The following is a 57671-nucleotide window of genomic DNA, read 5'->3' as shown; positions in this document are numbered from 1 at the left end:
TCTGGAATAAAGAAAATCCCGTTGCAAGACGGGGTTTTGTGTTATAATAGAGGCATGAAAACAAATGATATTGTCTATGGCGTCCATGCCGTTACTGAAGCCCTACTTGCAAACACTGGAAACAAACTCTACCTCCAAGAAGATATAAGAGGTAAGAATGTTGAGAAAGTCAAGGAGCTAGCTGCTGAGAAAAAAGTCTCCATCTCTTGGACCTCAAAAAAATCCCTCTCTGAAATGACCGAAGGCGCTGTCCATCAAGGATTTGTCCTTCGAGTTTCTGAATTTGCCTATAGCGAGCTAGATCACATTCTTGCCAAAACGCGTCAAGAAGAAAATCCTTTGCTATTGATTCTGGACGGGTTAACTGACCCTCACAACTTAGGTTCTATCTTGAGAACTGCTGACGCGACCAATGTTTCAGGCGTCATCATTCCCAAGCACCGTGCTGTCGGAGTGACTCCTGTCGTTGCCAAAACGGCTACAGGAGCTATTGAGCATGTACCGATTGCTCGAGTGACCAACCTCAGTCAAACCTTAGATAAACTCAAGGATGAAGGGTTCTGGACCTTCGGAACGGATATGAACGGTACTCCTTGCCACAAGTGGAATACAAAAGGGAAAATCGCCCTCATCATCGGAAATGAAGGAAAAGGCATCTCTAGCAACATCAAAAAGCAGGTTGATGAGATGATTACCATTCCCATGAATGGACATGTTCAGAGTCTCAATGCCAGTGTGGCTGCAGCCATTCTCATGTACGAAGTTTTCCGAAACCGACTATAAAAAAGTTTCCAATCAAAAGATTGGAAACTTTTTTTCTTAACTATGTTCAGTGATAAACTTGTAAGCTTCTTGACCAGCAATCGCCCCATCTCCAACTGCTGTTGTGACTTGGCGAAGGTCTTTTTGGCGAACATCCCCAACCGCAAAGATGCCATCAACGCTAGTTTTCATGTGATTGTCTGTCACGATCCAGCCTGCCTGGTCTTGGATATTCAAATCCTTAACAAAATCACTAACAGGATCCAAACCAACATAGATAAAGACACCTCCAAAGGCTTGCTCTGTCACTTGACCAGTTTTTACATTTTCAAATACAACTGACTCTACTCTGTTATCACCTTTGATTTCCTTAACTACAGAGTCCCAGATAAAGTTGACTTTTTCATTTGCAAAGGCACGGTCTTGCAAAACCTTTTGGGCACGAAGTTCATCTCGACGGTGAACAATGGTAACAGTCTTGGCAAAGCGAGTCAAAAATAGAGCTTCTTCTACCGCTGAATCTCCACCACCTACTACAAGCAAGTCTTGGTCACGGAAGAAAGCTCCATCACAGACCGCACAATAGGAAACGCCTCGGCTATTTAGTTCTTCTTCTCCAGGAACTCCCAAGAGACGGTGTTTTGACCCAGTTGCCACGATGACAGTACGGGTTTCATAAACTTGGTCATCAGTGATGACCTTCTTATAGTCAGCATGATCTTCAATCTTTTCAACAAATCCATAAAGGTGCTCTACCCCAAGATTTTCAAGAGGTTCAAACATCTTCTCTGCCAATTCAGGTCCACTAATATTGGCATATCCAGGATAGTTTTCGATGTCGGATGTGTTGTTCATTTGCCCACCTGGCAGACCACCTTCAATCAAAGCCACTTTCAGATTGCTTCGAGCTGCATATAAGGCAGCTGTCATTCCCCCAGGTCCAGCACCAATAATAATTGTATCGTACATTTCGATTCCTTCTTTCTTGTTGTAACTATCTTTATTCTAACTGTTTGAAGTTTATTTAGCAAGCATTATGCTCTGAAAACTAAAATGAGACTCATGACGGCAAAGGATAATACTGGAATCACCAAAACCCCAATCATAATCATATCATAGAGATGGGCTTGACGGGCCTTAGCTGTCTTGTCCACACCAGACATAGCTCGCAATCCAATCCAAATCCCTAAAGAAATCACGACGAGAATGGTCGTTAAGATCAAACTCTCGAAATATAAAGAAAATAGTTGCAGCAGCATGATCTCTCTCGTTTCTATCTTTTTTAAAGAGTAAACTCAGCTAGTCCAACTAACTGAGTTTTCCTTTTACTATTATATCAAATATAAGTCCGTTTGTAACTAGCGAAGAATTCTTTTGTCCGTTCTTCTTTCGGATGATTGATGATGTCATCCGGTGTGCCTGACTCGATGATTTTCCCCTTATCTAGGAACAAAATCTTATCTGCCACTTGGGCTACAAAAGACATATCGTGACTAACCAAAATCATGGTCTGACCAGACTTAGCGGCATCTGCAATAGATTTTTCCACTTCTCCGACCAATTCTGGATCAAGAGCTGATGTTGGTTCGTCCAAGAGCAAGACGTCTGGTTTCATAGCGAGGGCACGCGCTAGGGCAACCCGTTGCTTTTGCCCACCTGACAAATGGCGAGGGTAATGTTGCTCCTTATCAGAAAGACCGACCTTAGCCAACTCTTCCTTGGCGATTTTGGTTGCTTCCTCATCTGATAATTTCTTAACAACAACCAAGCCTTCCTTGACATTGTCAAGGGCTGTTCGGCGTTCAAATAAGTTGAACTGTTGGAAAACCATGGACAACTTGCGACGAAGGGTTAGAATCTCCTCTTGGCTAATCCGAGAAAAATCAACTGTAAAATTGTCAATCTGGATGGATCCGCTCTCTGGTGTTTCAAGATAGTTGAGGCTACGCAAGAAAGTTGATTTCCCTGCTCCAGATGAACCAATCAAGGCTACAACTTCTCCCTTTTGGATATCCAAGTCCAGATGATCCAGGACAGTCTGACCTGAAAAGGATTTGCTTAAATTCGAAATCTTAATCATTAACGTAGGTCTCCTTTCACATCTGTAGTTACTGTATCCGGCGCTGAAATTTGCATTTTCTTCTCGATAAAACGACCGAGGCTTTCAATTCCGATATTGACTACCCAGTAAACAAGGGCTACAGAGATGAATCGCTCAAAGTAACGATAATCGGCTCCACCCAAAATCTGAGCTTGGGCAAAAACTTCGACTACACCCGCACTAAAGGCTAGAGAAGTTCCCTTGGTCAAACCGATGAGGGAATTGATCAAGGTTGGAGTAGCTACCACCGCTGCATTAGGAATAATGACACGACGATAAACTTGCGCACGGGTCATTCCCAGACTGCGTGCCGCTTCAATCTCACCAGGATTGACAGAAAGGATGGCTGCACGAATGGTTTCGCTGGCATAAGCCGCCTCATTAAAGGCAAATGCTACGATAGCAAAGGTTGCTGCTGGAATCGCATTGATATTAAAGCTGGTTCCCCATTGTTGATTGAGGGCTTTCAGAGCAAGTGGAATCCCGTAGTAGGTCAACATAAGCTGAACCAAAATCGGTGTCCCTTTTAAAAAGCTGACAAAAAAGGCCTGTAAGGGATATAAAATCTTAACACGGTTGATTTTAACAATGGCAAAAACTAAGGCTAGCACCAAACCAAAAATCGCACCACTAAGCGTCAACATGATAGTTGTGGGAAGTTGTTGGACAATTCTTGGAATCCCATCAAAAACCGAACGCAAGCTAAAGAGCTTACCGTCTGGAATCAGCTGCATCAAGCTCTGGTACCAATCTGATGCTAAAAGTGTTGTAACAATCATAAAAACATCCTCTCCTGATAATGATTCATTCTACCATACTTCTGCTCACAAGCAAATTATTTGCTACGGGTAAAGCAGACTTTGTCTACCTTCTAGTTTATCACACTTTAAAACAGGGAAGCTATATATTTTACCTATCAAGGAGATAGATAAAAACTATTTTAAGCCCAGTTCCCCGTAAGATTTTCTATAGCCGATTTGCTTAACAGCACCATTTTCCACTAAGATTGGGCGTTTTAACAACATGCCCTCACTAGCCAGAAGCTTGGCTGCTTCTTGCTTTGACAAGCTTCCCACCTTATCTTTCAGGCCCAGTTCACGATATTTGATCCCGCTGGTATTGAAAAATTGTTTCACTTCAAAACCGGAAGTTTCCAACCAGTTCAAAATCACGTCTTCACTTGGGGTTTCTTCTACGATGTGAACATCTTGGTATTCCAGTCCAAGTTGATCCAATTCATTTTTTGCTTTCTTACAAGTTGAACATTTTGGGTATTCGATAAATTCTAACATCTTTTTTCTTTCTATTCTTTATTTTCTTGAAAAACCGCACCTTCACGCTGCAAGAGCCAGGCTTTCTTTTCGACTCCAGAAGCATAGCCTGTCAGACGATTGCCTGCACCCAGCACTCGATGACAGGGGACGAGGATGGACCAGGGATTACGCCCCACTGCTCCGCCAATAGCTTGGGCAGAATTCACCTGCAAGTCTTGAGCTATTTGACCGTAAGTCACTGTTTGACCATAAGGAATGCTCTGTAAGTAGGCCCAGATCCGCTTTTCAAAATCCGTCCCAATTGGAGCCAAGGGTAGTTTTGACAAATCCTGGGCTTGCCCATCAAAGTAAACATCTAAATGGGAAACAATTTGATCCAATATCGGATGTCTGGCAACCTCTTCTATATGTTCAGCTACCAAACCTCTCTCAAAATGAGTTTGGTCCTGCACCCAAATTCCATACAGATATTGCTCGTCAGCAACCAGGGACAAGGTTCCAATTGGCGATGGGTGCAGCATTTTTGCGTATTTTTTTTGTATCATTTTTTTAATTTTTGATAGGCCAAACGTTCTCCATCAACTGGAACTTTTCCGACCTGACTGAATCCAAGTTTTTCAAAGATATGCTGCATGGCCTTGTTTTCTGCATGCGTATCTGAACGAAAATCTAGGTAATCAAATCCTTCAATCAAGCCTTCTAGGAAAGTTTGAGCAACTCCCTGCCCTTGTACATCTGCTGCCACAGCGATACGGTGAAAGACCAGATATTCTGACTCTCCCCCCTGCCAACTTCCTTCATAAATGGCTTCATAGGCTTCCTCTGGGCTCTTGGTCACAGCAGCATAGGCTAACAGTTCTCCCTCTTCCAAGGCCACATAGGCTTGACCTGAGATGATATCATCAATAATGATGTCGGCATTTGGATAGTCATTTTGCCACTGGTCACTACCAGACTTGGCTAAACACTTTTTGGCATCCTCCATCACCTGCATAATCGCATCTACTTCGTTTGGAAAAGCTAAACGAATCTCCATCTCTTCCCCTCATTTCTAACTAGTTTCTCTCATCATAGCATAATTTAAAGCTTTCTACAAGCAGTTGAAACTTGACTTTTATTTTTTATTATTTTATAATCTAGTTATTGAAACTAGATAAAAAGGAGTTGGAAATGAATTCTATCTTTTCCTACCCAAAATGGGAAGACATTCCAAACATTGACCTCTATCTGGATCAGGTTTTGCTTTATGTCAATCAAGTCTGTGCCCCTATCTCTCCGGATAAAGAAAAGGGCTTGACCGCATCCATGGTCAATAACTATGTCAAACATGGTTACCTGACAAAGCCTGACAAGAAGAAATACCAACGCAAACAGATTGCCCGTTTGATTGCCATCACCACTCTCAAATCTGTCTTTTCAATCCAAGAAATCGCTCAGACACTGAATAGTCTACAAACTCAAGCGAGCTCAGACCAGCTCTACGACGCTTTTGTAGATTACATGAACCATGGGATTGATCCAGAAAATCCTATTATCCAAACCAGCTGCCAGACGGTTAAACTCTACCATCAAACTCTAGACTTAATCCTTAGCAAAGAAGAGGAGGAAATCCAATGAATACCAGTCTAAAACTCAGTAAAAAACTCAGTTTTGGAGAAGAAATCGCCAATAGCGTGACCCATGCTGTGGGTGCGGTTATTATGCTCATCTTACTCCCCATTTCATCCACCTATAGTTATGAAGCACACGGATTTTTATCATCTTTTGGTGTTTCTATCTTTGTTATCAGTCTGTTTCTCATGTTCCTCTCGTCAACCATTTACCACTCTATGGCCTATGGTTCGACCCACAAATACGTCTTGCGAATCATCGACCATTCTATGATTTATGTGGCTATCGCAGGCTCTTATACGCCAGTCGTATTAACTTTGATGAATAACTGGTTTGGGTATCTGATCATTGCCATTCAATGGGGAACGACCATCTTTGGCATTCTCTATAAAATCTTTGCTAAAAAGGTTAATGAGAAATTCAGCCTTGCCCTTTACCTGATTATGGGCTGGTTGGTTCTAGCTATCATTCCTGCCATTATCAGTCAAACAACGCCAATTTTCTGGAGTCTCATGGTAACTGGCGGACTCTGTTATACAGTTGGAGCTGGATTTTACGCTAAGAAAAAACCTTATTTTCACATGATTTGGCATCTCTTTATCCTAGCAGCATCTGCACTCCAATACATCGCGATTGTTTATTACATGTAAAAAAGTTGAGAATCTTTTCTCAACTTTTTTCTTTACACATATTAATAAAATACTGGTGCAAGCGAACATCATCTGTTAACTCAGGATGAAAAGAGGTCACCAGCATATTTTTTTCTTGAGCTGCAACGATTTGGTCGTCTAGGGTTGCTAGGATTTCAACACCCTCTCCAAGACTACTGATAATTGGTCCGCGGATAAAGGTCATTGGAATCTTGCCAACTCCCTTACATTCTGCCTCTGTATAGAAGCTTCCTAGTTGGCGCCCATAAGCATTGCGCTCAACCACTATATCCATGGTTCCAAGATGACTTTCTTCCTGAGAAGTGATTTCCTTAGCCAGCAAAATCAAGCCCGCGCAAGTACCAAAAACTGGAAGTCCAGATAAAATAGCTTCTCGGATTGGAATCAACATCTGCTGGTCACGCAAGAGTTTGCCCATGGTTGTAGATTCCCCACCAGGCAATATCAAACCGGACAAGTCACACTGATGCTGTTGAAAATCATCTAAATTTCTGATTTCAACACTAACAACACCTAAGTTTTCTAACACTTTTGCATGTTCTTCAAAAGCACCTTGCAAGGCTAATATTCCGATTTCCATCTATTTTCCTCGCTCAGCCATGAGAATTTGGATTTCATTCTCATTGATACCAACCATGGCTTCCCCTAGATCTTCAGAGATTTGAGCCAGAATTTGAGGATTTTGATAGTTGGTTACGGCTTTAACAATAGCACTTGCTCGTTTAACAGGATCACCTGATTTGAAAATCCCTGAGCCAACAAAGACGCCTTCTGCACCAAGCTGCATCATAAGAGCAGCATCTGCTGGCGTTGCAACGCCTCCAGCTGCAAAGTTTACAACTGGCAATTTTCCATGTTCATGGACATACTGAACCAATTCAACAGGGACTTGCAAGTCTTTGGCAGCAACATAGAGCTCATCCTCACGTAGGTTTTGAATGCGGCGAATTTCCTGATTCATTATACGCATATGGCGAACAGCTTGAACAATATCGCCTGTCCCTGGTTCTCCTTTAGTACGAATCATGGAAGCCCCTTCCGCGATACGACGCAAGGCTTCTCCCAAGTCCTTAGCTCCACAGACAAAAGGAACTTGGAATTCTTTCTTATCCACATGGAAACGGTCGTCAGCTGGAGAAAGCACTTCACTCTCATCGATATAGTCGATCTCAATGGCCTCTAAAATCTGAGCTTCTACAAAATGTCCAATTCTAACCTTGGCCATCACTGGAATGCTGACTGCTTCTTGGATTTCCTTAATCATCTTTGGATCACTCATGCGGGAAACTCCACCAGCTGCACGAATATCAGCTGGAATTCGCTCCAAGGCCATGACAGCTGCCGCACCAGCAGCCTCTGCGATACGAGCCTGTTCAGGGTTCTGCACATCCATGATAACACCGCCCTTGAGCATCTGCGCCAAGTTTTTATTTAGTTCATAACGATTTTCAGTCATTTCTTAATCCTCATCATTTGTATTGGTAGCTACCATTTTATTTTATGTCAGATTAGAATGAAGTACAAGATAGAAAAACAACAACTGTCTGGGGACAAAAACAAGAAAAAAACTATCTGACCTTCAATTAAGGCCAGATAGTTCATCAATTTTTATTTTTCAGCTGTAAGTGCAGCCATTGTGATGTAGTTGTAAGGTTTGTTAAAGTGTGGCAAGAAGAATAGATCTGTCAAGGCCAACTTGTCAATTGTCACATGTTCTTGGATAGCAAGTGAGAACATATGAATTCCCATGCTGATAGCAGAATCACGTGATACCATTTGAGCGCCAAGAATTTCGCGACTGTCTTTATCAAAGACAATCTTGATGGCAACTTCATGGTTGTCATGCTTCATAAATTCTGGTTTTTGAAGATCGTTAAAGCCTGTTTCAGTTGCGTTGTAACCAGCAGCTTTAGCTTTTTCAAGAGTCAAACCAGTTGAAACCATGTGAAGACCATAGATTGAGATACCGTTTGATCCTTGTACACCGATTCCTTCAAGTTCGTGTCCACAAGCGTTATAAGCACCAACGATACCAGTACGAACAGCGTTTGAAGCAAGCGCGATGTAGCTAGTGTCTTTACGAGCGTTGTCATAAACAGTCGCACAGTCACCTACTGCATAAACACCTGGAATTGATGTTTCTTGTTTCTTGTCTACAAGAAAGGCACCGTTACGGAAGAGTTCAATCTTACCATCAGCAAGAGCTGTGTTTGGACGGAAACCAACTGCAAGAACAACCATATCCACATCAAATGTTTCTTTGTCTGTTACCAAGCGTTCAACTTTACCATCACCTTGGATAGCTTTTACTGTTTGACCAAGTGCCAAGCGGATGTTGTTGTCTTCCAAGTTCTTCGCCATCATTTGAGTGAAGTCTTTGTCGTAGTAGCCGTTCAAAACAGTGTCTACGATATCAACAAGAACAACTTCTTTTCCAAGACGTTCGAAAGCTTCAGCAAGTTCAACACCGATATAACCACCACCAACAACTGCGATGCGTTCAAGGTGTCTGCTCTTGTCAGCAAGTTTTTCGATAACTTCTTCTGCGTTTTGGTACAACTTAACAAATTGAACATTTTCAAGTGTTGCTTTGAATTCGCGGTTGCCCTTAACGATTTCAACACCTTCGATTGGAGGCAAGATTGGAGTTGAACCAGTCGCAAAGATCAATTTGTCATAAGACTCTTTATGTTCTTGACCTTCAACTTCTGCTGTCACAACTTTATTGTCATAGTCGATTGAAAGAACAGGTGAGTTCATGTAAACTTTTGCACCCTTAGCTTCCAATTTTTCTTTATCAGAGTAGAACAAGCCTTCAGCTCCGTCGATTTGCTCCCCGATCCAAAGCGCCATTCCACAACCAAGGAATGAAATATTTGAGTTTTGGTCAAATACAACGATTTCATTTTCATGTCCAAAATTGTCCAACATAGTATTGATACATGCTGTACCAGCGTGGTTAGCACCAACTACAACGATTTTACTCATAGAAAATTTCCTACCTTTAATTTAAAATTTACCTTTCTAGTATAACATTTACTGTTAGCGTTTACAAGGTATTTGCTTAGAATTCTCTTATTTTAAGCAATTATAAGTTTTATTATATTATTTTTTATGAGTTCCTATCCTTTTTTTATATTTTTTGAGCATATTCCTTGACTTTTTGTCAAAATTCATTTGTGAAAACGCTGACTTTATGATATGCTAGATACATGGAAAGAAAATGTAAGGGGTTTAATTTTTGTTTAACGACCTTATATTGAATGATTTCCTATAAAGAGAAAGGAGTTGGTAGCTTGCCTCTTCGTTCACGTTCTGAACGACTCATGGGAACAACTATCACTATTTCATTAGTAGATGAACAGGCAGATTGCCTGCTTCAAGGAGCCTTTGATTTACTCAGAGAGCTCGAGTACCGCTTCAACGCCAACAGTCAAGAATCCGAATTGATGGAGATCAATCACCAGGCTGGAATTGCTCCGGTCAAGGTCCATCCTGACTTATTTGAACTGATTGCTCTTGGGTTAGAACACAGTCTAGCTCCATCTAGCCATCTAAACATCAGCATTGGCCCCTTGATTCAAACCTGGCGAATCGGTTTTTCAGATGCTCGACTCCCCGAGCTAAACGAAATCGAAGCTGTCTTGCCTCTAGTTGACCCGCATTTTATCAAGTTAGATCCCGCTAGCTCTACTGTATTTTTAGAGAAAAAGGGAATGAAACTTGATTTAGGTTGCTTAGCTAAAGGCTATAGTGCAGATAAAGTTGCTCAGTATTTAAAAGTACACGGAGTCACTTCTTCCTTGATCAATCTCGGAGGAAATATCCTCACCATCGGGAACAATCAAGCCAAAGAAGGGAAAGACTGGCAGATTGGTATTCAGGATCCGCGAAATCCTCGTGGCAATCATCTCCTAACCATTCCTGTTTCTAATAAATCCGTCGTCACTTCTGGTATCTATGAACGCCACCTGACAATAGACGGAAAAGACTATCACCATATTTTCGATAGTGAGACAGGCTTCCCTGTCGAAACAGACCTCGCTAGCCTAACGATTATCTCAGATAAATCCGTCGATGGTGAGATTTGGACAACCCGCCTATTCGGAGAACGTATCGCTTCTATCCTCTGGCAAGTCGAAAGTTTAGATGGTATCGAAGCCATTCTCATCGACAAAGAGGGGAACCTTACATGTTCTTCAGGCCTTTAAATTTGTATTATGTAAAAAGAGAAAGGAAATCTCATGCTAAAACTTATTGCCATTGTTGGAACGAACTCTAAACGTTCTACAAACCGCCAATTGCTCCAATACATGCAAAAACACTTCGCCGACAAGGCTGAGATTGAACTTGTTGAAATCAAGGACATTCCTGTTTTCAACAAACCAGCAGATAAACTTCTTCCTGCTGAAATTCTTGAAATTGCGGCTAAAATTGAAGCATCTGATGGTGTCATCATCGGTACCCCTGAGTACGACCACTCAATCCCTGCAGTTTTGATGAGCGCTCTTGCTTGGCTATCTTATGGTATCTACCCACTTTTGAACAAACCAATCATGATCACTGGTGCTTCTTACGGAACTCTTGGTTCATCTCGTGCCCAATTGCAACTTCGTCAAATCTTGAACGCTCCTGAAATTAAGGCAAATGTTCTACCAGATGAATTCTTGCTTTCTCACTCTCTTCAAGCATTTAACCCAAGTGGTGACTTGGTTGACCTTGATGTCATCAAGAAATTAGATGCCATCTTTGATGACTTCCGTATCTTTGTGAAAATTACTGAGAAATTGCGCAATGCGCAAGAATTGCTTCGCAAAGATGCAGAAGAATTTGACTGGGAAAATTTGTAAGATAGGAGACCGAAAGAATGAAATTTGTTGGACTTGTTGGATCAAACTACGATCAATCATATAACCGCAAACTCTTGGAATTTATCCGTCGCAATTTCAAATTCAAATTTGAATTAGAAGTCCTTGAAATCGACGAAGTTCCAATGTTTAACCAAGACGAAAAATGGGACGAAAGCTTCCAATTGCGCTTCTTGTATAACAAGATTACACGTGCTGATGGTGTCATAATTGCGACTCCTGAGCACAACCACACTATCTCAGCTTCTCTCAAATCTGTACTTGAATGGCTTTCATACGAAGTTCATCCATTTGAAAACAAACCTGTTATGATTGTGGGAGCATCATACTACGACCAAGGGACTTCACGTGCCCAAGTTCACCTTCGTAAGATTCTTGACGCTCCTGGTGTCAATGCCTACACACTTCCAGGTAATGAATTCCTTCTTGGTAAAGCCAAAGAAGCTTTTGATAACAATGGAAACATCACCAACGAAGGAACTGTTAAATTCCTTGAAACTTGCTTAGATAACTTTGTGAAATACGTAGGAGTCGTTTCGAAATTGAAAAAACCAAAACCAATCGAACCAGAAGACTTGGATTGTGGAAAACCAATTGCTACAACCATTACAGAAGTTGATCCTGATGATCCAGAATGGGTAGAAAAAGTTGCAGCAATCACTGGGGCTGTTTCTGGTGATACCTATGTCAAATTGGACCACGGTATCCTGACAGTTAACCAAATCGATATGTTCTTGAAAGCTATGCCATTTGAATTGACATACGCTGACGACAACAACCAATTCCTCTACTACAACAACGCTCACCAAGATCCAGACACCATGTTTGCTAAACGTGTACCACCTCAATCAGGTAGCCGTATGTCAACTGTGCATGGTTCTCTTCCGCCAGCACGCATGAAGAATGTAGAGTGGGTTATCGGAACACTTCGCAACGGAAACCAAGAATACGTTCGTACGATCGTTCCAGGTTCTCCTGCAGGTGTCATCAACACCCACAACTACCAAGCAATGTATTATCCTGATGGATCATACGCTGGTATCAATGAAATTGTCTTTAACTTCCAACCATGGCTTGACTGGTACCTAAAAGAGACTGGGCAACGTTTGGTGGGTGGTAGCGGACCATTTGCTCCTGCAGCTGGAGGTCATGGAGACGCCGATGCTACTTCTGGCGCTTCTGATTCAGGTGATGCTGGAGGCCACGGTGGTGACGCAGACGCTACTTCTGGTGCAAGCAACTAAGAAACCAAAAAGGAGCCATTTGGCTCCTTCTTTTTTATTACAACAAAAAAGGGGCTTGTAAATCATCTACAAGCCCCTTTCATTTTATGAGTTAGGATCATCTAAACTACGGCCATGCAAACCTTTTTCACGTTGTACCTGACGTAATTTTTCTGGTGTGACGTCATTGCCTTCCTCGTCCACAACTTTAATTCCCTCGATGTGGTGACGAACAGAACGACGATAGCCTTCAATATACTCCTCACGAAGTTTAGCTTGTTCTACTTTTTCAGCAGAAGTTAAGCCTTCTGTTTTTTTCTTTTTGGCAAGCTCGTTAATGCGATCAATTTTTTTAGGATCCATGTTTCTCTCCTTTATGATAAGATTTAATCCGTTTACCAGATTTTATTTGGTATTGATTTGGTTGAAACGTGCAAGTTTAGCTGCTTTCTTGGTTAATTGTGACAAGATTGCCAAACGATTTTGACGGATAGACTGATCTTCAGCCATTACCATGGTATTCTCAAAGAAAGCATCAATAACTGGACTAAGCGCAAAGAGTTGTTCTAATTGCTGGCTTGCAGTTCCTGATAAAACTAATGATTCTACTGCCTCCGCCAAAGCTTTCTCTTCTTCATTCTCAAAGAGAGCAGGATCAACCGTGTCAGAACCTTCTGCCTTCTCAGCCAAGTTGAAGGCACGGGAGAGGGATTCAACAGACGATTTGAAATCTTCTTTCTTGCTTGCTTCGACAAGAGCACTTGCTGCTTCTAGCATATCTGCCACAACAAAGTTCGAACTTGCAAGAACTGCTTCCTTGATATCTTTTGGAGTAGAACCCATCATCTTATCAACACGAGCCTTGATAAAGTCCATGACCTCTGCTTTATTTTCATAAGTCAAACTGTCGAATTTCAGAGCATAAAGGCTATCAATCAGCTCATCCATGGCAATGTGCCAACCAAAAGCATCCAAGATACGAACAACACCTTGCGTCGCACGACGAAGGGCATAAGGGTCATTAGAACCTGATGGAATCAAGCCTACTGAGAAGAAACTCAAAATCGTATCCAATTTGTCTGCAATGGCTAGAACTGCCCCAACCTTGCTCTCTGGAAGTTCGCCTTCAGCAGCTGTCGGCATGTAGTGTTCACGAATGGCTGCTGCAACTGCTGGAGTTTCACCAGCAAGAAGGGCATATTTCTCACCCATAATACCTTGGAGCTCATCAAACTCACCTACCATACCCGTCAACAAGTCAAACTTGTAAATAGCTGCTGCACGCGCTAGGTCAACTGTTTCATCCACTGACAAACCAGCTTTTTCTGCCAAGAGAATGGCAATCTGCCCCGTACGAATCATGTGTTCACGAAGAGAACCAATCTTTTCGTGGAAGGTCACATGGTTCAATTTTTCAACAAGATCAGAAATAATCAATTTTTGGTCTTCACGCCAGAAGAATTCTCCGTCTTCCAAGCGGGCTACCAAGACTTTTTCATTTCCTTTGATGACATTTCCCAAATGCTCTGCGTTTCCGTTACGAACAGAAATAAAGTTTGGCAAGAGTTTACCATCTTGATCACGGACAACAAAGTAGCGTTGGTGTTCCTTCATTGATGTCACCAAAACTTCTTCTGGAACGTCAAGGTATTTAGCATCAAAACTTCCCATAAAGGCAGTTGGGTATTCAACCAAATTCAAGACTTCATTCAGCAAGTCAGCATCAATTTCGATACGTACACCATGTTTTGCCTCGATTTCTTTGATTTGGTCAACAATCATTTGCTCACGTTCACGAGGATCCGCGATTACAAACTGTGCACGAAGGTCTTCTTCGTAGCTCAATGCTGACTGAATCTCAGTTTCTTGTCCCAAGAAACGATGACCGCGGCTTACACGACCGCCCTTGATATCAAGGAAATCTAAGTCAAACTCTTGCTCGTCCAAGAGAACTGTCAAAGTATGTACAGGGCGGATGTATTCAAAGGTGTTGTTAGCCCAGTGCATGCTGACAGGGAAAGTTAGGGATTTTAAGACATCTACAACACCAGGAACAATGGCTTCAACTGGTTTACCCACTTCTTCCTTGGTAACATAGACATATTCTTCACCCTTGATTTCACGGAATTCAATATCTTCAACCGTCAAGCCTTTCCCACGGACAAATCCTTGAGCTGCTTTGGTGAAGTTTCCATCACCATCCAAGGCAATTTTCTTTGCTGGTCCCTTGAAATCTTCTGTCAAATCAGATTGCTTGTCTGCAAGACCAGTCACACGAACAGCCAAACGACGTGGTGTTGAGAAGGTTTGAATGGCTTCAAAGGAAAGGCGATTTTCCTTGAGGAAGGATGCCATTTTTTCACCTAGTTGTTTTTCACTTGGAGTTACTACGTAGGCTGGTAACTCTTCAAGACCGAGTTCTACTAATAAGTTTTTTGTCATATTTTTTCTCCGAAAAGTATCTTTTTATTTTCCAGTTTGCCTTATGTGATTGGCACGCAAGCAACCGACTTCGTCGTTTCATTGCTAAAATTGGAGCCAAAAGTCTCCAATTTTGCCTAGTATCCTTAGCTTCACTAAGGATACCTTCATCACTGCGGCAACTGGCACAAGGCTCACTCTGTTCGCCCATTTTCGTAATTTGTCACTCTCTTTATTCTGCGTCTTCTGCTAAGAGTTTAGCTCGTGTTGCTTCATCTAAAAGTGGGTAGCCTAGGCGTTTGCGTTCTGCGACAAAGGTTTTGGCTACGACGCGGGCCAGGTTACGGATACGGGCGATATAGCCTGCGCGCTCCGTTACAGATACGGCACCACGCGCATCAAGTAGGTTAAAGGTGTGTGAACATTTGAGAACATAGTCATAGGCAGGGTGAACCAAGCCTTCTTCCAAAGCGCGTCCTGCTTCTTTTTCAAACTTATCAAAATTCTCAAGCAACATTTCTTGGTCCGAAATTTCAAACGAATATTTTGAGTGCTCGTACTCAGGCTGGATAAAGATTTCTCCGTATTTTACACCATCAGCCCACTCGATATCATAAACAGAGTCTACTTCTTGGATGTAAGAAGCCAAACGCTCCAAACCATAGGTAACTTCCGCAGTCACAGGGCCAGTTGCCAATCCACCGACTTGTTGGAAATAAGTAAACTGAGTGATTTCCATGCCATCAAGCCAAACTTCCCAACCGAGACCTGCAGATCCAGTCGATGGATTTTCCCAGTTGTCCTCAACGAAACGAATATCGTGTTCCAAAGGATTGATACCCAATTTTTCCAAAGACTCAAGGTAAAGTTCCTGGATATTTGATGGAGATGGCTTCATAACCACTTGGAATTGGTGGTGTTGGTATAGGCGGTTAGGGTTTTCCCCGTAACGACCGTCAGCAGGACGGCGTGATGGCTCTACATAAGCCGCATTCCATGGCTCAGGTCCGATAGCACGAAGGAAGGTGTAAGGACTCATTGTACCTGCACCTTTTTCATTGTCATAAGCCTGCATGAGCATACAACCTTGGTCATTCCAAAATTGTTGCAAAGTCAAAATAATTTCTTGAAAGGTTAATTTTTTGGACATGTTTTACTCCTTGTTATTAATTCTTGAGACTTTGGATACAAAAAGAACCGTGTCTTTGCTCCTAAGTCAAGTGACCTAGGGGCGTCAGAAACGCGGTTCCACCCTAATTTATTACTTCATTGTTTTTAAAAAATACGACAGAAAGCGCCAGTTTCTTAGCTTGTTCTACTTGGCTCCCACTGTCCCAAGCTCGCTTGAAGAACGCCATAAGACTTTCTTTCCTACCTAGTATTATAGCAGATTTTCTAGCTAGTGTAAACCAAAAATGAGTCTGAAAACAAAGTTCCAGACTCATTTAATAGTAAAGCTTCAGAAACTCCTGTTTAAGGATGTCTTTTCACTTTTGGTTTTTTGCCATGCAGATTTCTCTTGGCTTGTTTCAATGCTGTAATGGCATCTTTGACATCTTCTTGGCTCGCTCCTGGATCTTTAAGGAGTTCCTGTGCCTCTTTAAAAGTTAAAAGATAAGCTGCTTTTTCTTTCTTGTCAGCATAGATAAATCTCGCGTTTTTTTCTTGGAAAAGGCGTTCATCCTTGACCAGTTTCTTTAGACTAGAGAAGTCTGTTGCCTTGCCATTTAGTTTGCTTTTAGCCGTCGCTAGGGCAATGAGAGATTGGTCAATTTGATCCTGTTTAACTTTAGGAGCCACAGCTAGTAAGGCGATTTCTTGGAAGGCACGATCATAAGCTCGACGTACTTTTTCCTTGGCATTAGCATATCGTCCAGTTTTAGTCGTTGCGTAGTAAGCTTTCATAGCTTCTTTCAAGGCTGTAACGTTCGAATCTTTTCCATCCAAAGCTTTACCAGCAGCTTCAAGACTAGCGAGAACGCCATCAATCAATTCTTGTTTCAACTTGCTTGACAAGGCTGACTGTGCCACTTGGAAAGCTTGGTCATAAGCTTTTCTCTTATCTGCACTACTATTAAAGTAACGAGACGTTTCTACCAGTTCTTTTTGTTGATTTACCGCAGCAATCAAGGCCAACTTAGACACAACAGATAGACGCAAAGCATTATTTCGACCGGGCTGAACTAGCAAGGAAACGAGATCTTCAAGGAGTTCATATCCAGTCGGTAAGCCGATCTCTACAGTATAACGACCTATAGCAACTTTCTTGCCGAAAGCGTATTGACCGTATTTTTCAGCAGGAAGAGTGATCCTTGTACCATCTTCTCCTCTCAGAACCACTGTAGTCGTCTTTGGAACGGCTTGATTGAAAGAAACAGATACCGGTGCATATTCTAGGAGATTTGCTAGGAAGGTAATGGTTTGGAAACTATTTTCTTCCGTCAAGTCAAACTCTTGGGACAAGGCACTGATAAATTTCAATTCTGTTCGGTCATAACTGAAAATTTCTGCTGTATAATGACCAAACTGTAAGAAATGAATCGCTTTTGTCTTGTCAACATCAACATATTGTCCCTTGCTATTTTTGATTCGATAGACGTAGAGGGTATCAATATCCTGGTTTGTTTTTGCATCCTTCAAGGCAATTTTCACTCGACCACTATTTTGATCGCGCACAAGTTCAGCAAGTGAGATATAGTCTACATTTCCTGCATAGTCCTCAACAAGATAGTAAATATTAGCCTTATCAACATCCTTAGGAAGTGTATAACTACCGTCAGCATTTGCCTTAATCAGATGGGTGTTCTCAAGCGCACGAGTTCCAGACTGGTCTTTCCCAGTTAGAACCATGGTCCCTTTCTGGTCAAATGGTGTGATATAGAAGACTTTTTCTGAAAGGATACCGCCTTGACCCACATCTTTTGGTTTTCGAGCTACGAATTCTTGGTTTCCATCTTTAAAGCGAATATAACCACTTGTGATGACAGGTTTTTGAGTATCAATTTGAATTTTAAAGATCATGTATTGTTCTTTAGCTCCTGGAACGTCTGGTGTATAACTGATAACATAGTCATATAAACCATCTGCAACAGTATTGCCATCAAAATCCTGGCCTCTCCAAGCAGTATTATCTAGAATATAACTCTTCAGATTTCTACTTTCACCATCAAAGTAATTCTTACGAAGATCCTTTGCATCGCCCTCCCAAATAGGATGTTCATGCTTGGTATCCGTAGCCGCATAAACTGTAGCCCGAAGATTTACAAGATTTCTCAAAGCAACCGTTTTGTATTCAACTAGGTCTTTGTTTCCATCATCGTTTGGAGAAATGGCAATACGGACATTCCCTTTTTCGTCCAACTGAAGAACATGCTTACCTTCAGCATTTTGTTCAATCCCCAGAACAGTAATTCGGCGTCCTTGGCGTTGACCTTTAGACACTAGAAGGTCATTTTGCAAGGTAGCTAGATAGGTAGCATCATTAGAGTAGTTAACGGCAGGATTTTCCTTGTCTACTTCCGTGTAAAATCCATTTTTCCCTTCTCGGACAAGATTGTAAATTGGTTTTTCGACAGCGGGGAGATTTTGGAATTCACCTCGGAAGCCCATAAATGCAAGACTTACAATATCCCCATCATCTGCTGGATCTACAAATCTAACAAAACCTTCAAGGAAATAGCCATTGGGCATTTGTTTGCTGAGTTCAGCAGCAAATTTTCGAGCATCCACTTTAACAGTGACTGTTTGACTGCTGTGGGCTTTGACCGTCACTTCAGGCCAGACTGTCTCCGTTAGTTTTCGAGGTCGAAGGGTGAATTTTCCATCTTGGACCTCGTCTGTATTGGTATTCACTACCATCTTGAGAGTACGGTCAGTATCTGAAATATTGTGTACAGTGACCTTAAAAGTAAATTGGTCTCCAACATTTCCTAAAGTCACGCTTGGATAACCATTTTCACCCGTTACATAGAGGTCTGTTGACACTGCGGCAGCTGTATCCACAATACCAGAACCTTGCTGACGAGGAGAGGTATAAGTGCCTGTGTCCTTATTAACATGTGGTTTTGCAGTTGACATGATCAAGGCCTTGACAGTCTCTGATACTTGCTCAGGAGTCAATTCTGGATGGTGTTTTTGAAGGTATTCCTTAACCAAAACTGCAACACCCGTAACGTGGGGAGCCGCCATACTGGTTCCGCTGATACTACCATAGGTATTGTCATTAAAGGATGAGTAGATATTGCCGCCAGGAGCTGTCACGTCTGGTTTCAATTGTCCATCGGTGGTCACTCCCCAACTTGAAAAGTCAGATAGCTGATTGGCTACATCAGAAGGACGATTATCCAGCTTACCATTAAAAACAATCTTGTAGTTTCCTGATTTTAAGGCTTCACCATACTGTTTAGAAATAAATACAGAAGGAATTTTCTTTGCTTCATCATCAATAGACATATTGATGTTTGCACCTTCTACATTATTGTAGATTAAAGCACCAACTGCACCGTGTTTTCGAGCATTTTTGATCTTCTCTGAAAAGTTCATGGCTCCACGCTGAATGAGGGCAAGTTTCCCAGTTAAATCCAACTTCGCAAAGTCTTCTTCACGACCTAACCCTGCTTCGACGTATTCATACTCTTTGCCTTTTTCAAAGTCCTTATCTGCTTCAGGTTGATTATAATCAAATTTTCCGTTATGAAGGCCGGCATTTCCCTCTAGACCTTTAACTTCAAAAACGGCTGTTGTCAATGTTTTATTGTTAACAGAAGCAACTGAAATCGAGTCTTCAACAGTGGATGGATTTCCAACCAAGCCATAGTCTGGGTTTTCAGCTAGTGGTTTTGAATAACCATTTCCGAATGTATTGCTATTTCCTGCTGAGATAAGAACAGACACTCCCTTGGCACGAGCCCGTTTGATGGCATCCACAATATCAGAACCAGCATCCACCATAGAACCTGTGCTAGATCCCAAACTCATATTAATGGCATCTGCTCCCAAGGCAACTGCATCATCAATCGCCTTTACATAAAGGGCAGAACTGGTCGTTTTTTGCCGATCTGAAAAGACACGCATAAACATGACTTGGGATTCTGGCGCAACACCATAGACCTTTTCTCCATTTGGTGCTTCTTTATCAGGGTTTCCAGCTGCAATCCCTGTTACGTGCATCCCATGAGAAGTTCTTTCTGCTTCTTTGATCTTATCTGTTCCGTCAAAGTAATCGTAGGCATAGACAACCTTATCGCTATACCATTTACCGTAGTCGATTCCAGCAGCCTTTTTAGCTGCTTCAATGGCTTCCTTGTTTTTAAATTTTGCTTTTGACGGGTCCGAAATTCGAAGAACCTCATGATTCAAATCAAGCCCGGAGTCAATTATGGCAACAACGGTCCCTGTCCCCTTGTAACCAGCCTTCCAAGTTTTTGGTACTGTGATGATATCATTGCTTGAAAGACTATTGGGTTTTGCAGACTCAGCTTTTTCTTGTTCTTTTTCAGTAGTTGCCGTTTCTCCAGTAGTTTTCGAAGCTGTCGTTGTTTGAGCCTCTTTTTTCTCCAACTCAGAAGCCTTCTCAGTAGCAGGCGCTGTACTGGTATCGACTGTTGTTTCTTTTTGGACGACACCTTGGTCTACTTCTTTTGCAACCGAGTCATCTTTCCCTGATTCTTGGGCTTCAGCAGTTTTATCAACCGGAGCTTCTACCTTAGCATCTTGTTTACTAGCATCCTCTTTAGAAATTTCAGCTTCTGGTCTCTCTCCAACTACTGGTGCAATCCCATTAGTATTGGTTTGGTCAGTCGCAGAGTTTGAGTGTTTATCGTCTTTTACCTCTGTCTTGATTGCCTCAGTTTGGGCTTGATTTTCACCTGTACTCTGCTCATTGGCACTGACTTGACTCGCTCCAAAAACCAAAGCAGTTCCCAATAAAACTGAAGCAAGACCAAATTTGTATTTTCTTAGTGAGAAACGTTGTCGTCTATTCATAAACAATCTCCTTTTATTTAAATTATACCTATTATAGCGCAAATAAAAAGAAATATTCACAAAAATCTGAATTGTCACAAAAATGTAATATTACCGTATAGAATCTTCTTTATTAACTTTATCATTCGTGTAATTTGCTTTATCAAATCAATGTACTTCAAAAATGTTCATTTATTTCGATTTTTAAAACTATTTTACTATACAAATAATTTGCTTTTTTATACAAAAAAGACTAGGGTTAACAATTCCTAGTCTTTATTATTTTAGTATAAATTAGTTTCTCAAACTAAAAATCCATCTCATCCACACGTGGTGCTCCAGAAGTCACAGAAATACTCTTTAAGATTTCTCGCTCTTCTTTGCTGAGTTCAATCCCAAAACAGTCAAGATTGCTCTGGATGCGAGAGGCTGTTACGGACTTAGGTAGGGGTAAAAAGCCTTCTGCCAAACTCCAAGCCAAGGCGATTTGAGCCACTGATTTCCCATGCTTAGCAGCAATTTCTTGGACTTCTTTCTTTTCAAACAACTCTCCTTGGCCAAAAGGTCCCCAAGCCTCTAAAAGAATGCCTTTCTCTCTACAGTAGTCAACCACTTCCTCTTGATAAACTCCTGGTGCCAAGCGAACCTGATTGACTGCAGGAACAATTCTTGCTGTTTCAAGCAAAGCATCCAAATGCTTGGGAAGGAAATTACTAACTCCGATAGCACGAATTTTCCCTTCTTGGTACAAATCCTCCATCGCCCTCCAGACATCGGCATTGCGAGTTTTCCATGCCTCATTTTCTCTTAGTGGTTTTGGATTTGGCCAATGGATCAGGTACAAATCTAGATAGTCCAATCCCAGTTTTTCCATTGATTGCTCAAAAGCTTGGTGAGCTTCTTCATAGCTGTGATTGGTATTCCAGAGTTTGGTCGTTACAAAGATTTCTTGGCGTGGAATACCGCTATCTCGAATAGCGCGACCAACACTCTCCTCATTTTTGTAGATAGCTGCAGTATCGATATGACGGTAACCAGCCTTCAAGGCTTCTAAAACAGCTTGGTAGGCTACTTCTCCATTTTCAGCTTTCCATGTCCCAAATCCTAGTACAGGAATTGAAACTCCATTATTAAGGGTGTAAGATTTCATCGTTTTTCCTTTCTATGTGAAGAAAATCTAAAGAAACAAAACCAGATTAACAGAGGCATGTCTCTTTAGATTTTGAAGATTATTGATCACGGTCATAATATATTTCATGAGCCTTCAAGCGAGAGTTCAGCATTTCCGGAACAGTCACAAATGTATAACCTTGTTCTTTCAGATATTCAATGATGCTTGGTAGGGAATTAACAGAAGGACCATGAATATCATGCATAAGAACGATAGATCCATTACGAACCTGACGTTGTATCTCTGTTAAAATAGCTGTTTCATTCTTACTCTTCCAGTCCAAACTATCCACATTCCACATGATAAAGCTCAAGTCCAGACTGTTACGGATATCATCTGTAATGGCACCATAAGGAGGGCGCATGAGTTTAGAACTCGAACCTAGAACTTGGGTTAACAAATCTTCTGTGTCAGTGATTTGTTTTTTAGCATCTTCGAGAGATAGTTGGGAAAGGACAGGATGACTCCAGCTGTGGTTGGCAACCACATGCCCTTCAGACTTCATCCGTTTAAGGATGTCTTCATTGCCAGCGATGTTTTTACCAAGTACAAAGAAGGTCGCCTTTACTTTGTACTTAGCTAATGTATCCAAAGCTTGTGTAGTTGTAGATGGATTTGGACCATCGTCAAAGGTCAAAGCCACAACTTTTTTGTCTTTTTGTGCAAAGTAAGCTTGATAGAGTTCAGCATCTTTTTCTAATAGATAAGAGGACTCCAAGACATCAAAGAAACTGGATATCGGTAGAGCAATTTCCTCCAGAGTCTCCCCTGGATTAGCAGGATAAAGGATGATTTGACTATCTTTGTAATCAAAGCTCCATGATGCCAGATCTTGGTCTGTAAAGTTTTTTAGGACCTGATCAATTTTTGTCTGGTCAAGTTTCTTATCTTCTAGAGTTGATTTGATTTGACTCAATAGAAGTTCCTTAGCCTTGCTAGCATCTTTGAAAAGTCTACTGAGATCAAAAGTTTTTCCATCTTCTGTCAAGAAAACTTTTCCTAAAGATGTCTTTTCTTTTTCTTCAACCTTTGCTGCAGACAAATCGTAAACTTGCTTACTAATATTACGCGCAAGAACTCCCTTTAGAACCTGATCCAACTGCTCCGTATAATAAAAGACCAAATCCTCTTTATCTTCTAACTTTTCCTTGATGTCTTGGTTGATTTTTTCTCTAACAGACGCAATGACTTCCTCTCCTTGAAGAGGATAGTAGGCAATCACCTCAGCTTGACCTTTTCGGAAATGGCCTCTCTGACTACCTGAGTTGAATTGTTGGTCCTTTTCTCTTTTTAGCGCTTCAATTTTTTGTTCATAAGATTGCTTTTGTAGCACCTTGTAACCAATGGCACACCCTAAGAGAATCATAGCGATTCCTAAAATCCCTACAAAAGCAAGAAGTATACTTCTCTTTTTATCGTGAGACACACGTTTTGCTCTATTTTTTTTCATATTTCCATCATAACAAATCAAGGCTATTATTTCAATGATAAACAAGAATTCTGACTTCTTTTTAGAAAAATAAAAAAGCTTAGAAATATCTAAGCTTTTCATTTAGAAACGAATCGTTTCACGTGTTTTCTCATAAGAGGTCACAAAACGGTTTGTAACTCCTGGCTCTGCAACTTCCAATGCTTGTGAAATCTTTTCAAATGATGTTTTATAGTCAAAGTCTTTCTCAAAAATTTCAAGCGCTTCATTAAAAGCCTCTTGGATACGTTCATCAAATGAACGGTAACGGTTTGAGTATTGCAAGAGTTGCTCAGTCAAAGTTGCATATTGAACAATATCGTAGGTTTCTGTTTCAAGTGCTTCCATATCATTGGTTGCGACTTCAAGAATTCGTTTAACGGATTCAATATTCACTTGTGGTTGCTCTAACTCTGCCATCAAATCCTCTGTGTTGTGGCTTGCAGTAAAGAAGAGTTTCAAGAAACTTTGAGGAATACCTGGCAAGTTTCTCTTCTCCATGTATCGTTTAATGGTATGCAAACGATTCACATAAACATTTGCTTTTTGACGAGCATTGAGGTCAACTTTTTCGATTTGGGAAAGTCGTTCGCTCACAGAGATTTGCTCATCTTCAATATCTTTGAGGTTGCTTTGCAGCATTTCCAACTGTTCTTCAAGTACAGAGAAGGCTTGAGTTGGCTCACCTTGGTCCTCTGTTACCTCTAAGATAGCTGTATCAAGTGCTGCCAATTCTGCTTGAAGGCGGCGAACATGGTTTCCATCACTTTCTGGAAGAAGGTAGGCTTTGTTCAAACGTTCAAGATCTTGAACTAGAACTTGGTTGTTTTCTTTCAGGTGATTGAGGTAAGTTGGCAATGTTGAAAGAAGACTTTCAACTACTTTTTGAGCTGCAATTTCGCGAGTGAAGATATCATAAAGTGCATTGATTTCTTCCTGAATGCGATTATTTTCATACTCAGCATTATCCAACTCCAACTGGCGAATGTTTTCTTGATTTTCCTTCAAGGCTTCATACAAAAGTTGGAAACGTGACTCGATATCTGTTTCAGTGAAGTGGAAGTTGGCATCCAACAGCTTGCGATAGCCTTCTTCCAAATCTGACAATTGATCTGGTAGGTCTGTTGTCAATGTTTCAACTAGAGCCGGAATACGATCAACGATATGAGTTAAGGCAAGAATATGGTTTTCAGTATCATCTAGAATAGCCGCGGCTTCAACTGGGTCACCTGATGAGTTCAGGGTAACAAATTGAGAGAATTCAGATTGGATGTTTTCCAATTGTTTCTCAATCTCAGGAAGGGCTTTTCCATATTTTTCTGAGTTTTCTGCCACAGTGTGCTGGAGTGTTTCAAACAAGTCCAAAGCGTGCAAGACACGACCACTGTTTTTAGATTCTTGTTTTTCAAGTTCTGAGAGGGCATTGCGAATAGCTGCAATGTCTTCTTCGATCAAGTCGATTTGGCTCTCAATTTGATCAATTTTGTGTGTTGCCTTAAAGAAACGGAAAGAATTGTTGTAGCTTTCAGCTTCAAAGAGATGGTTTTCAATATCAGCAAATGAGTTAAGTGATAAATCGACCCATTTTTGATTCCATTCACGGAAGGTTACCTGACTTTGACCAATCAAGTGCATGTTTTTAACGGCTTCAACCTCGTCATTAACTGGGAGGTTGTAGAGTTCTTCTTTTCTTTCTTCAAGGGCCGTTAATCGACTTACATTACGCTTACGTAAAAAGATAACTGCTACATAAGCTAGGATCAAAATGACTGCAATCGCAACCATTAGATAAATTAGTTGTCCATTAGACATATCAAACTCCTTTTATACTAGAAACAATCGTAATGATTATATCATATTTTTTAAACCAAGGGAACTATTTCCCACAATTTTTAGACGTCAAGTGTACTATAAACAGCGTTTTCTTCAATAAATTCGCGACGAGGTTCTACTCGATCCCCCATCAACATATCAAAGATCTTATCTGCTTCGGCAGCATCATCTACCGAAACACGCGCCATCAAGCGATGTTCTGGATCCATGGTTGTTTCCCACAATTGGTGGTCATCCATTTCTCCTAAACCTTTATAACGTTGGATGGTTGGTTTTGAACGCCCTTCACTATGACGTGCTAAGGCTTCTTGGAGTTTAATTTCTTGATCCGCACCTGGCTGGATGTATTCTTTAATCTCACTTCCAACTTTTACTCCGTAAATTGGCGGTTGGGCAATGTAGACATATCCAGCTTCTAGAATTGGCTTCATGTAGCGGTAAATCAGAGTCAGTAAGAGGGTTCGAATGTGGGCTCCATCAACATCGGCATCGGTCATCAAAACGAGTTTTTGGTAACGAGCCTTAGTGACATCAAATTCTGCCCCAAAACCTGTTCCCATGGCTGTGAAAAGGCTCCGAATTTCTTCGTTGGCAAGAATTTTATCCATGCTGGCTTTTTCAACGTTCAAGATTTTACCACGAATTGGCAAGATAGCTTGGAATTCACGGTTACGACCAGATTTAGCTGATCCACCAGCTGAGTCTCCCTCAACGATGAAGAGTTCGGTTTCAGCAGGGTTATTTGAAGAACAGTCTGCTAGTTTTCCTGGTAAATTGGAAATTTCCAAGCCAGATTTCTTGCGAGTGACTTCACGCGCACGCTTAGCAGCTACACGAGCCTTGGCAGCCAAAATCCCTTTTTCCACGATGCGCTTGGCAATCTGTGGATTCTCCATGAGGAAATCAGAAAAGGCATCGCTAAAGAGGCGGTTGGTAATCTTAACAACTTCGCTATTTCCCAGTTTGGTCTTGGTTTGTCCTTCAAACTGCGGATTAGGGTGCTTGACTGAGATAACAGCAGTCAAACCTTCACGAACATCTTCCCCTGTCAGGTTGTCTTCATTGTCTTTTAGCAGTTTATTCTTGCGAGCATAATCGTTGATAACACGAGTCAGAGCCGTACGGAAACCTTGCTCATGTGTTCCACCTTCATGGGTATGAATGTTATTAGCAAAACTCATGACGTTTTCGTGGTAACCCGTTGTGTACTGCATGGCTACTTCAACAGTAATGTCATCCATTTCACCATCTGTATAGATTGGTTTGTCAAAGATAACATCCTTATTTTCGTTGATATACTCAACGTAGCTAGCAATCCCACCCTCATAATGGTAATGCTTGGTTTGTTCGAGACCTTCACGCTTATCTGTGATTGAAATTCGAAGTCCTCGGTTCAAAAAAGCTAATTCTTGAACACGTTTGTTTAATTTTTCAAAGTCAAATGTTGTTGTTTCTGTAAAAATCTCTGGGTCTGGTGTAAAATGAACGGTTGTTCCTGTTTTATCTGTATCTCCAACGACCTCAAGATCAGCAACAACATGACCACAACGGTATTCTTGGTAATGAATTTTGCCGTTTTTGTGAACATGGACATCTAGTTGGGTTGAAAGAGCGTTTACTACTGATGAACCTACTCCGTGGAGTCCACCTGATACCTTATATCCGCCACCGCCAAATTTTCCTCCAGCGTGAAGAACCGTAAAGACTGTCTCAACAGCAGGACGTCCTGTCTTTTCTTGAATATCAACAGGAATTCCACGACCGTCATCCACAACGGTAATAGAATCATCAGGTTCGATAAAGACTTGGATATGACTGGCAAATCCAGCCAAGGCCTCGTCAATAGAGTTATCAACAATTTCCCAGACTAGGTGGTGAAGACCCTCTTTTGCAGTCGATCCGATATACATACCTGGACGCATACGAACGGCTTCCAGACCTTCTAAAACTTGAATTTGACTGGCATCATAATCCTGTGCCTGTTGGTTTTTGATTTCTTCTGTCATTTTTTTCCTTTTTCTTACATGTCTATTGCTGGTCTCAATGTTGCAACATTGTCAAAAAGATAGGCATCTAGGCCTGCAGCTTTACCTGCTTCTACATCAATATTTCTATCACCAATGACCAAACCGGATGTAATATGATATTTATCACGTAAATAAATCATGGACTCAGGATCTGGTTTTCGTTTAAAACCTGAACTGGCAGTCACTACTTCGGTGAAGTAGTTAGCTATCTTGGTCTTAGAAAGAAGTTCCAGAACTTGGTCATTTCGATGAGAAACCAAGAAATGGCGACCACCCTTGTCAGAGATGTCTTTAAGTAAGTCTGGAATTCCCTCAAACAAAACTGGGTGCTCTAGCTCACGCGCTTCATTTTCTTTGTAGTGCTCTAAAAAATCCTCGATATCTGGGGCAAACTTCTCAATGGCAAAAGCTGTCGAAACCTTCAAGGCTTCGTAAACACGGTCGTGTTCTTGCTCAATTCCATATTGGGCCAAGGTTTCTACAAAAGCTGCTGTAGAAGTCTCGTAATTATCCAATAGGGTACCACCTAAATCCCATATGTAGTCGTGATATTTCATACCCTTCATTATAGCATTTTTTTATGAAAAAAGCGATGATTTCCTAGATTTTTCCAAGTAAAAAACGAGAGTCTGCCTCTCGTTTTATTCTTGATTTCCAAAGACATCTCGATAGAGCATGCCGACTCGTAAACTTTCGGCATCTCCTCCCAACTGATCCACCAATTCATAGGCAAATGCAAGAGCTGTTGACGGTCCTCGGCTGGTTGTTAGATTGCCATCCACAACCACTGTTTCCTTTTGGTAAATCCCGTCAGTAATTTGCTCCTGAACACCGTCATAACAGGTAAAGTGTTTGTCTTTTAAAACACCCGCTTGATGGAGGGCAATAGGGGCTGCGCAGATAGCTGAAATCTTCTTTCCTTCTTGGTTAAAGGCTTGAATCTCAGAAATGAGGGCTTGATTATCCCGTAGATTTGCTGATCCAGGCATGCCACCTGGAAGAACGAGCAAGTCATAGTCGGATAAATCACCATCAAAGACACGATCGGCTGTTACTTGAATGTCATGCGATCCCGTCACCTGCTCCTCAAATCCTACCATATCACAGGAAATGTTTGCTCGACGCAAGACATCGACTACTGTCAAGGCTTCGATTTCTTCAAAGCCATTTGCTAAGATAACTGCTACTTTTGCCATAGCGACCTCCTCTTATTTGATTTGTTTTAGGATTACTTTTTTTCGTTTGAATGGAATTTTCCCACTTTTTTCTTCTGCAAGATTGGTCTGGTAACTCATAGATAAGAGAAGACCGACTCCGATGAGGTTACTAATAATTGCAGACCCCCCTTGAGAGATGAAAGGTAAAGGTATCCCAGTCAGAGGAAGCAAGCCAGTCACTGCGCCAATATTTTCAAAGATATGGAAGAGCAGCATCATGATAAAGCCAGTCGAAATATAGGTATAGAACTGGTTATTTGATCTGAGCGTAATCTTCAACATCCGATAGATAAGAAGTAAGTACAATGCAATGACAAAGACTGAGCCTATGAAGCCAAAATCTTCCGCAATCACTGTGAAAATCATATCACTCTCACGTACTGGAATGAGGAGATTGGACACATTGAACCCTTGCCCAAATAAACCACCACTTCCAATCGCAATTTGCCCTTGCGCCTGTTGGTAAGTTGTTGTTTGCGCGAAGTCAAAGGGATTGAGCCAAGCCAAAATACGGTTAATCTGGTAGGTCGGCATCCCAATCTGGTGCAAGAAAGCACGTCCATCTTTACTGATAAAAATCGCTAGGAAGCCTCCTACTGCAGTCACTCCCGTAACAAAAACTGGAATGATAATCTTCCACGAAACGCCTGAAAGGAGCACCATTCCTGCAAAAATAGCTACAAAGACCAAGGCAGTCCCTAAGTCACTTTGTAGGGCTAAAAGGACCAGCACTGGGATAGTAAAGCCAATCATCCAAATAATCAGCAGGAAATCCAAAGGGATGGTTCGGCGCCACTCCTTGTGCTTTTGAGTGAATTGTACAATGACTCGAGCCAATATCAAGATGTAGGAAATCTTCATGAACTCAGATGGTTGAAAAAGTGTTGTCCCTCCAATTGACACCCAGTTTTTAGCACCCGTAGAAGCTACTAAACTCGGATTGTAAAAAACAAGAGGGAGAACCATCAAGGCCAAACCTAAGACATAAAGATAGGGAGTTACCTTCCATAAAAACTCGGTATTGAATAACATGACGACAAAGCCAATAACAAGCCCTAAAGCAATCCAAGCGATTTGTTGACCTAGAATTGGAAGTACATTATTTGGATAGTCATGACTAACTGCTATATAAATCGCCATTACTCCAATCACCAGTAAACAAAACACTGGTAGAAGGAGGCTATAGTCGACTCGAGAGTCGAAGGAACGTTTCATATTTTTTACCTTTTCTCTTTCTTGGATTTTTCTTTCATTCTATTGCGACGGGATTGGAGAAAATCTGCTACTGCAGACCCTAGCTGTTCTCTAGCAAGAACCCGAACTGTTCTTTCTTTTGACAAGGTTTGGGCGATTTGTTTGCCATAGCGCTTGCTGACAACACGACTGTCTAAGATTACAGCAACCGAACCTTGGTCAGGCCGTCTAACCGTACGACCAAGGGCTTGTTTCAACCGAATAATAGCCATCGGCAATTGATAATCATAGAAGGGATTTTTTCCTTCTCGACGTAGTTCTTGGTTTAATTTTTTGGTTAACGGTTCTTGTGGATTTTGGAAAGGTAATCTCGGAATCACTTGAATCACGCAAGGATGGGTTGAAAAGTCAACCCCTTCCCAGAAACTACCTGTTCCAAGCAAGATCTGGCGTTCACCTTTTTCAAAACGTTTTTTCAGTTGGCTTGGTTCCCCATTTTTATACTGAGCTAGATGCGGTTGGTCGAGCAGGTCCGAAACTGCCAGCAACATCTCTTTTGAAGTAAACAAAACCAATAAGGGTTCTTGAAAGGTTTGTAACCTTCGGATAACAGAAGTCACTTCACTCGCATAGTCAAAAGGCGAAACTTCTGTCACAAGAGGAAAGTCATTGACTAGAAAGACTTCTTGTTGCTCCTGTTTTGCTACATCAAGCTTAACAAGCGGAGCATCTGGAAATCCCAATAAATCTGCTAAGGAAACCCGATTACTGATTTCAAGAGTGGCAGATACTCCTAGGAGCCCGCAATCTTCTGGCAATAAGTCTGCTAGTATAAAGCGGCCTTTTTTGCTTGAACAAATCAAGACATCCTTGCTCGATTTCTCGGCTGTAGCAAGCCAAAATTCACGGTCCGAGGTGAAAAAGTTTGCAATCTCTCTATACTCTGGGAGAGCTAACTCTGAAAAATGTTGGCGCAACTGTTCTAGAGAATCCAACCACTTTCCATTCTTAAGACCTGACTGATACTGGTCCATCAAGTAACGACATTCAAAACCTATACTCTCAAGCAAGCGTTTCTGAATCAAATTTTCCTCTGTCTCCAAGGACTTTTCAATTTGAGTAACAAGTTCCTCAAGGCGATAAGCCTGCTGGGCTAGATTTTCAAGGGCTAGGAGCATTTTTTGAGCTTCATCCAAAATCACTAAACGGTTGTCGACAAACTCTGGATTGTCTTCCAAACGAGTGACCAGATAGGCATGATTGGTCAGAAGAACACGACTGGTCTTGGCCTTTTCCTGCCCTCGTTTCCAAAAATCCTCTGTAGCAAATAAACTTTTCTTTGAAAGCTTGCCATCGTGGACTAGTTCAGGTAGAAAATGCTGATAGCGATAAAGTTGCCCAATTTCATCCAAATCACCAGTCTCTGTTTCCGTTAGCCAGATGAGCAGTTGCATTTTAAAGCGTGTGAAAAGACGATTGGACTCAGATCGATGGAGAACTCGGTGAAAGGCATCCAGTTTTAAATAATTTTGAGGACCCTTGAGACTATGAATCTCCAGATGAAAAACCTCTTTTAAACGCTGTCCTTCTTCTTGCATGATCTGATTTTGAAGAATTTTGGTCGGAACGCTCACTAGGATTCCAGCTTCACCCTCCAAATTCAAAGCTGGAAGGAGATAGCCGTAAGTCTTACCCAGTCCCGTTTGAGCTTGGATAAAGGAAGTCTGGTGTTCTTCCAATAAGTGCTCAACCTTCTCCGCAAATTCCAACTGCTGTGGACGCTCCTCCAGTCCCAATAAGGAAATGTTTTTAGCAAAATCTTTGGATAATTTGCGTGGGACTAAGGCTTGACTTTCCTTTCTCAGGAAAAGCCCATGTAGTTCTATCAATTCCGAAGAGGACAGGAGAAATTGTTGCTGATAGACCTCCTCAATCACCAGATAACTTTCATAGAGAAGGTTGTCTGCAAGGTCTAACAAACTTTCTAAGAGCCCTTTGGGTAACTCAAAAAGTTTTTGACGCATGTAAAGCAAGAGTTCTGCTGTTGCCTGAGCATCAGACAAGGCAGTATGGGCCTGTTCCAGTTCAATACCCAACTCTTGACAAAGAATACCTAGATTGTACTTTTCAAACTGAGGATATAGAACTTGGGCTAGCTCAACAGTATCCACCCGTGGAGTGCGCAATTCATAGCCTTCAAAAAAAAGAAATTCCGCAAGGAGGTTGGCATCAAATTGTACATTGTGCGCAACAAAAACACCGTCTTTAACCAATTCAAAAATTTTTCCAGCCACCTGAGAAAACTCTGGTGCCGCAGCCAAACGTTGATCGGTCAGACCTGTTAATTCTTTGATATGAGAATCCAAGGGTTCATGGGGATTGACATCAGTCGCATACTGATCGACGATTTCGCCATTCTCAATCACCACAATGCCTACTTGAATAATTTTTGCCTTGCTTCCGGTGCTGGTCGCCTCTAAATCAACGACCACATACCGATCATTTCTCGCATTCATCATTAAAAATTATATCAAAAAAAGCATGATTTGACACCCCTCAACTTTGATAACAATCTTGCTTCACTTTCGAGTTCGATTAAAAATCAAGACCTTAAAAGTGAGAATTTCTCGCAAGTTCAGCAGTTGCTTGCCAGTTCTGAGGTATTTGAAAACTAAATCAACAAAGTTACATCAACATAAAAAGACAACCAAGATATTAGCTGCCTTTTTGAGATATTTTTTTCATTGCATTCGGAAGTAGCTTGCTAATTTCTGTTGGCAAGACAAGATAGTTTTCTTGAGCTAGTTCCTGCGCAATAGCTGAATGAAGGTGAGTCGCTACCACAACTCTCTCATAGAGACTGGCTTGGTGAAACTGACCTGTAAATCCTGCAATGATTCCAGCCAGTGTATCTCCCATCCCACCAGTTGCTTGATAGGGCCCTCCAACCTCTAACTGATAATATTCAGACTGACCAGCTTGCCAGATACGAGTCGCTGGACCTTTCTCAACTAAAATAGTCCCTTGAGGAAAAGTAAAAAGAGCCCTAGCAGTCGTATCTTTATTTTGATGGTCAAGAACTATACCAGACAGTCTTTCCCATTCCTTTTGGTGGGGAGTTAGGATGAGCTGACTAGATGGGAATGTCAAATGAGCTTTTGCTAAGATGCCCAAAGCACCGCCGTCTGCAATCAAAATCTGGTCTTTTCTAAGGCTGTCAAAGACTCGTTTTACAAGTTCTTCTCCAAATGCATCCTCTCGCAAACCCGGACCTAACAAGATAACTTCAGCCTTTTCCAACTGTTCTTTTAACAATTGCTGGTCTTGAAGAGAAAAAGCCATGGCCTCGGGTAAATGGCTGTGCAGGGCTGGGATATTCTCCTTATCCGTGCCAACAGTCACCAAACCAGCCCCACTTTTAACTGCTGCAATGGCTGACATGATAATAGCTCCCCCATAAGGATAGGTTCCTCCCAGTAAGAGTAGACGACCGTAATCCCCCTTATGGCTATGACGACAACGTTCAATAATAACTTTTTCTAGTAAAGTTTGATCAATCACTTTCATCGTTTTTTCCCCTCTCACTCCATTATACTACAAAAGGAGGCTCGAACCTCCTTTTATCTATTTTCCCTTAAATTCCGCAAAGGTCTGTAAGATTTTAGCTGCCACTGCTGGAGAAGGTTCTCCTTTTAGCTCAACCGTTTCATCTGTATATGGACTAAGACCAGCAAAATCGCCTATCTGGACAGAGTAGAGAGATGTTTTAAACAGCTCAATATCGTTTTGGTCATTGCCAAAAGCAATAAAGTTCTCTCCACACAACTTTTCAACAGTTGTCGCCTTATGAGTGTCCAAGGGGTTTACATAAAGGCACTTTTCATGCGCATGATAGGACAGATGAGCCTGCCCCAGTCTTTCTAGCTGTCCAAACAGGTCATCAAGCAAATCCTCATGGTCTCCCATATAAACGACTACCTTAATCGGAGTACCCAAGTCCTCGAGTTTCTGATGGCGAGCTACCTTTAGGGGATCCACACTAGAGATAAATGGAATCTTCTCCACAATCTGACCACTATAGTCAAAGCAATCATCTGCAAAGAAAGGGAGATTATAGGTCTGGCAATAATCCACTAGAGCCTGATAAACTCTAGCATCGAGATTTCTTTCATAGATAGCTTTCCCCAGATAATAGGCTACGCCACCATTCAAACCTATAACCAAACGCTGACTGAGATCGGTACCTAATAAGCCCAAACAATCCCGATATGAGCGAGCTGAGGCAAATACAACCTCATGTCCATAATCGCTAGCCTTTAAAAGAACCTGCTTAATCTCCTCATCTATGGTCATGTAGTCAAAAGATAGCGTTCCATCTAGGTCAAATACGAATTTCATTTTCCTAATCCTTGTTCAGTGTACGAAGCGTTGCTTGATAGGTTTGCTCCATCAGCATGGTAATGGTCATAGGGCCAACTCCACCAGGTACTGGCGTGATATGGCTGGCAAGTGGTGCAACGGCATCATAGTCAACATCTCCACAAAGCTTGCCATTTTCATCTCGGTTCATCCCTACATCAATGACAACTGCACCCGGTTTGACAAAGTCAGCAGTCACAAACTTGGCGCGACCGATAGCTACGACAAGAATATCCGCTTGCGATGCTACTTGAGCTAGATCTTTTGTACGGGAATGAGTTAGAGTAACAGTAGCATTCTTGTCTACAAGAAGCTGGGCCATCGGCTTCCCAACAATATTCGAACGACCAATAACGACCGCATTTTTTCCTTCTAGCTCAATCCCATACTCGTGAAACATCTCCATAATCCCAGCAGGAGTTGAAGGAATCATAACTGGATGCCCTGACCAAAGACGCCCCATGTTTAGCGGATGAAAACCATCCACATCCTTTTCTGGCTCAATGGCAAACAAAACAGCCTCTTCGTCAATATGTTTAGGTAAAGGCAACTGGACCAAAATCCCATGCCAAGCTGGATCTTGATTGTATTTGGCAATCAAGTCTAACAATTCTTCTTGTGTAATAGTTTCAGGAACTCGCACGACTTCACTATGGAATCCTGCAGCAAGAGCTGACCGTTCCTTGTTGCGAACGTAGACTTGGCTGGCTGGATTGTCCCCAACCAAAATAACCACCAAGCCTGGAACTAAACCTGTTTCTTCCTTTAGTTTGGCGGTCTTTTCAGCCAATTGTCCTTGTAACTTAGCTGCAAGAGCCTTCCCATCAATAATCTGTGTCATATCACTTCTCTTTTCTGTCAAATATCCTCTATTATATCAAAAAACACCTTGCCATTCTAACACTTCTTGACTAATAGACCTTATAGTTTGAAACTATAAGAAAAAGCTCTTGTCGAGCTTTTAGTGCCTATTGATATTAGGTAAATCTGTCATGCTTTCTTTTTAACTTTTGGAGCCGGTAAGACTTCATACATATCCCTGATTAGTCTCGCTAGAAATGACTTATCTTCAAGGTCTTCTAGTAAAATCATCTCTTTGGCTCCTTCATAAGGTCGTTCAAGCCTAGTTTGTTCCAATTGATCCATGACCACCTTCACAGGCTTCAGTAACAAACGATTATCATAGATTCCACCAATGATTTTCCCACGATAATAAAGGATATACTCACCCATCATTTGACGATAACTTATCTCCTCTAGCTCTGATAGCTGTTCGAGAATAAAATCTAAATATTCCTTACTGGAAGCCATGATTTTCACTCCATTTCTTCTAAAAATGAGGTTTTACAAAACCTTACTCAAAAAATCCTTGGTCCGTTGTTCTTGGGTTTGGTCAAAAACCTCCTCTGGCCTTCCATCTTCGACAACAATACCATCCGCCATAAAGATAACACGGTCTGCTACCTCGCGCGCAAAGCCCATTTCATGAGTCACAATCACCATGGTCATCCCTGACTTGGCAAGATCTTGCATAACAGCTAGAACTTCTCCAACCATCTCAGGGTCTAGGGCTGAAGTCGGTTCATCAAAGAGTAAAACATCTGGCTCCATTGCCAGTCCACGTGCGATGGCAATCCGTTGTTGTTGCCCACCTGACAAACTCTGCGGATAGGCCTTTGCCTTATCTGGCAAGCCAACTTTTTCTAGCAGTTCCTGAGCTCTCTTCTCCGCTACTTCCTTGCTTTCTCCTTTGGTTTTAATTGGTGACAAGGTGATGTTTTCCATGACCGTCATATTTGGAAAGAGGTTGAATTGTTGGAATACCATGCCCATCTTTTCACGCATGGCAAAAAGGTCATTTTTCTTATCTGTGATATCAACCCCTTCAAAGATAACCTTGCCTTTACTTGCTTCTTCAAGGAGATTCATCGAACGAAGGAGAGTTGATTTTCCGCTACCCGACGGACCAATAATCACTACGACTTCCCCTCTGTTGATCTCAAGGTCAATCCCTTTCAAGACTTCGTTTTTCCCAAAAGACTTATGCAAGCCTTCGATTTTTATCAAGGTTTCTGTCATTATTTTTTGTCTCCTTGTCCAATGTAATTTTCAAATGCTTTCAAAGCCACTGTCAAAATAGAAGTCATAATCAAGTAGTAAAAGGCTGCAAATAAAAGAGGAGTCAAGGGTAAATAAGTTGTTGTCGCTACTGTCGTTGCGCCATTCCACAACTCCATCACCCCAATCGCAGACAAAAGTGAACTATCCTTGATAATGGTAATAAATTCATTTCCCAATGCTGGCAAAATATTCTTAATTGCCTGTGGTAAAATAACATAACGCATGGCATTTTTAGGACGAATACCGAGAGAATATGCGGCCTCTAACTGCCCTTTAGGAACCGCATTGATCCCCGCACGAACAGTTTCAGACACATAAGCACCACTGTTCATCGAGATAATCAAAATACCTGGAATCAAACGGGAAAGGTCCACACCTAAAATCCCTACTTGAATAGTGGGCGCATCGATATGCATGAGGGCAAAAGCAATCATAATTTGCACCATCATCGGTGTTCCTCGGAAAATCCATACATAGACATTTGCAAACCAGACAAGTGGTTTAAAACGTGAACGTTGAGCAAAGGCCAATAAGACACCTAGAATGGTACCGAAAAAGACTACCAGAATTGAAATCACTACCGTGATAAGAGCACCATAATTAAAATAAGGTAAATACTTTGGTAAAAAGGAAAAATTCATATAAACTCAGCTTTCTAAATATCGGATTGTATGATTATAACATACCCTGAATTAAAATTCAATTTTTTTCACTGATTTTCACCAATAATTTTATGCAAAAGAGAAATAGCGAGAAATCTTAGTTTTTTCTAGTCAAGTCCCCGTGGTTTATGGTAAAATAGTAACGATAAGAAATGGAGGAGAATCATAATGGAATCACATTTGGTTAGAATCATCAACCGCCTAGAAGCTATGACAAAAGATGGCGGAAATCTAAAACGTAATTTTGAACGTGAAGGAGTTGTTGTTGCAGAAGTTGCTTACAGCTATGACGAAGAAAATGGATCACTCTTCACCCTTCGCGATGTTGAAGCACGTGAAACCTATACCTTTGATAGCATTGACTTGATTGCAATGGAGATCTACGAACTCCTTTACTAATAGAATAACAGTGGGGAAACCTGACTGATGAACGAGAATCCTTTTTGTCCCTGCAAATAGGATTTTTTCTTACCATCAGTAACAGAGATTTTAGTAGAGAACTTTCTCTCCAAATCTCCCTAGCCCAATCTTTTTACTTGCTTTACACCTTAATCATGCTATAATGAGAGTATAAAACTTTGACTATTCTTGACCTTTTTCTTAGGCCAAGAATACGAATGAAATGAGGTAGATGTATGCTCTGTCAAAACTGTAAAATAAACGACTCAACAATTCATCTGTATACCAATATCAATGGACAGCAAAAGCAAATTGATCTCTGTCAAAATTGCTATAAAATTATCAAAACAGATCCAAATAATACCCTCTTTAAAGGAATGACTGACCTAAACAATCGTGACTTTGATCCTTTTGGAGACTTTTTCAATGATTTGAATAATTTCAGACCTTCTTCTAATAATGTCCCTCCAACTCAATCAGGTGGAGGATATGGAGGTAATGGTGGCTACGGACCTCAAAACCGTGGTCCACTTCAAACACCTCCTCCTAGTCAAGAGAAAGGTCTTTTAGAAGAGTATGGGATCAATGTTACTGAGATTGCCCGTCGAGGAGATATTGACCCTGTTATCGGTCGAGACGAAGAAATAATCCGTGTTATCGAAATCCTCAACCGTCGAACCAAAAACAATCCTGTCCTTATCGGTGAACCAGGTGTTGGTAAAACAGCCGTTGTTGAAGGTCTGGCTCAAAAAATCGTTGATGGTGATGTTCCCCATAAACTCCAAGGCAAGCAAGTCATCCGTTTGGATGTGGTCAGCCTAGTTCAAGGAACAGGTATCCGAGGCCAATTTGAAGAGCGTATGCAAAAGCTCATGGAAGAGATACGCAAACGTGAGGATATCATTCTCTTTATCGATGAAATCCATGAAATTGTCGGTGCAGGATCTGCTGGTGATGGCAATATGGATGCAGGTAATATCCTCAAACCTGCCCTTGCCCGTGGTGAATTGCAATTGGTCGGTGCTACTACTCTCAATGAATATCGTATCATTGAAAAAGATGCTGCCCTAGAGCGCCGTATGCAGCCTGTCAAGGTAGATGAACCAACTGTCGAAGAAACCATTATCATCCTCAAAGGGGTTCAAAAGAAATACGAAGACTACCATCACGTCAAGTATACTGATGCTGCTATCGAAGCAGCTGCAAATCTGTCCAATCGTTACATTCAAGACCGCTTCTTACCTGACAAGGCTATTGACCTTTTGGACGAGGCCGGTTCTAAGATGAATCTGACGCTGAACTTTGTGGATCCCAAAGTGATTGACCAGCGTTTAATTGAGGCTGAGAATCTCAAGGCTCAAGCTACACGAGAGGAAGACTTTGAAAAGGCTGCCTATTTCCGTGATCAGATTGCCAAGTACAAGGAAATGCAGAAGAACAAGGTGACCGAGCAGGATACCCCTATCATCAGTGAGAAAACCATTGAACACATCATCGAGCAGAAAACCAATATCCCTGTTGGGGAGTTAAAAGAAAAAGAACAGTCTCAGCTCATCCATCTTGCTGAAGACCTCAAAGCTCATGTTATCGGACAAGACGAGGCTGTCGATAAGATTGCCAAAGCCATCCGTCGTAATCGTGTTGGTCTTGGAACTCCTAACCGGCCAATCGGAAGTTTCCTCTTTGTCGGACCAACTGGTGTCGGTAAGACAGAACTGTCCAAACAACTAGCCATTGAACTCTTTGGTTCTGCTGACAGCATGATTCGCTTTGATATGAGTGAATACATGGAAAAACACAGCGTGGCTAAGTTAGTCGGAGCCCCTCCAGGCTATGTCGGCTACGACGAAGCGGGGCAATTAACAGAAAAAGTTCGTCGCAATCCCTATTCTCTCATCCTTCTCGATGAAGTGGAAAAAGCTCACCCTGATGTCATGCACATGTTCCTTCAGGTCTTAGACGATGGTCGTTTGACAGATGGGCAAGGACGGACTGTTAGCTTTAAAGATGCTATCATTATCATGACCTCAAATGCGGGTACCGGTAAGACCGAAGCCAGTGTTGGTTTTGGGGCCGCTCGTGAAGGGCGAACCAACTCTGTCCTCGGTGAACTCGGCAACTTCTTTAGCCCAGAATTTATGAACCGTTTTGACGGCATCATCGAATTTAAACCTCTCAGCAAGGACAACCTTCTCCAAATCGTCGAACTCATGCTAGCGGATGTCAACAAACGCCTATCTAGCAATAATATCCACCTCGATGTAACGGACAAAGTCAAGGAAAAGTTGGTTGACCTCGGCTATAATCCAAAAATGGGGGCGCGCCCACTCCGCCGTACCATTCAAGACCATATTGAGGATGCTATCACAGACTACTACCTTGAAAATCCAAGTGAAAAAGACCTCAAGGCAGTTATGACAAGCAATGGCAAGATTCAAATCAAATCTGCCAAAAAAACTGAAAAAACAGAAGAGATTGCTTCTGAAAAAGAAGAATAAAACAACCTAACAGGTGCAGGAAATCTAACAATTTCTGCACCTTTTTTACTAAAATAACTGTAAATTCTTGACAGCTTGCCCCTCGTCCATTATGATAATAATAAAGATACTAAAGAATGAGGACAGTTCAATGGCCAACCCCACTTTTGGTGAAAAGAAAGAGAATGTGACCTACCAACACCGCTATGGTGTTTACGCAGTTATTCCTGATCCTGATAAAAAACAAATCGTTTTAGTTCAAGCTCCCAATGGGGCTTGGTTCTTGCCAGGTGGAGAGATTGAAGAGGGCGAAGACCATCAAGAAGCACTGAAGAGAGAACTCATCGAAGAACTCGGTTTTACTGCTGAAATCGGGACCTATTACGGACAAGCTGATGAGTATTTCTACTCTCGCCACCGTGACACCTACTACTACAATCCAGCTTATCTCTACGAAGCCACTTCTTTCCAAGAAGTACAAAAACCTTTGGAAGACTTTAACCATATTGCTTGGTTTCCTATTGACCAGGCAATAGAAAAACTCAAACGTGGTAGCCACAAATGGGGAATTGAAGCTTGGAAAATCCAGCATGGAATTGACTAAAATACACGATTTTATCCAAAAAGTGCTATAATAGAGTTAGAAAATCGGAGGAACTATTATGAAGCTTATCAACACGACTAATTCACACTCGCAACTTGTTAAAAGCCAATTAGAAAGCACTGACGCAACGCTTGTTGAAGTTTATTCAGCTGGAAACACAGATGTGATTTTCACTCAAGCTCCGCTTCACTATGAAATCCTCATTTCCAACAAACACCGCGCTATTCGTGAACCAGAAATCGAAACCATCCAAGATTTCTTCATGAAACGCAAAATCGATAAAGATAATATCGATGAAGCTAATATCAAGACGCTTTATTCAGATAAATTGATTGAAATTTCTATTCCTACAAAATAAGAAAACCATTCAAAAGCTGGTTTTCTTTTGCAAAAAAAGATTGGTAGTTTCTACCAATCTTTTATTTTTATTTCACAGCTTCTTTCAAAGCGTCTACCTTGTCCAAACGTTCCCATGGAAGGTCAATATCTGTACGCCCCATATGTCCATAAGCCGCTGTCTGACGGTAAATTGGACGTTTGAGATCCAGCATTTGGATAATTCCTGCAGGGCGAAGGTCAAAGATTTGACGAGCCGCTTTTTCAAGTTTGCTTTCAGCTACTGTTCCGGTACCAAAGGTATCGATACGGACAGAAACAGGCTGCGCAACACCAATAGCATAGGCCAATTGAACTTCTGCTTTCTTGGCAAGACCTGCTGCCACGATATTTTTAGCAATATAACGAGCTGCATATGAGGCTGAGCGGTCAACCTTAGTCGCATCCTTACCAGAGAAGGCGCCACCACCGTGACGAGAATAGCCACCATAAGTATCCACGATAATCTTACGACCAGTCAAACCTGAGTCTCCTTGAGGTCCACCGATGACAAAGCGACCAGTTGGATTGATGAAGAATTTTGTTTGCTCATCTAAGTAAGAGGCTGGGATCACCTCTTTGATAACCTTGCTAATCACATCATTGTGAATTTGTTCGTTGCTGACATCTGGATCGTGCTGAGTTGAAATAACTACTGTGTCCACGCGCACTGGACGATCATTTTCATCATACTCAACTGTAACTTGTGATTTAGCATCAGGGCGAAGATAGCTGATTTCACCAGATTTACGAAGTTCTGCCAAACGACGAACCAGTTTATGACTGAGTGAAATTGGCAATGGCATGAGTTCTTCTGTCTCATCTACTGCAAATCCAAACATGAGACCTTGGTCTCCAGCACCAATCAAGTCCAGTGGATCTTGATCTGCATTCCCACGAACCTCCAAGGCTTCGTTTACACCTTGGGCGATATCTGGTGACTGCTCAACAAGCGATGGATGAACTCCAACTGTTTCCGCAGAAAAACCATACTCGGTATTGGTATAGCCAATCTCTGCAATGGTATCGCGAACCACACGGTTAATGTCCACATAGGCATTTGTCGAAATTTCACCAAAAACATGGACAGAACCAGTGTAGACAGCTGTCTCAGCAGCAACGTGCGCCTCTGGATCCTCTGCTAAAATAGCATCCAAAATCGCATCTGAAATTTGGTCTGCAATCTTATCTGGATGCCCCTCAGATACAGATTCAGACGTGAATAATTTACGTTCTGACATAAAAATGTCCCCCCTTAAAAAATATTGTTATAGAGTTACAAAGTACTGATAGAAATTTCTATAGTCTAAGAGTTACGACGCGAAAGAAATAAAAACGATGTTTTTTTATTTCTGAAGCTAGTAAGGCGCATAGGGTGACCGCCTTATAGCGGCAACCGTAGAAGGACGAGCTACTTTGGAGCCGTCATTCTTTGCGAGTTACAAAGTACTGATAGAAATTTCTACCATCTTATCGGGACTATATAACCTTATCATTATACCACTTTTTACTTTTTTTTGCAGTATTTTTAAAAATTCATAAAACGAAGTTAGAAAAAGGAGCTATGCAGCTCCAATTTTATACTTAAAATGTTTGGCGTTTAGCTTTACGCTCGGCACGGCCACGAGCACGATTTTCAGCACGCTTGGTTTTGCGGCGTTTTTCATCCACCGCCCATTGAATCTTCTTCTTATAGCCTGGTTTGACTTTTTTCTTTTTCTTTTTAACCAAGCCAATCATTTCAATATCAAGCTTATCCTGCTTCTTTTCACGATTGGCACGACGATCACGGTCGTAAGTATCTTGAAACTCTCCGTCTTTGATCATCTTAGGAGTAAACTTGATTCCTAATTTCTCCAACTCACGGATATCCGAGTCATCGCTTGGCTGGTAAAGCGTAATAGCTATACCAGGTAGACCATTACGTCCAGTACGTCCAACACGATGTACAAAGAAAGATAAATCCTGCGGAATGGCGTCATTGATGACATGACTGACACCTTCAATATCAATACCACGTGCTGCCAAATCCGTTGCGACAATGTACTCAAAATCAAGATTTTTCACCTGATTCATGATCCGCTTGCGCTCACGAGGGGCAATATCCCCATGAATCTTAGCCACCTTCAAACCTTGAGCTGTTAGATATGTATGCAATTCATCTGCACGCGTCTTGGTATTAACAAAAATCATGGCTAGATATGGTTGCATGGCTTGCGTCAACTCATAAATCTGAGCATTTTTATCTCGTCCCTTGGTCGAAATCAACCAGTTATCAATGGTATCAGAGATGACTGTTTTTGTTTTGATTTTTTCCATAACAGGATTTGACAAATATTTTTTCAAGAATGGCTGCAACTTCTGTGGAATGGTTGCTGAAAAGACCATGAATTGCAAGTCCTTAGGAAGGCTTCCTGCTATCTTATCAACTGTCTCTAAGAATCCCATATCCAAGGTCATATCGGCTTCATCGACAACAAAGGTCTTAGCCTTATGAATAGCCAGATCACCAGATTTGACCAAGTCATAGATACGACCTGGAGTCCCGATGACAATGTGGGGCTGGTTACTTGCCAATTTATCAATCTGACGTGCCTTATCCGTCCCCCCCACATAATTAACCACACGAACTTCGACATCCGAGTGGGCCGCAATCTGACGTGCTGCTTGGTAGATCTGAGTAGCTAACTCACGACTTGGAGCAGTAATGACCGCCTGCACACTATCGCTAGTTTCATCTAATTGCTGGAAAATTGGTAACAAGAAAGTATGAGTCTTTCCAGAACCTGTTTTTGATTCACCAACCAAGTCACGACCTGCCAAGACTATAGGAATTAACTTATCTTGAACCTCTGTAGGAGTCTCAAATTTCAACTCCTCCAAGGCTTCTGCTATATAATTTTTAAATTGAAATTTCGTAAATGACATGCTATCCTCGATTCTATTCATCTAACCATTATACCATATTTTGAACATTTTCAGTAGTTAAGTCCGAATAGCAAAAAATGAAAGGAAACAATCCCTTTCATTTTCTATTTCCAGTTTAAAATGGCATTCAAACCATAGTGATCACTGACTTGTGGACCATTCTGCCCATCAAAAACCACATGCAAACTTTCTACTTCTAACTCTTTCGTTGTAAAGACATAGTCAATTCGAAGCGGTTCGGTATTGCCTTTCCAACCATCAATTTCTGGTGGTACTGTATAGCTACCACTTCTCTCCTTGGCAACTTCAAAAGCATCTTGTAACTCTAGAGGACTAGCTAGGATAGCTTGATAACCTTCCTGACCAGCTGGATTATTGAAATCTCCAGCTAGTAAAAGAGGTTTCTTCAAATCTTTCAGTACAGCCTCGAATCGTGCCCATTCTTCCTGAAAACCTTTATCCCACCATGAAAGATGGACGCTTGCAAGAGCGAGTTCTTTACCTTCAACTTCTGTCTCTACCAAGGCGACACGGCGAGTATGATAGTCTGTTGGATCATCTACATCCGAAACTAAAATTTCTCTGGCTTCAATAGGTGTCTTGGATAAGATAGCTACTCCCTCATGGTAGCGGTCATAACCGATGTGGTTATATGCCCAGGTCCAATAGTAGCTTCTTCCTTTCTCAGCCAATTTTTCAACCAAAAGTCTAACATAGTGGTCTTGGTGAATTGGCTCTGCTGCAGGCAAAGCTTGATAGAGGTCATTAACCTCCACCTCAGGAGAAGTGATTTCCTGATTGATTTCTTGGAAACAAATCAAATCATAGTCTTTATCAAGAATATCTTGGAGCAAGAGCTGGAATTTTTCTTCTGCTTCTTTCTCCATCCAACTATGGGTATTGAGTGTTAAAAATTTCATGCTTTTCTCCTAAAACAAGAGGTTGGAAAACAGCTTCCAACCTCAAGTATATTACAATTCTACTTTTGCAACTGCTGTTTTCGCTGCAAGAGAACCAGTTTGTTCTAATTTAACAGATTTAATCGCTTCAGCATTTGTGAAGACAACCACTGTTGAAGTTTCACGATCTGCTGCACGGATAGCATCCAAGTCAGCTGTAACAAGAAGATCACCAGCAGCAACCTTTTGTCCTTCAGCTACGTGAACTGTGAATGGTTTTCCTTCAAGACTTACTGTGTCCAAACCGATGTGAACAAGCACTTCAAGACCTGCTTCAGTCACAAGACCGAGAGCATGTTTAGTTGGGAAGACACTTGATACAGTACCAGAAACTGGAGATACGATATTTCCATTTGCTGGTTCTACTGCAAAACCGTCACCCATCATTTTTTGAGCAAAAACAGGATCTTTCACTTGTTCCAATTCAATAACTTGACCATCAGCTACTGAGTAAACTTCCTCTGTTACACCTTTGTAGTGTACAGTGTTTTGTTGAGCTTCAGTCATTTGGCTTGGAAGAGTTTCAGGAATAATTTCACCTGAGTCAAGAATATCTTGGATATCAGATTTCAATACGTCAGCTTTTGGTCCGTAGATAGCTTGGACACCTTGTCCTTTCATGACAAGACCCATAGCTCCTTCTGCTTTCCATTGTTCCTCAGTACCAACGCGATCTGCATCTTTAACAGTTACACGAAGACGAGTCATACATGCATCCACATCTACGATATTTGCACGACCACCAAGAAGGTTAATGATATTTACGGCTTGAGAAGCTGCTGCAACTTTTGGAGTTCCAGAAGCTGCTTCTTCTGATGCACCTTCAGCTGTTTCGTAGTTTCCGTTACGTCCTGGGGTTGCGTAGTTGAATTTCTTGATCATGAAGTTGGCAATGAAGTACATGATAACCGCAAAGAGAACAGTTACCCAGATAAAGTTAACGATATCCATACCAATACCAGCATTAATTGCCAATGGTGTACGAGTCAAGAATTCAATTGAACCGAATGAGTGGACACGAAGGTGAACAATATCTGCCATAGCAAAGGCAGCACCTTGAACTACTGAATAAACAAGGTAAAGCGGTGTTGCGATGAACATGAACATGTACTCGATAGGTTCAGTAACCCCTGTCAAGAATGTTGCAAGGGCTGTCGCAATCATCATACCCTTGTATTGGTGTTTCTTGTCAGCATCAACATTGCGGTAGATAGCAACGATAACACCCATCAAGATACCAAATGAACCGATCATTTGTCCAACTTTGAAACGAGCTGGATGTACTGTATCTAACAAGTGTTGGTATTGACCAGCGTCAGTACCTTTAAGGTTTACAAGGTCTGTTACCCATGCAAGCCAAAGTGGATCTTGACCAAATACTTGGCTACCTTTTGCTGCACCAGTTAAGACTTCATAAGTACCACCAAGAGCTGTGTAGTTCATTGGGATAGTCAACATGTGGTGAAGACCAAATGGCAAGAGCAAACGCTCCAAAGTACCATACAAGAATGGTGCTAGAATTGGTGCAGTTTCTTGAGAGTTTGCAATCCAGATACCAAAGCTATTGATACCTGTTTGAACAAGTGGCCAGAAAATTGAAAGAACAATAGCAGCAATTACTGAACGAACAATAACTACAAACGGTACAAAACGTTTTCCGTTAAAGAATGAAAGCGCATCAGGAAGCTTACGGAAGTTATAGTATTTGTTAAAGGCAGTTGCCCCTATAAAACCAGAAATAATCCCTACGAAAACACCCATGTTAAGTGCTGGAGCTTCCATAACACTGATAAAGTAATCAGAAACTTTGATTGACCCACCCAATAGTGTTGAAACCATAGCATTTGGATCTTTTAGCATATCGCCAGATACGCCAAAGATTGTACCTGTGATACGGTTGATAAGGATAAAGGCAAGACCAGCAGCAAAAGCACCACCAGCGCGTTCTTTAGCCCAGCTTCCTCCGATAGCAAGGGCGAACAAGATATGAAGGTTAACGATAACTCCCCAACCGATTTGCTCTAGTACACCACCAGTAATTACAAGTGGTGAAAAGTTAGGGTTAATCATCACTAGCGACTTACCAATTGAAATCATCAATCCAGCCGCTGGCATAACAGCGATAACCACCATCAAAGCCTTACCGAATTTTTGCCAAAACTCGAAAGACAAGACATTTTTGAATGTAGCTTTCATCATTCAAATCTCCTTTATTTTATTTTAGGCAAACGTTTTACGAAAACGTTTGCACCAACTTATATACTAATTATACCACTTTTTATTTTTTTGTAAAGGCTTTTATAGAAAAAAATTCTCCTTTTTCTTAAATTTTTATACAAAAAAGAGAAGCTCTTTAAAACTTCTCCTTTAAACTGTCTGGATATTTCCACTAAGCTATGCAATTTGCATTGATATCCAATTAAATTTTCAAGAATCGACGCATTGAAATTCCTGATCCGATTGATCCAATGAAGATTCCGATAACAAACAAGAGAACTGTCATCAAAGGAATAAATAGATCTGGCGTAATCATGGATAGGTTTTGACCGACCAAAGATTTATTGACAGATTGGTAGACCATATTGTAGATAAAGAATACTAGGACTGAAGGTATAGCTGCTCCAAATAAACCGATGAAGGCACCTTCCAACAAGAATGGACCACGGATGTAACTATTCTTAGCTCCTACCAGACGCATAATCTGAATTTCACGGCTACGCGAAATAATGGTGATACGAATGGTATTGGAAATCAAGAAGACCGCGATGAAAATCAAGAGTCCTGCAATAATCAATCCCCACACACGGATGAAGGAAGCTAGTTCAAAGAGTCGTTGAGTGTTGGCTCCACCATCTTGAACTTCTGAAACTCCCTCGATTTTCTTAGCATCTTCAGCTACTTTCTTTACATCACTTGGAGATTTGGTATCTACGATATAGGCATCATAGAGTGGGTTGGCATCCCCTTCAAAGACCTTCCAGTCATCCCCCATCGTTTCAGTCAATTTTTGGTATTGCTCCTCTTTACTTGAGAAGGTAACGCTTTTTACAGCTGGCATAGCTTTCAAAGCATCATAGACCTTGTGGTAGTCATTGTTGGTAACTGTCTGACCTTCTTTTTCAATCGTTTCACTGTTATCAGCCACATCCTTACGAATGTAAACCATAACACGAACGTTGTTTTCAATATCGGTAGCCAGTTTAGCTGTGTTAAAAATTACGGATGCAAACAGGGCAACGAGCGTCAAGGTAATCATAACCGAACTTACTGCTGCTACTGTCATCCAGCCATTTCGCTTTAAACTTTTTAGTGATTCAAATAAATGGCGAAAAAATCTACTAATCATCGTATCCATATTCTCCTTTTGCTTCGTCACGAACGACACGGCCATTTTCAATGGCAATGACACGGTGGCGCAAGGTATTTACAATCTGACTATTATGGGTAGCCATCAATACTGTAGTACCTTGGAGATTGATGCGTTCCAACAGATTCATAATTTCCCAAGAATTATCTGGGTCCAAGTTTCCTGTCGGTTCATCGGCAATCAAGACTTTCGGATTGTTGACAATCGCGCGAGCAATAGCAATCCGTTGTTGCTCTCCACCTGAAAGTTCATTAGGAAATGAACGAACCTTGTGTTTCAAACCAACTAGGTCCAAAACTTCCATCACACGTTTTTTAATGGTACGGCGGTTCTCACCGATTACTTCCATTGCATAGGCAATATTTTCATAAACGGTTTTCTTTGGCAAGAGTTTGTAGTCCTGAAAGACAACTCCAACACTACGACGTAGAAGAGGAATATCTTTCTTCTTGATTTTAACCAAATTAAAACCTGCAACTGTTAAACTACCTTTTTCAATCTTTACTTCTCGATATAAAGCTCGAATAAAGGTGGACTTCCCTGCTCCTGAAGGTCCTACAATGTAGGCAAATTCTCCCGGTTCAATAGTGACAGACACACCACGCAAGGCAGTCGTCCCGTTGTCATACTTTTTGACAACATCTCGCATTTCAATGATTGACATGTGAGTTCCTTTCTATCTTAGCTGATTCTCCATTTGAGATAGGCATCGATGAAACCATCTAGATCTCCATCCATAACCTTATCTACTTGGGCAACTTCAAAGCTCGTACGGTGATCTTTCACCATAGTATAAGGTGTGAAGACATAAGAACGAATCTGACTTCCCCAAGTGATTTCTTTTTTCTCACCTTTGAGGGAATCAACTTCTGCAGCTTTCTTTTCTTGCTCCATTTGATAGAGCTTAGCCTGCAACATCTTCATAGCACGATCTCTATTTCCATACTGGGTACGATCGACTGTCGATTGAACGACTGTCCCCGTAGGAATGTGCGTCAAACGCACACCTGTTGAAACTTTATTGACGTTCTGTCCACCAGCACCACCTGAACGGAAGGTATCCATTTTGATATCATCTTCACGAATCTCCACTTCGATGGTATCATCTAACTCAGGCATAACTTCCACAGAAGTAAACGAAGTGTGACGACGTTTAGCAGAGTCAAATGGCGAAATACGGACCAAACGGTGAACACCCATTTCCGACTTGAGAAGACCGTAGGCATTTGGACCTTCAAAGGACAAGGTCACAGACTTGATGCCCGCTTCATCACCAGCTTGGTAATCCAAGACTTCAACTTTAAAGCCTTTTGCATTTCCATAACGAGTGTACATACGAAGTAACATATCGCCCCAGTCCTGAGCCTCAGTCCCGCCTGAACCTGGATGAATTTCCAAAATTGCATTATTATGGTCATAAGGTTCTGACAAGAGAAGCGTCATCTCATAGCTGGTCATCATCTTATCCAACTCAGTTAGTTGCTCTACCAGTTCATCATGGACTGACTCGTCTTCTGCTAAAAAGTCTAATAAAATTTCAACTTCATCCTGCAACTCCTCCATTTTACAGAAGGTGTTGTAGGTGTTTTTTAATTCATTTAATTCTTGCGACGTTTTTTGGGCCGCAATATTATCGTTCCAAAAATCAGGTTCTGTCATCTTGTTCTCTAAGATGGCAATCTCTTCCTCTAAGCCTTCGAGGTCAAAGAGACCCCCTGAAAGAAGCTAATTTTTCACGATTTGCGTCAATTTTTTGACGAATTTCTGAAATGTCCATAAATACTCCTTTTCATATCGTTTTATTATACCATAATCTCTCATTTCTTTCCATATTTTGCTTTTTTATGCTTTTATTGCCCAAGAAAAAGAGGCTCTAAAGCCTCTGGTTTAAAGGATTTTTGCAGAGGTTCGAGCAATCTCCTCTACTTGAATTCCTTCTCTTTCAAATTTTTCTTTTAAGGAATCTAGGTCAATCATTCCATCAATTTGAACCTCAATGACAACCTTACCATCCTTACGAGGGATATTAACTGTGTGAGAAATATTCAAATTTTCCTCAACAATCAAGGTCACGATTTTTCCTAAAACTCCGACCTCGTTTTCCGTAATAAAACGAACACGAATCCCTTCTTCTCCATAACCAGCGATTTCCAAAAAGGCTTGGAAGACATCGCGATCCGTAATCACTCCATATACCTGCTGGTTATCAACAACCGGTAAAATGCCAATCTTGTTTTTCAACATCAGGTAGGTCGCATCCTCTAGGCTTGCGTATCCAGAAACTGTCACAACATCCCGAATCATGACGTCTTTAACTTTAGTCTTATTGAGAAGATAATTCATCTCGTAGATAGAAAGACTGGTTGCTTTAGATGGACTTGCCTCTGCGATGGTTCCTTCTGTAACAAGACCAACCAATTGATCATTTTCGATAACAGGTAAACGGTGCAAGCCTTGCTCGCGCATCAAATCTGCTGCGTGTGCTACAGTCGTATCAGGACTGATATAAACTACCTTGCGTGTCATAAAATCTTTAACTGCCATGAGACTTCTCCTTCTCTATTTCTACTTTCATTATACACTTTCTTAGACAATCAATCAAACGCTGTTAGATCTTTTAAAGATTCTAAAAAAGCTAACCTCTTACAAAAAAGAGCTCTGATTTCGAGCTCTGTGAATGAGGGATTAACAATCCTCATTCGGTTTTATTTCATCACTTAGGAAATTGCTACGCAATCTCTATCCGCCGACTAAAAAGGTCCCCCGGACTATAGAGGGATTGCGTGCGCAATCTCCATCCACAACCTAGACTAGTCTCCCAGACTAAAGGAGAATTGCTTACACAATTCTTATCCTCCGGCTAAAACAATCCACTGGATTGGATGATTACTTACGCAATCCTTATCCGCCGACTAAAAAGGTCCCCTGGACGTTAGGGGAATTGCTTTTGCAATTCTCATCCGCCGACTAAAACAATCCAGTGGTTCTGATGATTGCTACGCAATCTCTATCTGCCGACTAAAAAGGTCCCCCAGACGTTAGGGGAATTGCTTTTGCAATTCTCATCCGCCGACTAAAACAATCCACTGGATTGTTTTAGCCACCTAGATATGCTTTTCTGACTTCGTCTGATGCTGCGAGTTCTTTTCCTGTTCCTGATAGGACAATCTCACCTGTTTCAAGTACATAACCTCGGTCAGAGATAGCAAGGGCCTTGTTAGCGTTCTGTTCAATTAGGAGAACTGTTGTTCCTTGCTTCTGAATATCTTGAATGATATCAAAAATTTCCTGAATAAAGATAGGGGCAAGTCCCATTGACGGCTCATCCAAGAGAAGGAGCTTGGGCGTGGACATGAGAGCACGTCCCATAGCCAGCATCTGCTGTTCACCACCTGAAAGGGTAGCTGCATCTTGGTTTTTACGCTCTTCAAGACGAGGGAAACGTGAAAAGACTTTTTTCAAGTTGGCTTGATTTTCTTCACGATTTTTCTTTAAAAAGGCTCCCATTTCTAAGTTTTCCATAACAGTCAAACCCGGGAAAACATGGCGTCCCTCAGGAACTTGTGAAAGGCCACCTGCTACGATTTTTTGCGCTGGCAACTTTTGAATTTCTTTTCCTAAAAACTGAATTTTCCCAGCACTTGGACGAACCAAACCTGAAAGGGTACGAAGAATGGTTGTTTTACCAGCACCATTAGCACCAATCAAGGAAACAACTTCTCCTTCATTAACCTCGAAACTCACATCACGAACTGCTTGGATCATACCATAATGTACAGAGAGGTTTTCAACTTTTAACATAGACATTAGGCTTCACCTCCTAGATAAGCTTCGATAACACGTTTGTCGTTCTTGATCTCATCCGGAGTCCCATGAGCAATTAAACGACCATATTCAAGAACATAGATACGCTCAGTGACTTCCATAACCAAATTCATGTCGTGTTCAATGAGCATGATGGTAATTTTAAATTCGTCTTTGATACGACGGATTAGTTCTGTCAATTCAGCTGTTTCTTGTGGGTTCATCCCAGCTGCAGGTTCATCCAAAAAGAGGATTTTAGGTTCTGTTGCCAGAGCACGAACGATTTCTAATCGACGTTGTTGACCATAGGCCAGATTCTTCGCAAAAGTATCTGCGTCACCATCCAAATCAAAGATCTTCAGCAAGTCCAAAGCTTTGCTTTTTAATTCTTCTTCATTCTTATAAAAAGCTGGTAGGCGTAGAAAGCTCGCAAGGACATGTTGTTTATGATGATTGCTAAACGCAATCAAAACATTTTCCAAAACTGTCAAGTCCTTGAACAAACGAATATTTTGGAAAGTACGACTGAGTCCAAGTGAAGCAATCTTATAGGGAGTTTTCCCATTTAGGAGGTGACCATCTAGAGTCACAGTACCTTCACTTGGTTCATAAACACCAGTCAAGAGATTGAAAAGGGTTGTTTTACCAGCGCCGTTTGGTCCGATCAAACCAACCAATTCTCCCTCGTTCAATTCAAGAGTGACATCTCCAACAGCTGTTAGACCGCCAAAATGTTTGGTTAACTGTTTAACTTCAAGTAATGCCATTAGTTTTGTCCCTCCTTCTTAGATTTTTTAAAGAAACGTGATAGACTCAATTCCCATGTTCCAAGGAGTCCGCCTGGTCTGAAAATCATGACCAATACAAGAGCCAAAGCGTAGATAATCATACGTACGCTAGCTACATCTTGAAGGAGCATATTTAAAATTCCTAAAACAATCGCTGAAACGATGGTACCAGTAATAGATCCAAGTCCACCAAATACAACGATAATCAACACGTTGATGGAATTAATAAAAGTGTAATCTTTTGGGACAACAGAACCGATAAAACCGGCCTGAAGTGAACCAGCAATACTTGCTGTAATGGCACCAAAGACAAAAGCGATAATCTTGATCTTTGTAGTGTTTACCCCAACGGACTCAGCAGCAATCTCATCCTCACGAACAGATAGAGTCGAGCGTCCAATTGGACTACGTAAGAAGTTGAGAGTTGCAATAGTTGTGATCACCACAAATAGATAAACCATTTGCCAGTTGGTAAAGTTTGGAATACCCAAGATACCAGCGGCACCGTTGGTCAAACTTCCACCATTAATGATAAAGATACGAATGATTTCTGAAACACCTAGTGTCGCAACAGCCAGGTAGTCACCCTTCAAACGGAGTGTTGGAATCCCAACGAGCAAAGCAACTGCACCAGAAATCAAGGCTCCTATCAACATAGCACCAAAGAAGGCTCCATAGGTTGGTGATTTGGAACCAATAATCGCTGCTGCATAAGCCCCAATTGCCATAAAACCTGCATGACCAAGTGAGAATTGTCCTGAAAAACCAACGATTAAGTTCAAACCTACTGCAAGGATGATATTAATCCCAATTTGTTCTAAAATTTGTACATGGAATAGATTGAGAACACCAGCAGAAACCAGTACGCTAATCAATCCATAACCCGCTAACAGAAGGAATAACCAGAGAATATTTACTTTAAGATTTGTCTTCATTGTTTACACCTTCTCTTTCACATTCTTACCAAGGATACCCGCAGGTCGAACAATCAGAATCAAAAGCAAAATTCCATATACGATAGCATCACGGAAATCAGACATACCGAAGGCAGTTGCAAAAGTTTCCAACAAGCCAATCACAAATCCCCCTAGAGCTGCACCAGGAATAATCCCGATACCACCAAGTACAGCTGCAACGAATGATTTTAGACCTGGAGTCACACCCATCAAAGGTTCAAGAGAGTTGTAGTAAAGGGCAATGAGGACACCTGCTGCACCAGCAAGAGCTGAACCCAAAGCAAAGGTAAAGCTGATTGTACGATTTACATTAATTCCCATCAATTGAGCTGCATCACTATCAACTGATACAGCACGCATGGCTTTCCCCATTTTTGTTTTTTTGACGATCAATTGCAATAAAACCATTAACAATATAGAAACTGCTAAAATCATCAATTGAACATTTGTCAAACTAATTGGGCCAAAATCAAAGCGGATTGTTTCAATCGCTTGAGGGAAAGCACGAGTATTGGCCCCTACTAGATAAACCATCCCATATTCCAGTAGGAAGGACACTCCGATGGCGGTTATCAATACAGAAATACGTGTAGAGTTTCGCAGAGGACGGTAGGCAAGAAATTCGATCACAACACCAAGTAGTGCAGTTCCCGCCATTGAAATAATTAAAGCTAAAAAGAAATTCATTTGGAAAGAATTAATCAAAAAGTAACCAATAAAGGCACCCATCATATAAATATCACCGTGGGCGAAGTTAATGAGTTTGATAATTCCATAAACCATGGTATAACCTAGGGCCAAAAGTGCATAAACACTACCCAGAATTAGACCATTCACAAGTTGTTGGAGCATAGCATTCACTCTTTTCTATCCTTATTTTTTAGAAAATTTCATTATTTTCACAAGTTCATAAACACCGAAACAGGGAGTGAGTCAAAGGCTCATTCCCCATTTCAAGTACTATTCTAATGTTATGGTTTTACAACTTCTGCTTCTTCAACTTTACCATTGTTCATGGTCATCATGTAAGCAGTTTTCACTGTATTGTGGTCAGCATCAAAGCTTGTTTGACCAGTTACACCATCAAAATCTTTGGTTTTAGCAAGGTTGTCCTTGATTTCACCTGAGTTTTTAGCACCTTTTGCAGCATTTGCTACTAGGTAAACTGAGTCATAGGCTAAAGCTGAGAATGTTGAAGGTTCTTCATTGTATTTAGCACGATATGCTTCAAGGAAAGCTTTAGCTTTTGCAGAAACGTCAACTGTGGTTGAGAATCCTGAGATGAAGTAAATGTTTGATGCTCTTTCAGCAGTTGCTTGTTGAACAAATTCTTCACCGTTGAATCCATCACCACCAACGATTGGTTTATCAATTCCCATACCACGAGCTTGGTTTACAATTTTACCAGCTTCTGTGTAGTAACCTGGAACAACGATAGCGTCAAACTCTTTCCCTTTCATTTTAGTAAGGGCTGCTTGGAAGTCTGTATCACCTGCTACAAAAGTTTCATCTGCTACAATCTCACCCTTGTAGGATTCACGGAATGATTTAGCAATACCTTTAGCATAGTCACTAGCATTATCAGTATAAAGAACAACCTTCTTAGCATTCAATTTATTTGTTACATAGTTAGAAATAATCTTCCCTTGGAAGCTATCTTGGAATGTTCCAATAAATAAGTAATCTTGACCTTTAGTCAAACCGTCTTGTGTAGCACTTGGTGAAATCAATGGCACTCCAGCTTTAGTAGCGTTAGCTACAGCTGCAGCAGTTGCACCAGATGTCGCAGGTCCTACAATAGCTGCTACTTTTGATTGGGTAACAAGGTTTGTTGTAACAGAAGCTGCTTCAGCAGTTTCTGACTTGTTGTCTTTGTCAACAACTTCGATTTTTTTTCCATCGATTCCACCTGCAGCGTTGATTTCGTCTACAGCAAGTTGGGCACCTTTTTGTTCAGCTGTACCGTATGCAGCTACAGCACCTGTCTCTTCAAAGTTAAAACCAATTTTGATTGTTTTTTCGTCTACTGGATTTCCAGTTGTGTTTGACGCTCCTGACTTAACTTCTCCACAGGCAGCAAGAAGGGCCACACTAGCAAGAGCCACAAAAGATAGGGCAAATTTTTTCTTCATTTTTAATCTCCTTATAGTCGTTTCAAAAATTGTATGTTAAGAATATACCGAATTATCAGAAAATTGTCAATACATTTAATTAATTTTTTAAATGATAACGTTTTCTTCATTGCGATAGAGATTGCCAACAAAGGGAGTCTCTAACTCTTGAATATGACAAGGCCTTACCTTTTTGATAAATCGTTCCTTAGCTAATTTCTCAACCAAGTTTTCTAGAGTCTCAGTCGGAACATAAAGTTGCAGGTAGCGATGCTTTTTCGAATGATAGAAAATGTCTCCATATTCTTGTAGTTTTTTCGCATCTCTATTATAGTAGAGATAGATGATTAATCCTGATCGATTTGTTTTTTCAAACATGAGGAAGCCTCTTTCTAAGAAATCTTATCCTATTATATCAAAAAAAGCAAACTCCGTCGAGTTTGCTTTCATGCATTATTAGTTCAAAGAATTGTTGGCCATGATTTCATCAATAAAGCCATATTCAAGCGTTTCTTGGGCACTCATCCAGTAATCACGTTCCGCGTCTGCATGAATTTGCTCGACTGATTTACCAGAGTTATCTGCAAGGATTTGCTCCAAAGTCTTACGAGTTTTGAGCAAGTGCTCTGCAGCGATTGCCATATCTGTCTGTTGGGTACCACCACCTGTACCACCCATTGGTTGGTGAATCATGTACTCTGCATTTGGAAGCATGAAGCGTTTGCCTTTTGCACCACTTGATGCGATGACAGTACCCATAGATGCAGCCATCCCCATAACGATAGTTTGGACATCCGCTTTGATAAAGTTCATGGTATCAACGATTGCCAAACCAGCTGAAACAGAGCCCCCAGGTGTATTGACATAAAGGTAAATATCTTTTGTGCTGTCTTGGGCATCCAAGAAGAGCAACTGGGCGATAACGGAGTTGGCCATGTTGTCTTCAACTGGACCTGTTAGCATGATGATGCGGTCTTTCAGAAGACGAGAGTAAATGTCATAGGAACGTTCTCCACGGCTTGTTTGTTCAATAACTACAGGAATCATTCATTTCTCCTTTTATGTTTTATGTTGAATTTTCTTAGTCTTACGACTCAATACAAAACTATTATATCTTTTTGGTCAAAAAAGGTCAAATTTTTGCTCTATTCTCTAAACAGAAACAAAAACTCAACCTCCTTTCAAGTCAAAAACGAACTTCTAGTTTCAATATTTACTTCGGAATTTTATTTAGTACCGAACAAGCGGTCTCCAGCATCTCCAAGACCTGGAACGATATAACCGTGTTCGTTCAAGCGTTCATCCAAGGCTGCTGTAAAAATTTCTACATCTGGGTGAGCTTCTTGAAGAGCTTTCACTCCTTCTGGAGCAGACACTAGACAGACAAACTTGATGTTTGATGCTCCACGTTTTTTGAGGGAATCTACAGCCAAGATTGCTGATCCACCTGTTGCAAGCATTGGATCGACGACAAAGATTTGACGTTGGTCTATGTCCTCAGGCAATTTCACCAAGTATTCAACTGGTTGAAGGGTTTCTTCATCACGGTACATACCGATGTGACCAACTTTGGCTGCTGGAACCAAGCTCAAGAGCCCATCTACCATCCCGATACCTGCGCGCAAGATTGGGACAATCGCCAATTTTTTACCAGCCAATTGTTTTTGAACGGTCTTTGTAATAGGTGTTTCGATTTCAACGTCTTCAAGTGGAAGATCACGAAGTACTTCATATCCCATCAACATTGCAATCTCATCTACTAGCTCACGAAAAGCTTTTGTAGAAGTATCTGTACGTCGCAAGATTGACAATTTGTGTTGAATGAGTGGATGATTAATGACTTCAATTTTTCCCATTTTCTGAATTCCTTCTTTCAATTTATTCTTCTTATTATAT

55 protein-coding genes (1 of these 55 running past the window's edge) are annotated in these 57671 nt (G+C 41.3%); 11 read left to right on the top strand and 44 right to left on the bottom strand.

The window, feature by feature from the left end; translation table 11 throughout:
- A protein-coding gene (gene def, locus HMPREF8571_RS05795) for a peptide deformylase (protein WP_001272948.1) crosses the window boundary here: on the top strand, positions 1-10 show its end. Its footprint begins 602 nt before the window's first position; only the last 10 of its 612 coding nucleotides appear in the window; its start codon lies beyond the left edge, outside the window; the stop codon is at positions 8-10.
- Positions 11-54: 44 nt separating this feature from the next.
- On the top strand, positions 55-783 hold the full coding sequence (gene rlmB, locus HMPREF8571_RS05790; RefSeq protein WP_000855727.1) for a 23S rRNA (guanosine(2251)-2'-O)-methyltransferase RlmB: 729 nt from the start codon (positions 55-57) through the stop codon (positions 781-783).
- A gap of 36 nt (positions 784-819) precedes the next feature.
- Here the strand turns inward: rlmB and trxB are convergent, their stop codons facing one another.
- The 7 genes from trxB to HMPREF8571_RS05755 all read right to left on the bottom strand — a co-directional run bounded on the left by trxB (position 820) and on the right by HMPREF8571_RS05755 (position 5173).
- The gene (gene trxB, locus HMPREF8571_RS05785; RefSeq protein WP_000272339.1) at positions 820-1731 is read right to left on the bottom strand and encodes a thioredoxin-disulfide reductase; all 912 of its coding nucleotides are present in this window, start codon (positions 1729-1731) and stop codon (positions 820-822) included.
- A 65-nt stretch (positions 1732-1796) separates the two neighbouring features.
- Complete coding sequence (locus HMPREF8571_RS05780; protein ID WP_000926604.1) at positions 1797-2021, bottom strand: DUF4059 family protein; 225 nt, start codon at positions 2019-2021, stop codon at positions 1797-1799.
- Positions 2022-2098: 77 nt separating this feature from the next.
- Positions 2099-2842 carry an amino acid ABC transporter ATP-binding protein gene (locus tag HMPREF8571_RS05775; RefSeq protein WP_000590978.1) on the bottom strand — a complete coding sequence of 248 codons (744 nt, stop codon included), beginning with the start codon at positions 2840-2842 and terminating at the stop codon, positions 2099-2101.
- Complete coding sequence (locus tag HMPREF8571_RS05770) at positions 2842-3642, bottom strand: amino acid ABC transporter permease (protein ID WP_000637481.1); 801 nt, start codon at positions 3640-3642, stop codon at positions 2842-2844. Before HMPREF8571_RS05770 ends, HMPREF8571_RS05775 begins: the two co-directional genes overlap by 1 nt.
- Positions 3643-3798: 156 nt before the next feature.
- Complete coding sequence (locus tag HMPREF8571_RS05765) at positions 3799-4155, bottom strand: arsenate reductase family protein (protein WP_000889075.1); 357 nt, start codon at positions 4153-4155, stop codon at positions 3799-3801.
- An 11-nt stretch (positions 4156-4166) separates the two neighbouring features.
- On the bottom strand, positions 4167-4682 hold the full coding sequence (locus HMPREF8571_RS05760) for a methylated-DNA--[protein]-cysteine S-methyltransferase (protein ID WP_000615102.1): 516 nt from the start codon (positions 4680-4682) through the stop codon (positions 4167-4169).
- Positions 4679-5173, bottom strand: a complete 495-nt coding sequence (locus HMPREF8571_RS05755; protein WP_000405842.1) for a GNAT family N-acetyltransferase — start codon at positions 5171-5173, stop codon at positions 4679-4681. Before HMPREF8571_RS05755 ends, HMPREF8571_RS05760 begins: the two co-directional genes overlap by 4 nt.
- A gap of 134 nt (positions 5174-5307) precedes the next feature.
- Between HMPREF8571_RS05755 and HMPREF8571_RS05750 the strand changes: the two genes are divergently transcribed.
- Positions 5308-5754 carry a DUF1836 domain-containing protein gene (locus tag HMPREF8571_RS05750; protein WP_001084368.1) on the top strand — a complete coding sequence of 149 codons (447 nt, stop codon included), beginning with the start codon at positions 5308-5310 and terminating at the stop codon, positions 5752-5754.
- Positions 5751-6398, top strand: coding sequence for a PAQR family membrane homeostasis protein TrhA (gene trhA / locus HMPREF8571_RS05745; protein WP_001097972.1), 648 nt, complete (start codon positions 5751-5753; stop codon positions 6396-6398). Before HMPREF8571_RS05750 ends, trhA begins: the two co-directional genes overlap by 4 nt.
- A gap of 19 nt (positions 6399-6417) precedes the next feature.
- Here the strand turns inward: trhA and pdxT are convergent, their stop codons facing one another.
- The 3 genes from pdxT to nox all read right to left on the bottom strand — a co-directional run bounded on the left by pdxT (position 6418) and on the right by nox (position 9407).
- Positions 6418-6999 (bottom strand): pyridoxal 5'-phosphate synthase glutaminase subunit PdxT, encoded by a 582-nt coding sequence (pdxT, locus tag HMPREF8571_RS05740; protein WP_000402359.1) that lies wholly within the window; start codon positions 6997-6999, stop codon positions 6418-6420.
- Positions 7000-7875, bottom strand: coding sequence for a pyridoxal 5'-phosphate synthase lyase subunit PdxS (pdxS, locus tag HMPREF8571_RS05735; protein WP_000138512.1), 876 nt, complete (start codon positions 7873-7875; stop codon positions 7000-7002). It abuts the gene before it with no gap.
- Between the two features lie 152 nt (positions 7876-8027).
- Positions 8028-9407, bottom strand: coding sequence for a H2O-forming NADH oxidase (nox, locus tag HMPREF8571_RS05730; protein WP_000036758.1), 1380 nt, complete (start codon positions 9405-9407; stop codon positions 8028-8030).
- Between the two features lie 308 nt (positions 9408-9715).
- Here nox and HMPREF8571_RS05725 point away from each other — a divergent pair, with 308 nt between their 5' ends.
- Genes HMPREF8571_RS05725 through HMPREF8571_RS05715 form a run of 3 tightly spaced genes read left to right on the top strand, consistent with a single transcriptional unit; the run spans position 9716 to position 12531 of the window.
- Entirely contained in the window at positions 9716-10630 is a 915-nt protein-coding gene (locus HMPREF8571_RS05725) for an FAD:protein FMN transferase (RefSeq protein WP_025168443.1), read from the top strand.
- 33 nt (positions 10631-10663) lie between these two features.
- Entirely contained in the window at positions 10664-11269 is a 606-nt protein-coding gene (locus HMPREF8571_RS05720) for an NADPH-dependent FMN reductase (protein ID WP_000915929.1), read from the top strand.
- Positions 11270-11286: 17 nt separating this feature from the next.
- Positions 11287-12531, top strand: a complete 1245-nt coding sequence (locus HMPREF8571_RS05715) for an NAD(P)H-dependent oxidoreductase (protein ID WP_000673672.1) — start codon at positions 11287-11289, stop codon at positions 12529-12531.
- Between the two features lie 84 nt (positions 12532-12615).
- Here the strand turns inward: HMPREF8571_RS05715 and HMPREF8571_RS05710 are convergent, their stop codons facing one another.
- From HMPREF8571_RS05710 to HMPREF8571_RS05615, 18 genes are all read right to left on the bottom strand, one after another.
- The gene (locus HMPREF8571_RS05710; RefSeq protein WP_000371302.1) at positions 12616-12873 is read right to left on the bottom strand and encodes a DUF896 family protein; all 258 of its coding nucleotides are present in this window, start codon (positions 12871-12873) and stop codon (positions 12616-12618) included.
- Positions 12874-12915: 42 nt separating this feature from the next.
- Positions 12916-14952: a glycine--tRNA ligase subunit beta gene (glyS, locus tag HMPREF8571_RS05705; protein ID WP_000164793.1), complete on the bottom strand. Its 2037-nt coding sequence runs from the start codon at positions 14950-14952 to the stop codon at positions 12916-12918.
- A 211-nt stretch (positions 14953-15163) separates the two neighbouring features.
- Positions 15164-16081 (bottom strand): glycine--tRNA ligase subunit alpha, encoded by a 918-nt coding sequence (gene glyQ, locus HMPREF8571_RS05695; protein ID WP_000038733.1) that lies wholly within the window; start codon positions 16079-16081, stop codon positions 15164-15166.
- Positions 16082-16404: 323 nt separating this feature from the next.
- Entirely contained in the window at positions 16405-20916 is a 4512-nt protein-coding gene (locus HMPREF8571_RS05685) for a S8 family serine peptidase (RefSeq protein ID WP_001081919.1), read from the bottom strand.
- Between the two features lie 286 nt (positions 20917-21202).
- Positions 21203-22045: an aldo/keto reductase gene (locus HMPREF8571_RS05680; RefSeq protein ID WP_000844570.1), complete on the bottom strand. Its 843-nt coding sequence runs from the start codon at positions 22043-22045 to the stop codon at positions 21203-21205.
- Positions 22046-22124: 79 nt separating this feature from the next.
- Entirely contained in the window at positions 22125-23516 is a 1392-nt protein-coding gene (gene pgdA / locus HMPREF8571_RS05675; protein ID WP_025168442.1) for a peptidoglycan-N-acetylglucosamine deacetylase PgdA, read from the bottom strand.
- A 102-nt stretch (positions 23517-23618) separates the two neighbouring features.
- Positions 23619-25346, bottom strand: coding sequence for a septation ring formation regulator EzrA (gene ezrA, locus HMPREF8571_RS05670; RefSeq protein ID WP_000064797.1), 1728 nt, complete (start codon positions 25344-25346; stop codon positions 23619-23621).
- Between the two features lie 80 nt (positions 25347-25426).
- Positions 25427-27373, bottom strand: coding sequence for a DNA topoisomerase (ATP-hydrolyzing) subunit B (gene gyrB, locus HMPREF8571_RS05665; RefSeq protein WP_000134065.1), 1947 nt, complete (start codon positions 27371-27373; stop codon positions 25427-25429).
- Positions 27374-27387: 14 nt separating this feature from the next.
- Positions 27388-27951, bottom strand: coding sequence for an HAD-IA family hydrolase (locus HMPREF8571_RS05660; RefSeq protein ID WP_025168441.1), 564 nt, complete (start codon positions 27949-27951; stop codon positions 27388-27390).
- 84 nt (positions 27952-28035) lie between these two features.
- A complete protein-coding gene (locus HMPREF8571_RS05655) occupies positions 28036-28590 on the bottom strand; it encodes a DJ-1 family glyoxalase III (protein ID WP_001140921.1) in 555 nt (184 codons plus the stop codon).
- Positions 28591-28602: 12 nt separating this feature from the next.
- Positions 28603-29826 carry an FtsW/RodA/SpoVE family cell cycle protein gene (locus HMPREF8571_RS05650; protein ID WP_000830408.1) on the bottom strand — a complete coding sequence of 408 codons (1224 nt, stop codon included), beginning with the start codon at positions 29824-29826 and terminating at the stop codon, positions 28603-28605.
- 5 nt (positions 29827-29831) lie between these two features.
- Positions 29832-32321, bottom strand: a complete 2490-nt coding sequence (locus HMPREF8571_RS05645) for a bifunctional DnaQ family exonuclease/ATP-dependent helicase (RefSeq protein WP_025168440.1) — start codon at positions 32319-32321, stop codon at positions 29832-29834.
- A 199-nt stretch (positions 32322-32520) separates the two neighbouring features.
- On the bottom strand, positions 32521-33372 hold the full coding sequence (locus HMPREF8571_RS05640) for an NAD(P)H-hydrate dehydratase (protein WP_000863082.1): 852 nt from the start codon (positions 33370-33372) through the stop codon (positions 32521-32523).
- Between the two features lie 57 nt (positions 33373-33429).
- Positions 33430-34203, bottom strand: coding sequence for an HAD hydrolase family protein (locus tag HMPREF8571_RS05635; protein WP_000673618.1), 774 nt, complete (start codon positions 34201-34203; stop codon positions 33430-33432).
- Positions 34204-34207: 4 nt separating this feature from the next.
- Entirely contained in the window at positions 34208-35065 is an 858-nt protein-coding gene (locus HMPREF8571_RS05630; protein ID WP_000192086.1) for a bifunctional methylenetetrahydrofolate dehydrogenase/methenyltetrahydrofolate cyclohydrolase, read from the bottom strand.
- Positions 35066-35214: 149 nt separating this feature from the next.
- Positions 35215-35535: a TfoX/Sxy family protein gene (locus HMPREF8571_RS05625; protein WP_000168527.1), complete on the bottom strand. Its 321-nt coding sequence runs from the start codon at positions 35533-35535 to the stop codon at positions 35215-35217.
- Positions 35536-35568: 33 nt separating this feature from the next.
- Entirely contained in the window at positions 35569-36303 is a 735-nt protein-coding gene (locus HMPREF8571_RS05620) for an amino acid ABC transporter ATP-binding protein (RefSeq protein WP_000140931.1), read from the bottom strand.
- A complete protein-coding gene (locus HMPREF8571_RS05615) occupies positions 36303-36986 on the bottom strand; it encodes an amino acid ABC transporter permease (protein WP_001011624.1) in 684 nt (227 codons plus the stop codon). The genes HMPREF8571_RS05620 and HMPREF8571_RS05615 overlap by 1 nt, the downstream gene beginning before the upstream one ends.
- 189 nt (positions 36987-37175) lie before the next feature.
- Here HMPREF8571_RS05615 and HMPREF8571_RS05610 point away from each other — a divergent pair, with 189 nt between their 5' ends.
- The 4 genes from HMPREF8571_RS05610 to HMPREF8571_RS05595 all read left to right on the top strand — a co-directional run bounded on the left by HMPREF8571_RS05610 (position 37176) and on the right by HMPREF8571_RS05595 (position 40845).
- Positions 37176-37406, top strand: coding sequence for a DUF1797 family protein (locus HMPREF8571_RS05610; protein ID WP_000443579.1), 231 nt, complete (start codon positions 37176-37178; stop codon positions 37404-37406).
- A gap of 236 nt (positions 37407-37642) precedes the next feature.
- A complete protein-coding gene (locus HMPREF8571_RS05605; RefSeq protein WP_000882493.1) occupies positions 37643-39904 on the top strand; it encodes an ATP-dependent Clp protease ATP-binding subunit in 2262 nt (753 codons plus the stop codon).
- 130 nt (positions 39905-40034) lie between these two features.
- Positions 40035-40487 (top strand): NUDIX hydrolase, encoded by a 453-nt coding sequence (locus HMPREF8571_RS05600; protein WP_000013087.1) that lies wholly within the window; start codon positions 40035-40037, stop codon positions 40485-40487.
- A gap of 58 nt (positions 40488-40545) precedes the next feature.
- On the top strand, positions 40546-40845 hold the full coding sequence (locus tag HMPREF8571_RS05595; protein ID WP_000767191.1) for a DUF1827 family protein: 300 nt from the start codon (positions 40546-40548) through the stop codon (positions 40843-40845).
- 67 nt (positions 40846-40912) lie between these two features.
- Here HMPREF8571_RS05595 and metK read toward each other — a convergent pair whose 3' ends face one another.
- From metK to upp, 16 genes are all read right to left on the bottom strand, one after another.
- Entirely contained in the window at positions 40913-42103 is a 1191-nt protein-coding gene (gene metK / locus HMPREF8571_RS05590; protein ID WP_000003908.1) for a methionine adenosyltransferase, read from the bottom strand.
- 343 nt (positions 42104-42446) lie between these two features.
- Positions 42447-43790 carry a DEAD/DEAH box helicase gene (locus HMPREF8571_RS05585; protein ID WP_000010995.1) on the bottom strand — a complete coding sequence of 448 codons (1344 nt, stop codon included), beginning with the start codon at positions 43788-43790 and terminating at the stop codon, positions 42447-42449.
- A gap of 104 nt (positions 43791-43894) precedes the next feature.
- Positions 43895-44710, bottom strand: coding sequence for an endonuclease/exonuclease/phosphatase family protein (locus HMPREF8571_RS05580; RefSeq protein WP_000670860.1), 816 nt, complete (start codon positions 44708-44710; stop codon positions 43895-43897).
- A gap of 51 nt (positions 44711-44761) precedes the next feature.
- Entirely contained in the window at positions 44762-46948 is a 2187-nt protein-coding gene (locus HMPREF8571_RS05575; protein ID WP_000973840.1) for a PTS transporter subunit IIBC, read from the bottom strand.
- Between the two features lie 220 nt (positions 46949-47168).
- The gene (gene ftsX / locus HMPREF8571_RS05570; RefSeq protein WP_000625559.1) at positions 47169-48095 is read right to left on the bottom strand and encodes a permease-like cell division protein FtsX; all 927 of its coding nucleotides are present in this window, start codon (positions 48093-48095) and stop codon (positions 47169-47171) included.
- Positions 48088-48780: a cell division ATP-binding protein FtsE gene (gene ftsE, locus HMPREF8571_RS05565; protein WP_000022274.1), complete on the bottom strand. Its 693-nt coding sequence runs from the start codon at positions 48778-48780 to the stop codon at positions 48088-48090. Before ftsE ends, ftsX begins: the two co-directional genes overlap by 8 nt.
- A 17-nt stretch (positions 48781-48797) precedes the next feature.
- A protein-coding gene (prfB, locus tag HMPREF8571_RS05560; protein ID WP_141553699.1) for a peptide chain release factor 2 occupies positions 48798-49893 on the bottom strand; the annotation gives its coding sequence in 2 pieces (ribosomal slippage) (positions 48798-49820 and positions 49822-49893; 1095 coding nt in all).
- 110 nt (positions 49894-50003) lie between these two features.
- The gene (locus tag HMPREF8571_RS05555; RefSeq protein ID WP_000268651.1) at positions 50004-50660 is read right to left on the bottom strand and encodes a CBS domain-containing protein; all 657 of its coding nucleotides are present in this window, start codon (positions 50658-50660) and stop codon (positions 50004-50006) included.
- A gap of 552 nt (positions 50661-51212) precedes the next feature.
- Positions 51213-51923, bottom strand: coding sequence for an ABC transporter ATP-binding protein (locus HMPREF8571_RS05550; protein WP_000062206.1), 711 nt, complete (start codon positions 51921-51923; stop codon positions 51213-51215).
- Positions 51923-52687, bottom strand: coding sequence for an ABC transporter ATP-binding protein (locus HMPREF8571_RS05545; protein WP_001186012.1), 765 nt, complete (start codon positions 52685-52687; stop codon positions 51923-51925). The genes HMPREF8571_RS05550 and HMPREF8571_RS05545 overlap by 1 nt, the downstream gene beginning before the upstream one ends.
- Complete coding sequence (locus tag HMPREF8571_RS05540) at positions 52687-53643, bottom strand: branched-chain amino acid ABC transporter permease (protein WP_000856258.1); 957 nt, start codon at positions 53641-53643, stop codon at positions 52687-52689. Before HMPREF8571_RS05540 ends, HMPREF8571_RS05545 begins: the two co-directional genes overlap by 1 nt.
- A 3-nt stretch (positions 53644-53646) precedes the next feature.
- Complete coding sequence (locus tag HMPREF8571_RS05535) at positions 53647-54516, bottom strand: branched-chain amino acid ABC transporter permease (protein WP_000941416.1); 870 nt, start codon at positions 54514-54516, stop codon at positions 53647-53649.
- A gap of 119 nt (positions 54517-54635) precedes the next feature.
- A complete protein-coding gene (locus tag HMPREF8571_RS05530; protein WP_000726126.1) occupies positions 54636-55796 on the bottom strand; it encodes an ABC transporter substrate-binding protein in 1161 nt (386 codons plus the stop codon).
- Between the two features lie 87 nt (positions 55797-55883).
- Positions 55884-56153 carry a YlbG family protein gene (locus HMPREF8571_RS05525; RefSeq protein ID WP_000462111.1) on the bottom strand — a complete coding sequence of 90 codons (270 nt, stop codon included), beginning with the start codon at positions 56151-56153 and terminating at the stop codon, positions 55884-55886.
- A 78-nt stretch (positions 56154-56231) separates the two neighbouring features.
- Entirely contained in the window at positions 56232-56822 is a 591-nt protein-coding gene (gene clpP / locus HMPREF8571_RS05520; protein WP_000613466.1) for an ATP-dependent Clp protease proteolytic subunit ClpP, read from the bottom strand.
- 179 nt (positions 56823-57001) lie between these two features.
- On the bottom strand, positions 57002-57631 hold the full coding sequence (gene upp, locus HMPREF8571_RS05515) for a uracil phosphoribosyltransferase (RefSeq protein WP_000515974.1): 630 nt from the start codon (positions 57629-57631) through the stop codon (positions 57002-57004).
- Positions 57632-57671 lie beyond the last annotated feature (40 nt).

The organism is Streptococcus mitis ATCC 6249 (assembly GCF_000146585.1).
GTDB classification, from domain to species: Bacteria; Bacillota; Bacilli; order Lactobacillales; family Streptococcaceae; genus Streptococcus; species Streptococcus mitis_AZ.
The sequence above is the reverse complement of the archived record's forward strand: the minus strand, read 5'-3'. Positions and strand labels throughout refer to the sequence as shown.

Coding starts and splice junctions, on each gene's coding strand:
- HMPREF8571_RS05750 (WP_001084368.1), top strand. CDS start 5,308: ATGAATTCTATCTTTTCCTACCCAAAATGGGAAGACATTCCAAACATT.
- HMPREF8571_RS05525 (WP_000462111.1), bottom strand. CDS start 56,153: ATGTTTGAAAAAACAAATCGATCAGGATTAATCATCTATCTCTACTAT.
- HMPREF8571_RS05660 (WP_025168441.1), bottom strand. CDS start 27,951: ATGAAATATCACGACTACATATGGGATTTAGGTGGTACCCTATTGGAT.
- HMPREF8571_RS05635 (WP_000673618.1), bottom strand. CDS start 34,203: ATGAAATTCGTATTTGACCTAGATGGAACGCTATCTTTTGACTACATG.
- HMPREF8571_RS05640 (WP_000863082.1), bottom strand. CDS start 33,372: ATGAAAGTGATTGATCAAACTTTACTAGAAAAAGTTATTATTGAACGT.
- HMPREF8571_RS05575 (WP_000973840.1), bottom strand. CDS start 46,948: ATGATGAAAGCTACATTCAAAAATGTCTTGTCTTTCGAGTTTTGGCAA.
- HMPREF8571_RS05580 (WP_000670860.1), bottom strand. CDS start 44,710: ATGAAATTTTTAACACTCAATACCCATAGTTGGATGGAGAAAGAAGCA.
- HMPREF8571_RS05655 (WP_001140921.1), bottom strand. CDS start 28,590: ATGGCAAAAGTAGCAGTTATCTTAGCAAATGGCTTTGAAGAAATCGAA.
- HMPREF8571_RS05680 (WP_000844570.1), bottom strand. CDS start 22,045: ATGAAATCTTACACCCTTAATAATGGAGTTTCAATTCCTGTACTAGGA.
- HMPREF8571_RS05760 (WP_000615102.1), bottom strand. CDS start 4,682: ATGATACAAAAAAAATACGCAAAAATGCTGCACCCATCGCCAATTGGA.
- trhA (WP_001097972.1), top strand. CDS start 5,751: ATGAATACCAGTCTAAAACTCAGTAAAAAACTCAGTTTTGGAGAAGAA.
- trxB (WP_000272339.1), bottom strand. CDS start 1,731: ATGTACGATACAATTATTATTGGTGCTGGACCTGGGGGAATGACAGCT.
- HMPREF8571_RS05620 (WP_000140931.1), bottom strand. CDS start 36,303: ATGACAGAAACCTTGATAAAAATCGAAGGCTTGCATAAGTCTTTTGGG.
- HMPREF8571_RS05755 (WP_000405842.1), bottom strand. CDS start 5,173: ATGGAGATTCGTTTAGCTTTTCCAAACGAAGTAGATGCGATTATGCAG.
- HMPREF8571_RS05540 (WP_000856258.1), bottom strand. CDS start 53,643: ATGAAGACAAATCTTAAAGTAAATATTCTCTGGTTATTCCTTCTGTTA.
- HMPREF8571_RS05615 (WP_001011624.1), bottom strand. CDS start 36,986: ATGAATTTTTCCTTTTTACCAAAGTATTTACCTTATTTTAATTATGGT.
- HMPREF8571_RS05765 (WP_000889075.1), bottom strand. CDS start 4,155: ATGTTAGAATTTATCGAATACCCAAAATGTTCAACTTGTAAGAAAGCA.
- HMPREF8571_RS05545 (WP_001186012.1), bottom strand. CDS start 52,687: ATGGCATTACTTGAAGTTAAACAGTTAACCAAACATTTTGGCGGTCTA.
- HMPREF8571_RS05645 (WP_025168440.1), bottom strand. CDS start 32,321: ATGAATGCGAGAAATGATCGGTATGTGGTCGTTGATTTAGAGGCGACC.
- pdxS (WP_000138512.1), bottom strand. CDS start 7,875: ATGACTGAAAATCGTTATGAACTAAATAAAAACTTGGCGCAGATGCTC.
- ftsE (WP_000022274.1), bottom strand. CDS start 48,780: ATGTCAATCATTGAAATGCGAGATGTTGTCAAAAAGTATGACAACGGG.
- HMPREF8571_RS05710 (WP_000371302.1), bottom strand. CDS start 12,873: ATGGATCCTAAAAAAATTGATCGCATTAACGAGCTTGCCAAAAAGAAA.
- HMPREF8571_RS05585 (WP_000010995.1), bottom strand. CDS start 43,790: ATGTCATTTACGAAATTTCAATTTAAAAATTATATAGCAGAAGCCTTG.
- glyQ (WP_000038733.1), bottom strand. CDS start 16,081: ATGTCCAAAAAATTAACCTTTCAAGAAATTATTTTGACTTTGCAACAA.
- HMPREF8571_RS05630 (WP_000192086.1), bottom strand. CDS start 35,065: ATGACACAGATTATTGATGGGAAGGCTCTTGCAGCTAAGTTACAAGGA.
- HMPREF8571_RS05595 (WP_000767191.1), top strand. CDS start 40,546: ATGAAGCTTATCAACACGACTAATTCACACTCGCAACTTGTTAAAAGC.
- HMPREF8571_RS05550 (WP_000062206.1), bottom strand. CDS start 51,923: ATGTCTATGTTAAAAGTTGAAAACCTCTCTGTACATTATGGTATGATC.
- metK (WP_000003908.1), bottom strand. CDS start 42,103: ATGTCAGAACGTAAATTATTCACGTCTGAATCTGTATCTGAGGGGCAT.
- HMPREF8571_RS05775 (WP_000590978.1), bottom strand. CDS start 2,842: ATGATTAAGATTTCGAATTTAAGCAAATCCTTTTCAGGTCAGACTGTC.
- HMPREF8571_RS05625 (WP_000168527.1), bottom strand. CDS start 35,535: ATGGCTTCCAGTAAGGAATATTTAGATTTTATTCTCGAACAGCTATCA.
- HMPREF8571_RS05650 (WP_000830408.1), bottom strand. CDS start 29,826: ATGAAACGTTCCTTCGACTCTCGAGTCGACTATAGCCTCCTTCTACCA.
- HMPREF8571_RS05720 (WP_000915929.1), top strand. CDS start 10,664: ATGCTAAAACTTATTGCCATTGTTGGAACGAACTCTAAACGTTCTACA.
- HMPREF8571_RS05610 (WP_000443579.1), top strand. CDS start 37,176: ATGGAATCACATTTGGTTAGAATCATCAACCGCCTAGAAGCTATGACA.
- HMPREF8571_RS05530 (WP_000726126.1), bottom strand. CDS start 55,796: ATGAAGAAAAAATTTGCCCTATCTTTTGTGGCTCTTGCTAGTGTGGCC.
- HMPREF8571_RS05715 (WP_000673672.1), top strand. CDS start 11,287: ATGAAATTTGTTGGACTTGTTGGATCAAACTACGATCAATCATATAAC.
- pdxT (WP_000402359.1), bottom strand. CDS start 6,999: ATGGAAATCGGAATATTAGCCTTGCAAGGTGCTTTTGAAGAACATGCA.
- HMPREF8571_RS05600 (WP_000013087.1), top strand. CDS start 40,035: ATGGCCAACCCCACTTTTGGTGAAAAGAAAGAGAATGTGACCTACCAA.
- HMPREF8571_RS05685 (WP_001081919.1), bottom strand. CDS start 20,916: ATGAATAGACGACAACGTTTCTCACTAAGAAAATACAAATTTGGTCTT.
- HMPREF8571_RS05770 (WP_000637481.1), bottom strand. CDS start 3,642: ATGATTGTTACAACACTTTTAGCATCAGATTGGTACCAGAGCTTGATG.
- glyS (WP_000164793.1), bottom strand. CDS start 14,952: ATGACAAAAAACTTATTAGTAGAACTCGGTCTTGAAGAGTTACCAGCC.
- gyrB (WP_000134065.1), bottom strand. CDS start 27,373: ATGACAGAAGAAATCAAAAACCAACAGGCACAGGATTATGATGCCAGT.
- ezrA (WP_000064797.1), bottom strand. CDS start 25,346: ATGTCTAATGGACAACTAATTTATCTAATGGTTGCGATTGCAGTCATT.
- HMPREF8571_RS05780 (WP_000926604.1), bottom strand. CDS start 2,021: ATGCTGCTGCAACTATTTTCTTTATATTTCGAGAGTTTGATCTTAACG.
- ftsX (WP_000625559.1), bottom strand. CDS start 48,095: ATGATTAGTAGATTTTTTCGCCATTTATTTGAATCACTAAAAAGTTTA.
- HMPREF8571_RS05535 (WP_000941416.1), bottom strand. CDS start 54,516: ATGCTCCAACAACTTGTGAATGGTCTAATTCTGGGTAGTGTTTATGCA.
- clpP (WP_000613466.1), bottom strand. CDS start 56,822: ATGATTCCTGTAGTTATTGAACAAACAAGCCGTGGAGAACGTTCCTAT.
- upp (WP_000515974.1), bottom strand. CDS start 57,631: ATGGGAAAAATTGAAGTCATTAATCATCCACTCATTCAACACAAATTG.
- pgdA (WP_025168442.1), bottom strand. CDS start 23,516: ATGAAAAAAAATAGAGCAAAACGTGTGTCTCACGATAAAAAGAGAAGT.
- nox (WP_000036758.1), bottom strand. CDS start 9,407: ATGAGTAAAATCGTTGTAGTTGGTGCTAACCACGCTGGTACAGCATGT.
- HMPREF8571_RS05605 (WP_000882493.1), top strand. CDS start 37,643: ATGCTCTGTCAAAACTGTAAAATAAACGACTCAACAATTCATCTGTAT.
- HMPREF8571_RS05555 (WP_000268651.1), bottom strand. CDS start 50,660: ATGGCAGTTAAAGATTTTATGACACGCAAGGTAGTTTATATCAGTCCT.
- rlmB (WP_000855727.1), top strand. CDS start 55: ATGAAAACAAATGATATTGTCTATGGCGTCCATGCCGTTACTGAAGCC.